The organism is Nocardiopsis sp. iso_238, from assembly GCF_056173325.1.
The window spans coordinates 2,062,243-2,119,913 of the sequence record NZ_CM149668.1 but is presented as its reverse complement, the minus strand read 5'-3'; the positions used below and the strand labels follow the sequence as shown (position 1 = coordinate 2,119,913).

Sequence of the window (57,671 nt, the reverse complement as noted above, 5' to 3'; positions counted from 1 at the left end):
ATCCCGAGCGTCTCCGCGCGGAGCCTGGCCAGCCGGTAGGTGAGGCGGCTGGCCGAGCTGGCGGCCACCCCGTAGGCGACGGTTCCCGCGAACAGGGAGGTGATGCCGCCGCCGAGCGCCATCGTGAACATCCACGAGCTGGCCTCCTCGGTGGAGGTGACCACGCTGTCCACCCTGTCGGTGGTGACCTCGGCCAGCCCGGTGTTGACCTCGTCGGCCGCCTCGCGCCAGGCGCCGAGACCGGCGGGCGGTGCGGGATCGCGCCGGAGCTCCCCGGTGAGGGGGTCCACGTCCACGGGCGCCTCGTACTGGACGAGGGTGTCGGCCACCCCCATGGCCTCGACCCACGCGGCGCCGCGGGGGATCCGCTCGACGCGCGAGGCCTGGTCCTCCTCGGCGTCCTCGACGGTGGCCGTTCCGGTCTCCGCCCGTGCGACGGAACCCTGGTCCTCGGAGAGTTCGTCGGGGAGTTCCTCGGCGCTCAGCCTGCGGCGCGTGTCTCCCGTGAGGGAGGCGATCTCGGCCTGGTGCGCGCGGGTGAGTTCGTTCTCGGCCAGCACCGCGGTGATGACGGCGTCGGCGTGGCCGAAGCTCTCCTGGGCCCACAGCAGGTTGTCGGCCTCCGAGGCGGCGTCGGAGACGAGCCCGTCGTCGAGCCCCTGGACGGTGGTCGAGTAGAGCCGGATGCCCTGTTCGATCGCTCCGGTGTAGGTGTCCAGGACGTCGGCCACCGGGCCGGGGTCGGCGAGGTTGTCGGTACGCAGCGCCTGGACGTCCTCAAGGGAGCCGAAGAACGCCAGGGCCAGTGCCTCGGGCTCCTGTCCGTCACCTTCCAGGGTGTCGCGTACCTGGCGGAGCTGGACGAACGCCTCGTCGGTGGTCCGCGCGGCTTCGACGAGCGCCTGTCGGCGGTCGCCGCCGGGGTCGGTGACGAAGTCGACGCCGAGACGGCGTTCGTCCTGGAGCGCGGTGAGCGCCCCGGCGAGGTCGGCCCCGGCCCGTCCGTCGGTGACGGAGTGGTGCAGGGACAGGGCCTGGGCGAGGGTGGCCGTGCTGAGCAGCACGAACAGCGCGAGGAAGGTGATACTGGGAATCAGCACGATCCGGTTGAGCTGTGTTCTGATCCCTGGCCCGCTACCGGACCTGGGCCCGCGACCCGTGCTCACTGGCTGACCCACTGCGCTCCTCCCACGGACTCGACGACGGGCACCGGAGACCACGCCTGATGCGTGCCGGTCCCCGCACGGGTCGTCACGGTACGCGCAGATGGAAACACGTGCGGTGTCCGCAGACTCAGGACGCTACCGCACTCTTCCCCTTGGTGCGGGGGGAATCGGAGATTGGATTCGCTCGGGGGCACGGGCCCTCGGCACACCGGTCGAGTGGTGTGTACTCGCATGTCAGATGATGACGACACAAGTCCGACCTCGGGCGTTCCTTGCGTTGAGGACATAGGGTGCTGCCCATGACGCAAGAGGACCGTGATCTGGACCGGTTGGTGCGGGGGCGCATCCGTGCCCTCCGCGTGGCGCAGGGGTGGTCGCTGGAGGAGCTGGCCGCTCGGGCCCGGCTGAGCCAGTCCACTCTGAGCCGGATCGAGAACGGGCAGCGCAGGCTCGCCCTCGACAGCCTCGTGACCCTGGCCCGGGCGCTGGACACCACCCTGGACCAGCTGGTGGAGAGCGCCACCGACGACGTCGTCTCCAGCCCGATGGTGGACGGCGCCCACGGCACGCTGCGCTGGCCGGTGCGGGCGGACCCCGGCATGACCGTCATGCGCCAGAGGCTGACCGATCCCCCGCCGGACCAGCCCTCGCGGATGCGGGCGCACCCCGGTCGGGAATGGCTGGTCGTGCTGTCCGGAACCGCCGTGCTCCTGCTGGGCGACCGGCGCATCCGGATCGAGACCAACCAGGCGGCCGAGTTCCCGACCATGCTTCCGCACGCGATCGGGGCCGAGGGCGGCCCGTGCGAGATCCTCGGGATCTTCGACCGCGACGCCCGCCGGGGCCACCAGCGAGCCGACGCCGGGACCTCGCCCTCCTGAGCCGGGGCGCGCGCGGGCTTGCGCGTTCGGCAGCCTCCGCGGACACTCTCTTGCCTTTGGCGAAAGAAGTGCTGCCGTCGGCGCAAGGTCGGCCTAGCCTGGCACCATGACGCACTCTCACACGCACCACGGACACCACCCGGGGCAGGACCGCCACGACCACGACGGCCACGACCACGACGGCCACCGCACGGGACACGCGCACGAGCACGGGCCGGGCTCCCATGACCAGGCGCGGATCCTCGACCTCGACGCGCGGGTCACGGCCCCGCTGACCGACGACGTCATCGCCTGGCTGCCCCTCGACGAGGACCCGCGCGAGATCGTCGACCTGGGGGCCGGAACCGGGGCCGGAACCCTCCCGCTCCTGGCCCGCTTCCCCGAGGCGCGCGTGACCGCCGTCGACTCGTCGGCCGAACACCTCGACCGGCTGCGGGCGAAGGCCCGGGAGGCCGGGTCGGCCGACCGCGTGCGCACGGTCCTGGCCGACCTCGACCAGACGGACTGGCCCGACCTCGGCTCCCCGGACCTGGTGTGGGCCTCGGCCTCCATGCACCACATGGCCGACCCGGACCTCGCCCTGCGCCGGACCCGCGACCTGCTCGCGCCCGGAGGACTGCTCGCCCTGGTCGAGCTCTCGGGCTTCCCGCGCTTCCTGCCCGGGGACGCCCCGCAGGACCGCCCGGGGCTGGAGGAGACCCTGCACGCCGTGAGCGACCGGTGGCACGCCGGACACGTGCCGCACCGGGGCGCCGACTGGGCTGAGAAGCTGACCGCCAACGGGTTCCGCGTCGACGGTGAACGCACCCTGACGGCGGGGCTGGAGGGCGCCGGTGACCCGGTGGTCGTCGACTACGCGCTCACCAGCCTCCGACGCCTCAGGGAGAGCGTGGTCGACGAGCTGGCGCCCGAGGACCTGGCCGCGCTCGACCGGCTGCTGGACCCCGAGGCCCCGGGCGGGATCGCGCACCGGGACGACCTGACGGTGCGTACCGTGCGCTCCGTCTGGGCCGCCCGCCGCTCGGACTGATCCGGTCCGCGCGACGGACGGCCCCGGGGACCCCTAGGACACGAAGGCCTTGCGGTGCTCCTCGACGTCGGCGCGGAGCCGGTCGAGCTGCTCCGCGACGCGGACGGGGGCGGTCCCGCCCCGGCCCGCGCGGGAGGCCAGGGAGCCCGCGACGGTGAGGACCTCGCGCACGCCCGGGGTCAGGTGCTCGGAGATCTCCGCGAAGTCGGCGTCGGTGAGCTCGGGCAGGTCGATGCCGCGCTCCTCGCACACCCGCACGCAGGTGCCCGCGATCTCGTGGGCGTCGCGGAAGGGGACGCGCTCACGGACCAGCCACTCCGCGATGTCGGTGGCCAGGGAGAATCCCTGCGGGGCCAGCTCCGCCATCCGGTCGGTGTGGAAGGTGAGCGTGGCGACCATGCCGGTCATGGCGGGGAGCAGAAGGTGCAGGCTGTCCACCGCGTCGAAGACCGGCTCCTTGTCCTCCTGGAGGTCCCGGTTGTAGGCGAGCGGGAGCCCCTTGAGGGTGGTGAGCAGGCCGGTGAGGTCACCGACGAGCCGACCGGCCTTGCCCCGGGCGAGCTCGGCCACGTCGGGGTTCTTCTTCTGCGGCATGATCGAGGAGCCGGTGGAGAAGGCGTCGTCGAGGGTGATGAAGGAGAACTCCTTCGTCGCCCACAGGATGACCTCCTCCGAGAGCCGGGACAGGTCCACGCCGATCATGGCGGTGACGAAGGCGAACTCCGCGACGACGTCGCGGGCGGCGGTGCCGTCGATGGAGTTCTCCGAGGACGCCGGGAAACCGAGTTCGTCAGCGACCGCCTCCGGGTCCAGCCCCAGGGAGGAACCGGCCAGTGCGCCGGAGCCGTACGGGGAGACGGCGGCGCGGCGGTCCCAGTCCCGGAGCCGCTCGACGTCGCGGACCAGCGGCCAGGCGTGCGCCATCAGCTGGTGGGCGAGGAGGACGGGCTGGGCGTGCTGGAGGTGGGTGCGGCCCGGCATGGCGGCGTCGGGGTGGGCCCCGGCCTGGTCCGCGAGGGCGCGCACGAGGTCGAGGAGCTGGTCCGCGATGGACCGCGCCTCCTCACGCAGGTACATGCGGACCAGGGTGGCGATCTGGTCGTTGCGGGAGCGTCCGGCGCGCAGTCGTCCGCCGAGTTCGGCACCCACCCGCTCGATGAACCCGCGCTCCAGCGCGGTGTGCACGTCCTCGTCCTCCAGCACGGGGGTGAAGTCCCCCGAGGCCACGTCGGCCTCCAGCCGGTCCAGCCCCGCGATCATGCGGTCGAGTTCGTCGGCGGTGAGCAGACCCGCGCGGTGCAGGGCGCGCGCGTGGGCGCGCGATCCGGCGATGTCGTGGCGGGCGAGGCGCCAGTCGAAGTGGGTGCTGAGCGAGAGGCGGGCCAGGGCCTGGTCCGGTCCGCCCTCGAAGCGGCCGCCCCACAGGCGCAGGGCCTCGGGCTGGTCGGCCATCGTGGTCTCCTTCGTGACGTTTCGGGTGGTGCGGGACGGCGCCTGGCCGTCCGGAGCTGGGTTCGACGGCGCGCGGGCCGTCAGGGTCTGCGGTCGGCCAGCCGCAGCAGCGCCGCGGCCAGGTCCTCCCCGCCCTGGGGGTCGCGGGAGATCACCAGGATGGTGTCGTCCCCGGCGATGGTCCCCAGGATGGCGTGGAAGTCCGTGTGGTCGATGGCCGACGCCAGGTACTGCGCGGCCCCCGGAGGGGTGCGCACGATGACCATGTTGGCGGAGGCCTCGGCCGAGACGAGCAGGTCCTCGGCCAGCCGGGTGAGGCGGGCCCCGGAGACCTGTTCGAGGCTGAGGGTGTCGGGGCGGGTGCGCTGGAGGCGTTCGCCGCCCTCCCCCGGGAGCACGTAGGCCAGGTGACCGTCGGCGGTACGGAGTTTGACCGCGCCCAGTTCGTCCAGGTCCCGGGAGAGGGTGGCCTGGGTGACCTGCACTCCGGCCTCGGAGAGGCGTTTGGCCAGCTCCCCCTGGGAACGGACGTCCTCGCGGGTGAGGACGTCCGTGATGCGGGCGTGCCGGGCGGCCTTGGTCATGGGTGCCGGGCCGCTGGGGTCGTGGCTCATCGCGTCTCGGGGTCGGACTCGGGTTCGTCGCTGCTCTCCAGCAGGTGGGTGAGGAGCGCCTTCTGCACGTGGCGCCGGTTCTCGGCCTCGTCCCAGACCACGCTCTGCGGGCCGTCGATGACCCCGGCGGTGATCTCCTTGCCCCGGTACGCGGGCAGGCAGTGCAGGACGATCGCCTCCGGCCGGGCGACGGCCATGAGGTCCTCGTCCACGATGTAGGGGCGGAAGGGGGCCTCGCGGTCCTCCTTCTCGTCCTCCTGTCCCATGGAGACCCAGGTGTCGGTGGCCACGACGTCGGCGCCCTCGGCCGCTTCCCGGGCGTCGGTGGTGACGGTGACGGACCCGCCGGTGCCCTCCGCGATCTCGCGGGCGCGGGTCAGCACGACCTCGTCCGGGTGGAACCCCTCGGGGGCACCGATCCGTACGTGCATCCCGGCGGTGGCGCAGCCCAGCAGGTAGGAGTGGGACATGTTGTTGGCGCCGTCACCGAGGTAGGCGAGGGTGAGCCCGGCCAGGAAGCCCTTGACCTCGCGGACCGTCTGGAGGTCCGCGAGGATCTGGCAGGGGTGGAACTCGTCGGTGAGCGCGTTGATCACCGGGACGCCGATGTGCCGGGCGAGGTTCTCCACGTCGGCCTGGGAGAAGGTGCGCCAGGCGACGGCGGCGACCTGGCGTTCCAGGACGCGGGCGGTGTCCTCCAGGGGTTCGCCGCGCCCCATCTGGGTGCTGCCGGAGTCCAGGACCAGCGGGCTGCCGCCGAGGTCGGCCACGCCCACCGAGAAGGACAGCCGGGTCCGGGTCGAGGGCTTGTCGAAGAGCAGGGCGACGGTGCGCGGCCCGGCCAGGGGGCGGTACGCGAAGCGGTCCCGCTTCATCTCGTCGGCCAGGTCGAGGACGCGGGTCTGCTCCTCGGGCGTGAGGTCGTCGTCACGCAGGAAGTGCCGGGTCATGACTGCTGCTCCTTCGTGGCGGCGGCTTCGGCGGCGTCGAGGATGGTGGGCAGGGCCTCGATGAACACGCCGATCTGCTCGGGGGTGATCACCAGGGGCGGGGCCAGCCGGATCGCGTCGGGGGCGACCGCGTTGACCAGGAAGCCGCGGACCGCCGCCTGCTCCTGGACGTGTGCCGCGTGCGGTCCGGTGAGCACGAGGGCGCGCCAGAGACCGCTGCCGCGCTGTCCGGACAGGAGGGGGTGGTCGATGCCCTCGATCTGCTCCGCGAGCAGGTCGCCCATCACCTTGGTGTGGGCGAGCAGGCCCTCGGTCTCGATGGTGTCGATGACGGCCAGCGCGGCGGCGCAGGCCACGGGGTTCCCGCCGAAGGTGGAGCCGTGGTCGCCCTTCTGGAAGGCGTCCGCGAAGCGGCCGAAGCCGACGCAGGCACCGATGGGCAGCCCGCCGCCCAGGCCCTTGGCGAGGGTGAGCACGTCGGGGCGTACACCCTCCTCCTGGTGGGCGAACCACTGGCCGGTACGGCCGATGCCGCTCTGGATCTCGTCCAGGACGAAGGCGGCGCCGGTGCGGTCGCACAGGGCGCGGACCCCGGCGAGGTAGCCCTCGGGGGCGGGGACCACTCCGGCCTCCCCCTGGGTGGGTTCGACGAACACGGCGACACAGTTCTCGTCGACCGCCTCGGTGAGGGCGTCGATGTCACCGTGCGGCACGAAGCGCACGTCCGTGCCGAAGGGGCCGAAGGGCTCGCGGATGGCGTCCTTGCCGGTCAGGGCGAGGGCCCCGGCGGAGCGGCCGTGGAAGCCCTTGGCGGCGGCCACGAAGTAGTGGCGGCCGGATCCGGCGGCGCGCTTGACCAGCTTGAGCGCGGCCTCGTTGGCCTCGGTACCGGAGTTGGCGAAGAAGACCTTGGCGTCGCCGCCGACCAGCTCCACGAGGCGTTCGGCCAGCTGGACCTCGCGCTCGTGCACGAAGAGGTTGCTGGTGTGGGCGAGGGTGGCCGCCTGGTGGGCGACCGCCTTGACCAGGGCGGGGTGTCCGTGTCCCAGGCTGGAGACGGCGATGCCCGCGATGAGGTCGAGGTACTGGCGGCCGTCCGCGTCGTAGACCTCGCAGCCGCGACCGAGGGTCAGGGCCACCGGCGGCACGCCGTAGTTGGGCATGAGCGAGGCGGCGAAGCGCTCCCTCAGGTCGCTGCTGGTCACTTGTGGGCTCCCGTGTTCTGTTCGGAGGTATGGGTGGGGCGCCAGGGGCGCGGGTAGTGGCCGTTCCCGGAGAGGAGTTCGGCCTCCAGCTCCTCGTCAGCGACCATCGTGCCGACGCCCAGGTCGGTGAAGACCTCGAGGAGCAGGGAGTGCGGCACGCGGCCGTCGATGATGTGGGCCTGGGGCACGCCGCCCTCGACCGCCGTCAGGCAGGCCTCCATCTTGGGGAGCATCCCCGAGGAGAGGGAGGGCAGGAGGGCGCGGAGCTCGTCCACGTTGAGGCGTCGGATGAGGTCGGTGTTGGCCGGGTAGTCCGCGAACAGGCCCTCGACGTCGGTGAGCATGATGAGCTTGCTCGCGCCCAGGGCGACGGCGAGCGCGGAGGCCGCGGTGTCGGCGTTGACGTTGTAGACGCCGCCGTCGTCGGCGCGGGCGACGCTGGAGACCACGGGGATGCGGCCGTCCGCGATGAGCGCGGAGACCGCGCCGGGGTTGACCTCGCTGACCTCGCCGACCCGGCCGATGTCGACGGCCCGGCCGTCCACCTCCACGCTCTTGCGTTCGGCGTAGAGGAGGTTGGCGTCCTCCCCGGACATGCCGACCGCGAAGGGGCCGTGCTGGTTGACGAGCCCGACGATCTCGCGGTTGACCTGGCCGGTGAGGACCATCCGGACGATGTCCATGGCCTCGTCGGTGGTGACCCGAAGCCCGGCGGTGAAGCTGGACTCCACGCCGGAGCGGTCCAGCATGGCGCTGATCTGGGGCCCGCCGCCGTGGACGACGACGGGGCGCAGGCCCGCGTAGTAGAGGAAGACGATGGACTCCGCGAAGCGGACCCGCAGCTCCTCGCTGATCATGGCGTTGCCGCCGTACTTGACCACGACCGTGCGGCCGTGGAAGCGGGAGAGCCAGGGCAGCGCCTCGATGAGGTGCGCGGCCTTGTCCATGGCCTGGGCCTGGTCCCGGGTGGTGGGTGTCGCGGAGTTCACTGGTGGGCCTGCCTGTCCTGGGGGGCTCCGGGTTCGGAGGTGAGGGATGCGGACGTGTCCGCCGCGATCTGGGCCGCGAGCTCCTCGCAGACCCGGGTGAGCAGCAGGGCGACCGCCGACTCGTCCGGGGTGTCCGGGGCGGCGCCGCTGGCCATCAGCAGGACGGTGTCGTTGGTGCCGGTCAGCGGGGCGAGGGTGGAGGCGGCCGCGTCGGTGACCAGGCGCTGGCACTGCTCGGGGCTGAGCGCCGCGTCGGTGGTCAGGACGCACAGGGCGGAGCCGACGGAGGCGTCGGGGCCCTTCGCCATGCCGCCGACGGTGACGCCCTCGCCGCGCCGGAAGGCGAACTTGGCGACGGTGTCGTCGGTGCGGACGGCGTCGGCGGCGGCGAGCCCGCCGCCCCGGGCCGCCTGGGCGAGGGCGTCCGCCAGGGCGGTGTTCAGGGGCGCGGTCGGCGGTACGGCGCCGGTCTCCCCGGCGGAGCAGAGCGCGATCTCGGCGGCGGAGTCGGCCAGGAGGTCGGCGGCGTGCTCGGCCTGGGCGTGGGCGGCCTGGAAGCCGGGCGGCCCGGTGGCGGCGTTGGCGCCGCCGGAGTGGAGGACGACCGCGCGGACGCGTCCGCCCGAGACGACCTGCCGCGTCCACAGGACGGGCGCGGCGGGTGCGGGGTGGTCGGTGAAGACCGCCCCGGCCGCGCGTGCGGGGCCGTCGTTGACGACGACGGCGAGGTCGCGGGCGTGACCGGCGCCGGTTCCGGTGGTCACGCCGGCGGCACGGAAGCCCTGGGGTGCGGTGACGCTCATGTCGGCCCCTCCTTAGGGCGCGACCGCGGCGAGCGGGAGGCCGGTGGTCTCGGGCAGGCCGAGGGCGATGTTGGTGCTCTGGAGCGCACCGCCCGCGGTGCCCTTGGTGAGGTTGTCCAGGGCGGCGACGGCGACCATGCGTCCGGCGTCGGCGTCCACGGTGACCTGCACGAGCGTGGTGTTGGCGGCGAGGGTCATCGCGGTGTTGGGCCAGGTGCCCTCGGGGAGGAGGTGGACGAAGGGTTCGTCGGCGTAGGTGGTCTCGTAGGCGGCGCGGACCTGGTCGGCGGTGACCCCGGGCTTGAGGGGCGCGGTGCAGGTGGCGAGGATGCCGCGCGGCAGGGGTGCCAGGACCGGTGTGAAGGAGAGGCGGACCGGTTCGCCGGTGACGGCGGTGAGGTTCTGGACGATCTCGGGGTTGTGCCGGTGGGTGCCGCCGACCCCGTAGGGGCTGAGGGCGCCCATGATCTCGCTGCTGACGAGGTTGGGCTTGGGTGCCTTGCCCGCACCGGAGGTGCCGGTGACGGCGACGACGGTGAGGTCGGTCTCGACCAGCTGCTGAGCCAGGCCGGGGAAGAGGCCGAGGGTGGCGACGGTGACGTGGCAGCCGGGGACGGCGATCCGGCGGGCACCGGTGAGGCGGTCGCGCTGTCCGGGCAGTTCGGGGAGGCCGTAGGGCCAGGTCCCGGCGTGGGGGGTGCCGTAGAAGCGTTCCCAGGCGGCGGAGTCGTCGAGGCGGAAGTCGGCGCCGCAGTCCACGACGAGCACGTCCTCACCGAGCTGCTGCGCGATGTCGGCGGACTGCCCGTGCGGGAGGGCGAGGAAGACGATGTCGTGGCCGCGCAGTTCCTCGACGGTGGTGGGCACGAGGGTGCGGTCCGCGAGCGGAAGGAGGTGGGGCTGGTGCTGGATGAGGGGGGTTCCGGCGTTGCCGCCCGCTGTCAGGGCGCCGATCTCGATGTCGGGGTGTCCCAGGAGCAGACGCAGCAGCTCGCCCCCGGCGTAGCCGCTGGCTCCGGCGATGGCCGCTGTGTATCCCATGGTGAGACCCTCTCTGATCGCTTGGACTGAACCATCATGCATGCCAGTGTAATTTTATGCAACTGATGGCGGTCGAAGCGGGGGGCGTACGAGGAGGGTACGACGGGTGCGGCGGGGACGCGGCCGGGGCGGGAGGCGCGGGTCAGTTCCCGGGCATGCGCGTGGCCAGATCGGCAAGGCGGGAGGTGTGGCCCTTGCCCTCGGTCCGGGACTCGCGGCGGTCGGCCGAGCGGTAGAGCCCGCGCACGACCTGGGTACCCATCCAGCGCAGGGGCTCGGGCTCCCAGCCGCGCACCTCGTGTCCGACCCACGGCAGGCGGGTGAGGTCGCTGCTGCGACCCAGGACCAGGTCGCGGAGGGTACGACCGGCCAGGTTGCTGGTGGAGACGCCGCTGCTGGAGTAGCCGCCCGCCCAGCCCAGCCCGGACGCGGTGTCCAGGTTCACCGTCGGGGACCAGTCCCGGGGCACCCCGAGCACGCCCGACCAGGCGTGCTCGATCGGGGCGTCCGCGACGCCGGGGAACATGCCGGTCAACGAACGCCACAGTTCGGCGATGGCCTGCGGGGCGGTCGCCCCCTCGTTGTCCTCGGAGGCGCCGAGGCGGTGGGGTGCGCCCCGGCCGCCGATGGCGATGCGGTCGTCGGCGGTGCGCTGGGCGTAGACGTAGGAGTGGGCGGAGTCGCGCAGGAGCTCACGACCCTCCCAGCCGATGTCCTCCCACAGGTCCGCGGCGATCGGCTCGGTGACGATCATCGAGGAGTACATGGGGCGCCACCGGCGGCGCTGCCCGCGCAAGGTGGAGGTGAAGCCCTCGGTGGCGCGCAGCACGTGGTCGGCGCGGACGGTGCCGCGTTCGGTGACCACGGACGGGCGCTCGGAACCCTCGCGGGGACGGATCTCCGTCACCGGGGTGTCCTCGAAGATCTCCACGCCCAGCGCCTCGACCACGCGGGCCAGGCCGGTGACCAGCTTGGCCGGGTGGACGCGGGCGGCATGCCGCGAGTAGGCCGCGGCGACGGCTCCGTCCACCGCGATCGGGGGCGCGTGGTCCAGGTCGACCATGTGGATGTCGTCGGGCCAGTACCCCCAGTCCTGGAGGTAGTCGATGTGGGCCTGGAGGCGTTCGTGCTGGGCCGCGTTGCTGGCGATCAGGCGCATACCGCCCTTGACGACGTCGGCCTCGATCCCCTCGGCCTCGGTGACCGAGACGACCTCGTCCACGGTGTTCATCAGGGCCCGCTGGAGGGCGATCATGGCGGGCTTGCCATGTGACCGTGCGTAGTCCTCCTGGGAACCGGAGAACTCGGCGGACAGCCACCCTCCGTTACGCCCCGAGGCGCCGAACCCCGCGAACTCCCGCTCGACGACGCAGACGCGCAGGTCGGGCTGGTCCTTCTTGAGGTAGTAGGCGGTCCAGAGGCCGGTGTACCCGGCTCCGACCACACAGACGTCGTAGTCGGCGTCACCGGGGAGGGGGGATCTCCGTTCGGGCAGGCCGTCCTCACGGAACCAGAAGGAGACGCCGCCGTTGGCGAACCGGGACGACCGGGGAATGGGCCTCATCTGGGCAGCAGTGGTGAACAGCCTCATCATTCCCCCCGGAACCTCAGTGCTCCCGACCCACCCCGCGTTGGGCCCCCGAACTCTGGCCAACCTACATGGGAACGAACGCGCATGGGATGTTTTCTGCACATTCACGTGGATCGGCACACCACGGGAGTGGGGATTCGGCTACACAGAGTCGCAGCCCGGGATTCGCGTCAGCCGCGGGCGCTGTCACGGAGCGTACGCGCGATGGTGGCGAGTTGTCGAACCCCCGCCTCACCGAGCGGCGCGAGCACGTGCTCCCGAAGGCGTTCGACGTGGCGCACCCGCGTCGCGACGATGAACTCCAGGCCGCTCTCGGTGAGGGTGGCGTAGACGACGCGACGGTCGCTGGCGCAGTTGTGTCGTTCCAGGTAGCCCTCCTTCTCCAGGCGGTCCGCCAGCTTGGTGAAACCGCCCGTGCTGAGGCTGACCTCACGCGCCAGGCGGCTCATCGGCAGCTGGTGCCCCGGAGTGCGCTGGAGCCGGATGAGGACCTCGAACCACGGGCCCGCCATGTCCTTGCCGTCCGGGGTGATCCCGTGCAGCAGGCGCGGCTGGATCGCGCTCATCGCCTCGTGCACCAGCCCCCAGGTCGTGATCAGATCGTCGTCACTGGGCCCGGCCTCCAGCGGTTCGACGGTCTCCGCGCCGTCCCGCTCCACCGTGGCGTCTCCCTGTGCCGTCATGGACTGCCCCCTGCCGTGTGACCGGGGGCGCCGACCCTACGCACCCCCGAAGAAGTATCTTCCCAGTAAATATTACTGCACAATACCAGCACTCGACAGAGGTTTCCTGGGAAAATAATCAACCCACCGGCGCCGTGCACCGGTGGGTCCTGCGGATCCTGCTGCGGGGTCCTTCCTCGGGGAGCCCGGAAGCCCGGGCTCCCCCTCGTCAGTGTCGGTCCATGACGGCGTCCAGCGCCCCGTACAGGGTGGACGTCAGGTGCTCGACCTGCTCCCAGGTGATGATCAGGGGCGGCGAGACCAGCAGCGCCTTCGGGATCGGACGGACGATCACCCCGCGCGTGCGGGCCTCCGCGAACACCTCCGCCGTGGTGATCCCGCGCTCGGTGAGCGCCTCCTCGGTGAGCTCCACCGCGCCCATCACCCCCACCCCGGAACGGACCTCGGCCACCAGCGGGTGGTCGGCCAGCCCGCGCAGTGCGGAGTCCAGGTGGGTCTCCACCTCACGGGAGACCGTGAACAGGTCCTCGCGCTCCAGGATGTCCAGGTTGGCCATGGCCGCTGCGCACGCCGACGGGTGGCCCGCGTAGGTGGTGCCGTGCAGGAACGGGTTGCCCTCCTGGTTCCAGAAGGGGTCGGCCACACGACCGTTGACCACGACCCCGCCCAGCGGCAGGTATCCGCTGGAGACGCCCTTGGCGAAGACGATCATGTCCGGGCTGACCCCGAACCGCTCGATCCCGAACCAGTTCCCCAGACGGGCGAAGCCGCAGATCACGCTGTCCACGACGAAGAGGACACCGTACTTCTTACAGATCCGCGCCACGTCCGTGAAGTAGTGCTCCGGCGGCAGGAAGACACCCCCCGCGCCGATCACCGGCTCCGCGAAGAAGGCGGCGACGCGGTCCGCCCCGACACGCAGGATCTCGGCCTCCAGGGCCGCGGCGGAGTCGTGCGGGACCACCGAGGTGTCCTCGATGAGCTTCCCGTAACCGGAACGGAAGCGCTCCATCCCGATCATGCTCGTGCCGAACCCGTTGAGGCCGTGGTACCCCCCGGTCCGGCTGATCAGGTGCTGCCGCTCCGGCTGGCCCTGCGTGACCCAGTAGGCCCGCGCCAGCTTGGCGGCGGTGTCGATCGACTCCCCTCCCCCGCAGGTGAGGATGACGCGCGGGTCATCGACCGGGGCGTGGGCGGCGAGGCGGTCGCTCAGCTCCATCGCGGGTACGTTGGCGAAGTCACCGTAGACGGTGTAGGCGTCCAGGGTGCTCATCTGTCGGTGAACCGCGTCCGCGATCTCGGCGCGACCGTGCCCGACGTTGGAGTACCAGAGGCTGGCGGTACCGTCGAGGTAGCGGTCACCGAACTGGTCCCAGAGCCACACGCCCTCGGCGCGGGCCACGACGAACTCCGGGCCCTTGGCCACGGTGTTCATATCACAGAAGGTGTGCCAGAGGCGGCTGGGCTCCCGGTGTTCCTTGGGAGCGAGCGCGGACGAGACAACCGTTTCGGTCATATGGCGACCTCCGAGCCGTGACATGCGCGAGAACGCGCAGCGGAAAACGGATCTGACCCCTCCCTGGGCGCCCAGGTCGTGGCAGGTACTCGCAGGCTAAGTTCTCAAGCCGCTCCACAGCAAGAGCCAAAACGAGCTTTCATGCCCCGAAACCCAAACTTCATTCCGGCTACCCCCGCCGCCTCACGCTAAAACCCCTACTACGCTGGAAAGACACCCCTCCAATTTTCTTGAAATCCGAACCCTTCCACTGCACGTTTCACAACAGAGGGAGGTCTTCCGGCATTCCTTCTCAGCGGGGGTCCGGACCCGTACTCCGGCAGGGACACAGAAAGGCGGGGCGGGTCCCCTCACATGGGAGGACCCGCCCCGCCGCGACCCGCCGACACCGTCTCCTCGCGGAGCGGCGCCGACCGGGGTCAGCCGCGCAGGACCGCGCCGGTGCGCTCGGTGGCCAGGGCGACGGCCGCGTCGCGCGCGGCACCCGCCTCCTCGGCCGTCAGCGTCCGGTCCTCGGCCCGGAACCGCAGCGCGAAGGCCACCGACCGGCGACCCTCACCGACCTGCTCACCGGTGTAGACGTCGAAGAGCCGCACGCTCTCCAGGAGGGGTCCGGCCCCTTCGGCCAGCGCCTCGCTGATCCGGCCGACCGGCACCGAGGCGTCGACGACCAGGGCCACGTCCTGGGTGGCCACCGGGTAGGTCGACACCGTCGGCGCGGGCACCCCGGTGCGGGCCCGCTCGACACCGTCGAGGTCGATCTCCGCCGCCGCGGTGCGCTCCGGCAGCCCGAACGCCTTGACGACCCTCGGGTGCAGTTCTCCGGCGTGACCGACGGGCACGCGCTCGCCCTCCACCCGCACGTACAGCGCGGCGCAGCGACCGGGGTGCCACGGTGCGCGGGTGTCGGCCTCGACCTCCAGGTCGACGCCGGCGACCCGGGCGACGTCCCGGGCGGCCTGGATCGCGTCGGCCCAGGTGGCCGCGCGGCCCTCGCCCCACCAGCCCGCGCGCTCGGCGTCGCCGGTGATGACCACGCCCACGCGGCGCGGCTGCTCGGGCAGGGCCGCGTCGACGAGCGCGAGCTCCTCGGCGCTGGGACCGCGGTCCACCGGCAGGATCGGGGCGCGGGTGGCGCCGGGAACCGGCAGGTACACCAGGCCCGTCTCGAACAGGGCCACGTCCGTGAGGCCCCGTCCCACGTTGCGGGCGAGCGCCTTGAACAGCCCCGGCAGGAGGGTGGTCCGCAGCAGCGGCTCCTCCTCGCTGAGCGGGTTGGCCAGGCGCAGGCTGGCGCGGCGCGGGTCGTCGGCGGCCAGCTGGAGGCCGTCGAGGTCGCGCTCGGCGGTGAACGGGTAGGACAACACCTCGTTGTAGCCGGTGTCGGCCAGGATGCGGCCGACCGCGCGGCGCAGGCGCTGGCTGGAGGTCAGACCCCGACCCGAGCCGCTGGGCCGGATCGAGGGGATGTTCTCGTACCCCTCGAAGCGGATGATCTCCTCAGCGAGGTCGTTGGGGTCGGTGATGTCGGGCCGCCAGGTGGGCGGGGTGACCCGCAGCAGGTCCCCGTCCGCCTCGACGGCGCAGCCGACGGCGCGCAGCCACCGCTCACTGGTGCCCTCGGGATAGTCGACCCCGGCCACACCCGACGCGTGGGACGCCCGGATGACGATGGGCTCACGCCGGGCGGACTCGTCGACGACCGTGTAGGCGGTCTCGACGGTGGCACCGCCGAGCTCGGCCAGCAGCTCCACGGCGCGGGTGGCGGCGGCGAGCTGACCTGCGGCGTCGATCCCGCGCTCGAAGCGCCGGGAGGCCTCCGAGGAGAGCTGGTGCCGCCGGGAGGCGCGGGCGACGCTCATGGCGTCGAAGTGCGCGGCCTCGACCAGGACGCTGGTGGAGGCCAGGCCGATCTCGGTGTTGAGGCCGCCCATCACACCGGCGACGGCCTGGGCTCCGGAGTCGTCCGCGATGACGATGTCGTCGGTGTCCAGGGAGCGCTGGACGTGGTCCAGGGTCTCCAGCTTCTCCCCCGCCTCGGCCTGGCGGACCCGGATCGCGCCGTTGACGCGGTCACGGTCCCAGGCGTGCAGCGGCTGGCCGAGTTCGAGCATCACGTAGTTGGTGACGTCCACGGCCAGGGAGACGGGGCGGACGCCGCACTGGTGCAGGCGGCGCTTCATCCACAGCGGGGTGGGCGCCTCCGGGTCGAAGCCGGTGGCGCCGCGCAGCACGAGGCGGTCGCAGCGCGCGGGGTCCTCGATCGCACCCGGGTGGCCGGGTGCGGTGGCCTCGGCCACGGTGACGTCGGCGGGGTCGTGCAGGGCCACCCCGTACAGGGCGGCGACGTCGCGCGCCACGCCGCGCAGGGACAGCGCGTACCCGCGGTCGGGGGTGACGGCGATGTCGAGGACGTCCTCGCGCAGGCCGAGGACGGCGATGGCGTCGGCGCCGATCTCCGCGAAGCCCTCGGGCAGCACGACGATGCCGTCGTGGTCCTCCCACAGGCCGAGTTCGGTGGCCGAGCAGATCATGCCCGCCGACATCCGCCCGTAGGTCTTACGGGCACCGATCCGGAAGCCGCCGGGCAGTTCGGCGCCGGGCAGGCAGACGACGACGAGGTCGCCCTCGACGAAGTTGCGGGCGCCGCAGACGATCTCCTGCGGTTCGCCGGTGCCGTTGGCCGGGCCGACGTCCACCTTGCAGTAGCGGATGGGCTTCTTGAAGCCGGTCAGCTCCTCGATCTCCAGCACGCGGCCGAAGACGACGGGTCCGGTCAGGTCGGAGCCGAGCTCGTCGACGGTCTCGACCTCCAGCCCGGCGAGGGTCAGCCGGGAGGCGAGGTCACGGGCGGAGACGTCGGCCGGAAGCTCTACGTACTCACGCAGCCAGGTCAGGGGGACGCGCATCAGTTCTCACTCCCGAAGGCCGAGGTGAAGCGGATGTCGCCCTCGACCATGTCGTGCATGTCGCGCACACCGTGCGCGAACATCAGTGTCCGTTCGATTCCCAGGCCGAAGGCCCAGCCGCTGTAGACCTCCGGGTCCACCCCGGCGGCGGTGAGCACACGCGGGTTGACCACGCCGCAGCCGCCGATCTCGATCCAGCCCTCGCTGGAGCAGGTGCGGCAGGGCCGGTCGGGGTCGCCCACGGAGGCGCCCCGGCAGACGAAGCACTCGATGTCCACCTCGGCGGAGGGCTCGGTGAACGGGAAGTAGGAGGCGCGGAAGCGGGTCCGCAGGCCCTCACCGAAGACGGACTCGACGAAGGCGTCGATGGCGCCGCGCAGGTGCGCCAGGGTGATGCCCTTGTCGACGACGAGGCCCTCCAACTGGTGGAAGACCGGGCTGTGCGTGGCGTCCAGCTCGTCGGTGCGGAAGGTCTTGCCGGGCGCGACCACGTACACCGGCAGTTCGCGCGAGAGCAGCGCGCGGATCTGGACCGGGGAGGTGTGGGTGCGCATGACCAGGCCGGACTCGCCGCCGTCGGCGCCCTCGACGAAGAAGGTGTCCTGCATGCTGCGGGCCGGGTGGTCGGGCTGGAAGTTGAGGGCGTCGAAGTTGAACCACTCCGCCTCGATCTCCGGACCCTCGGCGACCTCGAAGCCCATCCCGACGAACACGTCGGTCATGCGCTCCGCGACGGTGGTCAACGGGTGTCGGGCCCCGCGGGGAGTGCGGTCCCACGGCAGGGTGACGTCGACGCGCTCCTCCACGAGGACGCGCTCGTCGCGCTCGGTCTCCAGCACCGCCTGGCGGGCCTTGAGGGCCTGCCCGACGTCGCGCCGGGCGCCGCCGACGCGCTTGCCGGCGTCGGCCTTGGCAGCCGGGGGCAACGCGCCGATCTCCCGGTTGGCCAGGGCCAGCGGGGAGCGGTCCGAGGCGTGGGCGAGCCGGACCTCCTTGAGTTCTGCGAGGTCGGCGGCGGCCTCGATGGCGGCCAGCGCCTCCTCGCGCATGCGGGCGACCTCGTCGGGGTGCAGGGAGGTCACCTCGACCGGGTCGAAGGAATTGTTCGGTGCAGACATGGTTGGTTGCCTCGCCGTCACCGGTCCCCCACGGAGCGGGGACCGGCGCGGCAGTCACGGTCCGCACGGGGGCGGACGAAGCCGACAGGAAAAGCACAGGCGGTTTCGGGCAGCCCGGGAAGGTCCGTCGCGGGGTCCGGGACATGCCGCGTGCGCCCACCGGGGGGCCGAAGGGTCTGAGGGCTCAGACGAACTCGGGCGTCCCGGCGGGCACGGTAAATCGGAACTCGGCGCCGCCGTTGGGGGCGCGTCCGACGGTGATCGTGCCGCCGTGGGCCTCGACGAGGCCCTTGACGATGAACAGTCCGAGGCCGGTTCCGCCACGGCGCTTCCCGCGCCAGAACTGACGGAAGACGCGCGGAACGGTCTCGGGTGCTATGCCCTGGCCTTCGTCGCGCACCGACACCGCTGCTCCTCCTTCACACGGCTCGATCACGACACTGACAGTACCAGCGCCGTGCCGCACCCCGTTTTCCACGAGGTTGGAGAGGATCTGCTCCACCTTGTCGGCGTCCAGCCACATCTGCGGGAGCTCACCGCGGGTCTCGACCCGGAAGCGGTCCTCGGCGTAGCCGGAGGCGACGCGGCTGGCGACCAGTCGGCGCACGGCCGTCGGCAGGTCGACGACCTGACGGCGCACCTCCAGGCGCCCGGACTCGATCCGGGAGACGTCCAGGAGGTCGTGGATGAGCCGGGTGACGCGGTCGGCGTCGGCGTTGACGGTCTCCAGCATGAACAGCTTCTGCTTGTCGGTGAGCCGTTCCCACTTGTTGAGCAGAGTGGAGGTGAAGCCCTTGACGCTGGTGAGCGGGGAGCGCAGCTCGTGCGCGACCTCCGAGACGAGGTCGGCGCGGGAGCGTTCGACCCGCGCGGAGGCGTCCCTGAGCGTGAGGACCAGACGGACGAGGTCGCCGCCGGGTCGGGCCCGCACGTAGCGGGCGGAGACGAGGATCTCCCGTTCGTCGGGCAGGCAGAGCATGCGCTCGGGCTGGCGGGTGCGTTCGCGGTCACCGCCGTAGGGGTCACTGGACTCCCACCAGTTGTTGCCGTCGAGCCCGTTCAGCGGCAGGGCGGCCCGGAAGTCCCGGCCGATCGCGGACGTGGCGGGGACCCCGGTCAGCTGCGCGGCGAGGGAGTTGAAGAGGACGACCCGGCCTCCCGCGTCGGCGACGACCACCCCGTCGGGCAGGTCGTCGGCGTGCAGGGGCGGACCGTCCGCGCCCGCCGAGGCGGTGTCGACGTCCCACAGCGCTGGCGCGGGCGAGCGCCGCCGCCCGGTGCGGGGGTCCGGTTCGGGGACACCCTCCCGGTTGGCGGGGACGTCGGTGGTGTGTCCGTGCCCTGGGACGGGGTCCTTTGAGGGTCGCGCCGCCGCACCGTCAGAGTCCTCCGCCGGTTGGCCCACGTGTCGGCCGCTGCCCACGCCTCTCCCCGCTCCCCTCCGAAGGTCCGCGACCACAGGACTCCTGGGTCGGGATCGCTGACCGGTCGTGTCCGTCGCTGAACTCCCCGGACACCACCGCAGATCTACCCTGCACTCCCACCTGGTACGCCTGACGACCCGGGATACGGCGTCACCCGAAGCCCGGGAGGCGGCCGCCGTTCGGCGCCGCCGTCCGGAGGCGGTCGGCCGCACGCGGGCCCCGGGCCCACCCGCCGACACGGTGAAGCACCGTGTGCTCACACCCTGTCGCCAAGCCTGCCGTGTCGTCGCGGTCACGCGCACCGTCCTACCCGTGACACGGGTCGGCTGGGGGTGGACAAGCGGGATGCGCATGAACCACCGTCGTACTGGCCCGACCCTATCGACACTCGAACCCCGTGCACGTGCATTTCGGGTGGTTGAGGCAACCTGTTACCGAGCGTGTGGGCCGCTCGGCACTCCACCCGGGGTCAGCCGTCCGCTCGTGACGGGGAGTGACCATCGGGGATGGTTCCGCCACGCCGGGACGTGGTCAGACGGCTGCGGAGGAACGGTCTCGGCGCGGCGCGGCCACACGCGAAGGGACCGCCGCGACGGTGGCCGGATCCAGCCTTTCGGCCCCGCCGTAGACCGGGGAGCGGCGACGCCGGACCGGATCGGCCGCGCTCAGGCGCGGCGCTGCTGACGGGCGGTCGTGTACAGGCAGACCGCGGCGGCCGTGGCCAGGTTCAGGCTCTCGGCGGCGCCGTAGATCGGAACGCTGACCGCGCCGTCCGTCTGCTGGACGATCTCCTCGGGCAGGCCCCAGGCCTCGTTGCCGAAGACCCAGCCGACCGGGCCGTCCAGGTCGCCGTCGTCGGCCAGCTGGTGCAGGTCGCGGTCGCCGCTGCCGTCCGCCGCCCAGGCCCTGGCCCCGGCGCCGCGCAGGAAGTCCACCGCCTGGGCCACCGGCACACCCACCACGACGGGCAGGTGGAACAGGCTTCCGGCGGAGGCGCGCACGCACTTGCCGTTGTAGGGGTCCACCGAGGCGTCGGTGAAGATGACGACGTCGGCTCCGGCCGCGTCGGCGGTGCGCAGGACCGTACCGGCGTTGCCGGGGTCGCGCACGTGGGAGAGGACGACGGCCAGACGCACGTCGGACACGCTCTCCAGGGGGACGTCGACGAACTCGCAGACCGCGATGACCCCCTGCGGGGTGATGGTCTGCGCCAGCTCGGACATCACGTCGAGACTGACCCGGTGGGTGGGCACGCCCGCTGTGTGGGCGGCGTCCATCAGGTCGATGTGGCGCTGCATGGCCTCCGCCGTGGCGTAGACCTCGACGACGCCGTGGGCGGTCCCGTTGTAGGGGGACCGCCCGACGCCGCCGTTGACGGCGGCCAGGGCCTCCCGTACGGCCTGCGGCCCCTCGGCGAGGAAGCGCCGCTCACGCTGACGGAAGGTGCGCTTGGCGAGCCGCCGAACCCCCTTGATCCTGGGTGACCGGACACTCGTGAACTCGTGGCTCGCCATCGCTACCCGTCTGCTTCTTCCGACTGCCCGCTAGGCCGCGGCGGTGGTGGGGAGGGCCTGCTTGGCCTTCTCCACGAGAACGGCGAAGGCGGCCTCGTCGTTGACGGCCAGCTCGGCCAGCATGCGACGGTCGACCTCGATCTCAGCCAGCTTCAGACCCTGGATGAGACGGTTGTAGGTCAGACCGTGAGCGCGGGAGGCGGCGTTGATGCGCTGGATCCACAGACGACGGAACTGCCCCTTGCGGTCCTTGCGGTCCCGGTAGGAGTAGGTCATCGAGTGGAGCATCTGCTCCTTGGCCTTGCGGTACAGACGCGAGCGCTGCCCGCGGTAACCACTGGCCCGGTCGAGAACGACCTTGCGCTTCTTCTTGGCGTTGAGAGCCCGCTTCACGCGTGCCACAGTGACTCCCTCATTGGTTCTTCCGGCGCGCACGGCGCGCCGACCGGTCCGGCCAGGACGCACCCAGCGACCGTGTTCGCTTCAGGTGGGTGTCCCCCGGGCGCCTCAGCGCGCCGACGGAGTCGGGCGCACGGGCTCGCCAAGGAGGACGGGAGGTGCTCCGGTGCTACATGCCCAGGAGCTTCTTGATGTTCTTGGTGTCGGCCGGAGCGAGCTCGGCCTCCGTGCCCAGCTTGCGCTTGCGCTTGGAGGTCTTGTGCTCAAGGATGTGGTTCTTGTTGGCACGGCGGCGCATGATCTTGCCGGAGCCGGTGACCTTGAAACGGTCCTTGGCTCCACTGTGGGACTTGTTCTTCGGCATGTCGCCGTCGTCTCCTACTCCGTCGGCGCGGCACCCGCACAGGATGCGGACACCGCGATTGTTCCGCCACTACGGCGGGGTCCCGTCGCACACCGGTGCATCACGGACTGGTCGGGCGCAGCCCACCCCACCACCCGGTCGTCGCCTACACGGCGTCCGGGCGGTGGGGGACTTCCCCTGGCGCCTTACGCCTGGTCGCGCTCGTCGCGGCGGGTCTTGTCCCCCGCCGCGGCGCGGGCCTCGGCCTTGTGCTCGGAACGCCGCTTGTGCGGACCGATCACCATGACCATGTTGCGGCCGTCCTGCTTGGGCTGGGACTCGACCGTGCCAAGATCCTGGACGTCCTCGGCCAGACGCGCCAGCAGCCTGCGCCCGAGCTCGGGCCTCGACTGCTCGCGGCCACGGAACATGATCGTCACCTTGACCTTGTCCCCGCTCTTGAGGAACCGAACGACGTGACCCTTCTTGGTCTCGTAGTCGTGCGGGTCGATCTTCGGGCGGAGCTTGATCTCCTTGATGATCGTGTTCGACTGGTTCTTGCGCGACTCACGGGCCTTGACCGCGGACTCGTACTTGAACTTGCCGTAGTCCATCAGCTTCGCGACCGGCGGGCGCGCGGTCGGCGCGACCTCGACGAGGTCGAGGTCCGACTCCTGGGCCAGACGCAGCGCGTCCTGCACGGAGACGATTCCGACCTGCTCACCGTTGGGTCCGACGAGTCGGACCTCGGGCACCCGGATACGGTCATTGATGCGGGGCTCTGTGCTGATGAGACCCCTCCCTAGCTTTCTCGGATTACCTGGGACCGGCCGCCCACCGTGCGGTGGTCGGCCTGTTCGACCGGGTCGCCCGTGCTTGTTCAGGCCACCCGCCCGCGTTGGGGTCTCACCAAAAACGAAAAACCCCGCCAGCGTGTGCAAGCGGGGCGATCCGACCGGACGTTCACGACGGAACCGCGCGCCGGGCCGCCGGAACCCGTACACGGGTGTCCGACGTACTCGGGGCGCTGTGCCCATCGTCTGACCGGGACCCACACGGGCGCGGCCCGGTAGGTGGGAGGATCATCTCCGCTTGCGGCTCCGGCGTGCAGGACACACCGGACCAAGTCGATGACACCCAATATAGCAGGACCCGCGACCACCGTGTCCGGTGGTCAGACCGCGGCCTGGTCGGAGCGCCGGACCAGCTCGGCCTCTCCGGCGGCCCGCATGGCGTCCACGGGGACGTCGTCGGTCCCCGTCATGAGGCGGACCTGGGCGACGGCCTGGTGCAGGAGCATCGGGAACCCGCCGACCACACGTCCGCCACGGGCCGCCACCGCCGTGGCGGCGGGGGTGGGCCATGGGGCGTAGATCACGTCGAACAGGTCGGCACGGGAGGCCGCGATCCGTTCGGCGTACCCGTCCGCCGCCCCCGAGGGCAGTGTGGAGACCACGAGGTCGGCGTCGAGATGGCGGTCGATCTCCGTGAGCGGGGCCACCCGCACGGGTCGGCCCAGACGCTCGGCCGCCGCGGTGACCTCACCCGTGCGCGCGGTGTCCCGGGCCAGGACGGTGACCGGACCGGTCGCGCCCAGCTCCCGCAGGGCCGCCAGGGCGGAGGCCGCGGTGGCCCCGGCGCCCAGGACGACCGTGCCGGACGGGGCCGCCACCCCCGCCTCGGTGAGGGCGGTGGCGATCCCCTCCACGTCCGTGTTGAGCGCCGACCACCCCGCGCCCCGGCGGACCAGGGTGTTGGCGCCGCCGACCGCCGTGGCCAGGTCGGTGACCTCGTCGGCCAGGTCCATGGCCCGGCGCTTGAGCGGCATGGTCAGGGAGAGCCCGGCCCACTCGGCCGGGTCCAATCCGGAGAGGAAGGGCGCCAGCCCCGCCTCGTCGCACTCGAAGAGTCCGTAGGACCAGTCCTCCAGACCCAGCGCCGCGTAGGCGGCCGTGTGCAGGACCGGGGAGAGGGAGTGGGCCACCGGCGAGCCCAGGACCGCGGCGCGCGTCATTCCCCGCCCTCGCTGGCTCCGCCGCCCCAGGTCTCCTGGAAGCGTTCCTTGAGGACCTCGAACTCCTCGTGGGTCTCCGCGAACTCGGTGACGCCGTTGTCCGGGTCGGTGGCCACGAAGTACAGCCACTCACCGTCGGCCGGGTCCAGCGCCGCCTCGATGGCGTCCTGTCCGGGTGCCACGAACGGGCCGGGGATCAGACCGGGGCTGTGGTAGGTGTCGAACCCGCTGGTGTCGTCCCTGCACGCGGCCAGCTGCTCGTTGTTGAGCGCGATGCCGTACTCACCGATGGCGTAGAAGCAGGTGCTGTCCATCTGGAGCGGCATGTCGATGTCCAGGCGGTTGTGCACCACCCGCGAGATCTTCGGCATGTCCTCGGCCCGGCCGCTCTCGGCCTGCACGATGGAGGCGATCGCCATGACCTCGTTGGGGTCGTACCCCAGGTCGGCCCCCCGGGAATCCAGGTCCACCTCCTCAGCGACCTGCCGGTGCTGGGTGACCATGGTGCGCAGCATCGACAGGGCGTCGGTGTCGGGCTCGAACCGGTAGGTGGACGGGAACAGGTAGCCCGCCGGGCCCTCCGACGCGTAGTCGGGCAGGCCGAGCTCGTCGGTCTGCTCGTACGCCGCCTCCAGATCCTCCAGCGGCACGCCCAGGTCCTCGGACAGGGTCCGGAGCACCTCTTCGGAGCGGAGGCCCTCGCGGATCGTGACCCGCCCCCCGAGCCGGTTCTCCGGGTCGAACAGGGCCGCCACGGCGCTCTCGCCGCTCATGCCCTCGGCCAGGGAGTAGGTACCGGGCACCAGGCCCTCTCCGCCGTTGGACCTGAGCGCGTTGGTGAAGGCCCGCACGCTGGCGACCACGCCCTGGTCCACGAGGCTCTGGGCGACGGCGGTGCCGCTCTGCCCGTCCTCGATGCGGAAGGTGACCTCACCCTGTCCCTCCCCGGAGAAGTCCGGCGGGAAGACGTAGGTGCGCGCGACCCCGTAGCCGCCTCCCGCGACCACGAGCAGCAACACCAGGGCGAGCAGCACCGTCAGGCCCTTGCTCCTCCTGCGCTTCTTGGGCTTGCCCTTGTTGAGCCGGGCGGCCTGCGCGGCCTTGGCCCGCTTGGCGCGCTTGCGGGTGGCGCGGCTGTCGCCGTAGGAGGCGGCGATGTCCTCGAGGCTGTCCTCTTCGTAGAGGTCCTCCTCGGGCTCCTCCTCCGCCACGGGTTCGGGCTCGGGTTCGGCACGGCGTCCCCGCTTGGCGCGGCGGCGGCCGCGACGCCCCTTGGGCTCCTCCTCGGGCTCCTGCGCGAGGAAGGAACCGGTGTCCGTGAGGTGTTCCTCATCCTCGTCCAGGTTGGACAGCTCGGCGAAGGCGCCGGTGTCGGTGACCGGGGCGGCGAAGGCGCCGGACTCCTCGGGCTCCGGCTCCGCCGCACGACGGGCGCGCCGACGACCGCGACGGCCGGTCGGCTCCTCGGACTCGGGTTCGGGCTCGGGCTCGGGCTCGGGTTCACGGTCCCGGAAAGGACCGGTGTCCTCGGGGGCCTCCTCCGCCGCACGACGGGCACGGCGGCGGCCGCGACGGCCGGTCGGCTCCTCGTCCTCGGGCTCCAGCGCGCGGAAGGCGCCCGTGTCGCGTACCGGCTCGGGCTGGGGCTCCGGGGCGCGCTTGCGGCGGGCCCGGCGACCCTGGGGCTCTTCCTCGGGGGGGTCCGCGGGGAAGGCGGGGGCGGGATCGTCGGCGTCGTCGCCCCAGAAGGCGGAGCGCGGCTCCGCGGGCTCCTCGGCGCGTGCGCGCCGGGCCCTGCGGGGGGGTTGTTCCTGTGCGGGGGCGTCGGCGGGGGGCTGGGGGGCCCCGGTTCCGCGCGAGGGGTTCTGGGCGCCGCCGAGGTTGGCCAGGGCCGCGAGGGCGTCCTGGGTCGCGTCGGCGCTGGGGCGCTGGTGGCTTCCGGGGTCCGAGGGGGAACCCTGGGCGGGGCGCTGGGGGGCCTGTCCGCCGCGTGCGGCCCGACCGCCGCGCAGGGCGTCGGCCGCGCCGAAGCGCCGGGGCTGGGCCGTCTGGGGGTCGCCGTTCCACGGCGTCTCGTCCGCCGGGGGTTCGGCCCTGCGGCGGCGGCCCGGGGCGGGTCCGGTCCGGCCCCGCGGGTCGGACTCCCCCGGCGCGGGGGTCGGGTACCGGGGGGCGCGGGTGTCGCCGGTGGGCGGCCCCGTGTGCCCGAACTCACCCGTTCCGGCCTCCTCGGTCCAGTGGTTGGACCGGGGCTCGGGACGCGCGCGGCGGCCGCGTGACGGCGGCTGCGCGGGCAGCGGGTCGGACAGCGGGTCGTAGTCGTAGCCGTCCTCGCGGTCGGCGCGTCCACGGTAGGGATCGGGGTAGTCATCCCTGTCGGTCATGAATCTCCCTGGCTTGCACGGACGATCTCGCCCGGGGGATGGCCTGTCGACCGTTCCTGGTCCAAGGCACTCTGCAAGAGCACGGTGGCGGCCGCCTGGTCGATGACCGAGCGGCGGGCCCGGCCGCCCCTGGCCCCCTTCTTCCCGAAGGAGGCGCCGGAGAGCAGCTGTCCCTGCGCGGTCACCGTGGTGAGTCGTTCGTCCACGAGCCTGACGGGGACGGGGTCGAGGAGCCGGGCCAGGGTGTTCGCGAACTCGCGGGCGGACCGGGCCGCCGGTCCCTCCTGGCCGGACAGTGAAGCAGGGTAGCCCACGACGATCTCGCGGGCCTCCTTCTCCAGGACGAGGAGGGCGATGCGCTGGACGTCGCCCCTGCCTCGCGGGATGGTCTCGACCGGGCTGGCCAGCACGCCGCTCGGATCGCTGGCGGCGACTCCGATACGCGCGTTGCCCGGGTCGATGGCCAGGCGCACACCGTGTCTCACGAGGACGCCTCCTCCTGCCTGGGGGCGCTGCTCGCGCGGGCGGCCGTACCGTCGACGGCACAGCACCGCTGCTGGGAAATCCTCAACACGGTGGTCCTGTTCATCAGCTGGATCGCGGGAATCTCCGCGCAGACAGCCATGTGATCGGCTGTGACGCGCCACAGTATGCCCGATTCGATGACGGTGCGCAGCCTCACCCATGGAACGCTCCCGGTCGCGCGGGGACGGGGCCTCTGGCCTCGGGTCTGCCGTGACGACGGGGACCGGGGAGCACATGTACCGTCCGAGTGTAGGTCACGGTGGTCACGTGCCGGGTCCGGGCCCGTGTCGCCGGGCCGTCGGGCCGTGTCGTGCGTCGGAGCGGGTCCCGGTGCCGGAAGAACCGTCAGCTTGGTCACATAGCGAAACTGTACGGACATGTTCGGCGAGACGGGGTGATTGGCCGCTTCGGTGTGGCGGGAGGCGGACCGCGCCCCGTGGACCCCCTGAGGGGTCCACGGGGCGCGGTCGGAGCGGCCTCGCCGGGGCGTCTAGGCGCCCGCGACGCGCGCCTCCACGGCGCGCAGGGCCTCGTCCACCTTGCTCGCGTCGGTTCCGCCGCCCTGGGCGATGTCCGGCTTGCCGCCGCCACCGCCGCCGAGGGCGCGGGCCGCGACGCCCACGAGCTCGCCCGCCTTGATCCCGGCCTTCTGGGCGGCCTTGTTCGCGGCGATCACCACGACCGGACGGTCCTTCGGCACGGCGGTCATCGCCACGACCACGGGCTCGTCCTCACCGAGGCGTCCGCGTACGTCCAGGACCAGCTTGCGCAGGTCGTCACCGCTGGCGCCCTCGGGCGCCTCGGCGGCCACGACCCGGGCCGAGCCGTGTCGGCGGGCGCCCGCCGCGAGGTCGCCCGCGGCCTGGAGCACCTGCGCCGCGCGGAGCTTCTCGATCTCCTTCTCGGCGGCGCGCAGCCTCGAGACCATCGTGTCGATCCGCTCGGGCAGTTCCTCGCGCGGGGTCTTGAGCTGCTCGGAGAGCTGGCCGACCAGCGCCGACTCCTTGGACAGGCGCCTGAACGCGTCCACCCCCACGGCCGCCTCGACGCGGCGCACGCCCGAGCCGATGGAGGACTCCCCCAGCAGCTTGACGATGCCGAGCCTGGCGGTGGAGCCGACGTGCGTGCCGCCGCAGAGCTCGACCGAGTAGTCGCTCATCTCCACGACCCGCACGCGGTCGCCGTACTTCTCGCCGAACATGGCCAGCGCGCCCATCTTCAGCGCGTCGTCCAGGCTCTTCTCCTCGGTCCGGACCGCGATGTCCCCGGCGAGGACGGTGTTGACCTCCTCCTCGACCTCGGCCAGGCGCTCCCCGCCCAGCGCGTTGTCGGCGGTGAAGTCGAACCGCAGCTGACCGGGGCGGTTCTCCGAACCGGCCTGTCCGGCGGAGGGGCCGATCGCGTTGCGCAGCGCCGAGTGGATCAGGTGGGTGGCCGAGTGGGACCGCTCGATGGCGTGGCGGCGGCCGGTGTCGATCTCCGCGTGCACGGTGTCGTCCAGGACGACCTCTCCCGAGCGCACGGTGCCCCGGTGCACGAACAGGCCCGGGAGCGGCTTCTGGACGTCCTCGACGTCCACGACGCCGCGCCCGTCGACGGTCAGGGTGCCGGTGTCCGCGAGCTGACCGCCGCTCTCCCCGTAGAACGGGGTGCGGTCCAGGACGATCTCGACCTTGTCGCCCGCGCGGGCGGCCGGGACTCCGGTGCCGTCCACCACGATGCCCCGGACGTGGGAGTCGCTCTCGGACTCGGTGTAGCCGAGGAACTCGGTGTTCCCGGCGTTCTCGTGCATCTGGGCGTAGAGGGAGATGTCGGCGTTGCCGAGCTTCTTCGCCTTGGCGTCGGCCTTGGCGGTGTCCTTCTGCCGCTGCATGAGCTCGCGGAACGAGCCCTCGTCCACGCTGAGGCCCTGTTCGGCCGCCATCTCCAGGGTGAGGTCGATGGGGAAGCCGTAGGTGTCGTGGAGCTGGAAGGCGTCCACACCCGAGAACACGGTCCCGCCCGCGGCGCGGGTGCGCTCGGCGGCGCGGCCGAAGAGCGTGGTGCCCGCGCGGAGGGTGTCCGCGAAGTTGCGCTCCTCGTTGTCGATCACGCCGTGGATGACGTCGGCCTTGTCGAGCAGGTCCGGGTAGATGTCCTTCATCGCGTCGATGCTGACGTCGGTCAGCTCGTGGAGGAAGAAGGCCTCGGTGCCCGAGAGCAGGCGCAGGTTGCGGATCGAGCGGCGCAGGATCCGGCGCAGGACGTACCCGGCCTTCTCGTTGCCGGGCTTGACGCCGTCTCCGACGAGCATGACGGCGCTGCGCACGTGGTCCGCGACCACGCGGAGCATGACGTCCTGGTCGTGGTCGTCACCGTAGGAGGTACCGGTCAGCTCGGCGGCGCGGTGCAGCACGCGGCCGATGATGTCGGTCTCGTAGATGTTGTCGACGCCCTGGAGGACCGCCGCCAGGCGCTCCAGGCCCAGGCCGGTGTCGATGTTCTTCTTCGGCAGCTCACCGAGGATCGGGTACTCCTTGCCGGAGCCCTCACCCCGCTCGTACTGCATGAAGACGAGGTTCCAGATCTCGATGTAGCGGTTCTCGTCCGCCTCGGGACCGCCCTCGATCCCGTACTCGGGGCCGCGGTCGTAGAAGATCTCGGAGCAGGGGCCGCAGGGACCGGGCACGCCCATGTCCCAGTAGTTCTCCTCCTTGCCCATGCGCTGGATGCGCTCGGGCCGGACCCCGACCTTGTCGCGCCAGATCGACGCGGCCTCGTCGTCGTCGAGGTAGACGGTCACCCACAGCTTCTCGGGGTCGATCCCGAAGCCGCCCTCGGACACCGGGGTGGTGACGAGCTCCCACGCCAGCGGGATCGCCCGCTCCTTGAAGTAGTCACCGAAGGAGAAGTTGCCCAGCATCTGGAAGAAGGTCGCGTGACGGGAGGTCTTGCCGACCTCCTCGATGTCCTTGGTGCGGATGCACTTCTGGACGCTGGTGGCGGTGTCGAAGGAGGGAGTGCGCTGACCCAGGAAGTAGGGCTTGAAGGGGACCATGCCCGCTGGCACCAGCAGCAGCGTCGGGTCCTCGGCGATCAGGCTTGCCGAGGGCACCACGGTGTGTCCGTTCTTCTCGAAGAAACTGAGGAAGCGGCGCGCGATCTCTGCCGTCTCCATTGATGCCCTCCTGTGCTTGGCTCCGCCGCGCCGTGGCGGCGGGGTTGTCCCTGGGTGGGACCGTGGTCACGCGTGGTCGGTAGGGGCCCATCGTAGAGGGGACCGCCACGTCTGCGCGCATGGTTTGCAGTGGCCGCCGAGGACTCGCGCCGTTGGGGACAACGGCGGCGGTCCGGCCGTTCCCAGGCTATCGCCGCTGGCCACCGACGCATCCCCGCGCGGGTTCCGGGGCGGCCCGGAAACGCCGAGGGGCCCGGCGGTCTCCCGCCGGGCCCCTCACCGGTCGCTCCGGTTCTCCGCCGGATCGACCGGCCGTGACGTGCGCGCCTAGGCGCCGTAGAAGCGCCGCACCGTCGGGGCGAACATGAGCCCGGTCATCGTGACGTGGAAGGCCAACGGAATCAGCGAGGAGGGAGCGGCCTCCATGGCGATCGACGCGATCACGTTGAGCACCAGGAGAAGCGACGCGATGACGTTGAAGACGACCACGCCCCAGTAGACGCCCTTCGAGCGCTTGCCCATCTTGGCGGCGAGTGTCGTCGACACGATGCCGTAGACGAGCGGGATCAGGGCGACGACGACGCCGAGGGCACCGAAGACCCCCACCATCCCCATCATCTCGGCGCTGTCCACCTCGGGCGAGCTGCCGGCGGCGGTTCCCATCCCGACACCGAGCAGGACCATCAGGCCGACACCCAGGCCGAGGAGGATACCGACCGGACCCCCGATGAACATGAGCACGCGCACGGCGACGCCCGGACCGGGCAGCGACTCGGACGCGCCGGGCCCGCCGTGGAAGTGCGGGGGCGGGACCGGGGCGCCGGGGGCGCCGTAGGGCTGGCCCGGGCCGGGGCCGTGCGGCATCGGCGCCTGGGGGTAGCCGTAGCCGCCCTGCTGGTGCTGCGGGGGGTGGCCCTGACCGTAGGGCTGGTTGGGGCCGGAGGGAGGTGAGGGATACACCTTGGTCCTCTCTGAGGAGATGTGTGGAGTGCGGGAAGGCTCGACAGAGTCAGACCCGAGGAAACGGACCGGGGTGCCGGGGCGGTCGGAACCGCCCCGGTTCTCAGTAACCGGCGCGGGGGCCGGCGGACGCGGGCGTGTAGTACGCGCGGGTCGCCGGGACCACCATCAGGACGATCATGCCGACCGCGAAGAACAGCGGGATGATCGCGCCGATGGCGCCGGTGAACAGGTTGATGACCAGCAGGAGCGCGGCCAGGGCCTGGAAGACGACGATCGACCAGAGGATGCCGCCGCTGCGCCGTCCCATGAGCGAGGCGAGCGCGGTGGAGACGATGCCGTACACGAGCATGACGGCGCCGATGATCGCCATGACGATGACGATCTCGGCGGGGTCGATCTGGACGCCCGTCTCCTGCACACCCTCCGCGAAGCCCTGGGCGAACTCGCCGCCGCCACCGGCAGCGACACCGACCAGAAGGACGAGACCGCCGAGAAGCAGGCCGAACACACCGCCGATGAACATGAGCACGCGCACGGTGATCGCGGTGCCGGGCATCTTGTCCGGTGCCTGCGGGACGCCGGGGTAACCGTACTGCCCCTGGTTGTAGGGGTCGTGGCCTCCGGGGACGGGACCCTGGGGCGGTTGTGGCGGGTACATGGCGCTTCCTCCGTGTTGCACTGGTTCGTCAACCCTACAGACGCGCGTCAGGGGCTGGCGGTTCGCGAATGCGGTCACAAATCTGACCCGTTCGGGCCCCGTCCGGTTCCCTCGTTGTCCCAGGTTGTTCCCGTTACGACCAGTTGCTACCCGCGATCGGGGCCGAGCGGGGGCGCGGCGTCGGCGGAACGGAGGGCCCGAGGCTCGGGCGCGTACCGGCGCAGCAGCTCCGCCTCCTCCTCCCGGACCGCCTCCGCGAGGTCCTCGTTGAGCTCCTGGAGGGCACCCCGGTACTCGCTGACCCGGCCCTCGACGCGGTCGGCGATTCCCCCGGGCGTCAGCGCCTGACGGGCCCGGTTGACCCGGTGGACCACGTAGCCGCCGATCGCGGCCCCGGCCGCGAGGTAGAACAGTCGGCCGATCACCGGTTCTCCTTCCTCTTGCGTCCGCGCACCACGGCCAGGGCCTTGCGGCGGCCCAGGACCTGGCGGACGGCGTAGGAGAACGAGGCGATCCGCACCAGCGGGCCGGTGAACACCGACCGGGTGAGCGCGGTCATGGAGGAGACGTCCTCCGAGGAGGCCTGCACGTTGGCGGTGATCTCCTCGACCCGCTCCAGTGACGTGTTGGTGCGCTCCACCGTGGAGGCCACGTCGTCCAGCAGGGGCGGGGTCCGGTCCCCCACCTCGGAGACGACCTTGGTGGTCTCGTTGATGAGCTTGATCAGTTTGACGAGCGCCACGCACATGAACGTGGCCAGCACCGCCCAGACCACCGCTGCGACGAGCGCGGCGACCTCTCCTCCGGTCAGCATGAAGGCTCCGTAGGGCAGATAGAGGGTTGCTTCGAGGATGTGCGAACGGTCCCCGCGCGCGCTCGGGCGCGCACCGGACACCGTGGTCGGGTACGGGGGCCAGCGATCGCGCCGGGTCGGGGCTCCCGATCCGCGTCCGCCGCCGCTGCCGCTGAGGGCCGGGGCGGCTGGTTTCGGCTGACCCTATCGCGTCCGGTGTGGGGGCGCGTGGGCACGCCACGGTGTGGCAGGCGGTGGCGGCGGTCACGTGTCCGACGGATCCGGGTTCGGACCCGTTCGGAGGCGCTGCGGGTATCGACGGGGCGGCGGGCCTCGACGAGAATCTCGGCAGGGACGGTTCTTCACTACGATGTCCGGACACCAGGGCACACCCGCAGCCGCCCGCTGGCCCAGAAGCACCGACAGGACACCCATGAGCCCCCGTTCTCCGCGTGAGATCTCCGTACTGGTACCCCCGGACCTGGCCCCCCTCTACCCGGACGACCCGTCGCGGATCGGCCCCTACCTCGTCCTCGGACGACTGGGGCAGGGTTCCACCGGCACCGTGTACGCCGCCGTGGACACCGCCTCCGCCACCGCTGGCGACCGCCTGGTCGCCGTGAAGCTGCTCCGGTCCCCCGAGCTGGAGTCGCCCGACGTCCACCCCGCCCTCGCCCGGAGGCTGCGCCACCTGTCGCAGGTCGACTCCGAGCGGGTGGTCGTTCCCCTGGCGTTCGACGCGGACGCCAACCCCCCGTGGCTGTCCATGCCCTACCTGGCCGGGCAGCGCCTCTCCCACTACGTGACCAGGCGGGGCGGGATCGGGGTCGGGAAGCTGATCGCCCTGGCCACCGCGCTGGCGGAGGGGTTGTCGGCCCTGCACGCGCGCGGGGTCTCGCATGGTTCGCTGCGCCCCAGCGAGATCCTGCTGGAGTCGCACGGTCCGCACATCATGGAGTGCGCGATCGCCCCGAGGGCGGAGCGGCTGCGCGGTTCGGGGGCCACCTGGCTGAGCCCCGAGCGGTACCGGGGCGGGGCGCCGACGCCCGCCGCCGACGTGTTCGCCTGGGGCGCCGTCGTGGCGTTCGCGGGGACCGGGCGTCTGCCCTTCGGTCCGGGCGAGCCCGAGGAGATCGCCGGTCGGGTGGCCTCCGGGGACTTCGCCCTGGACGGGTTGCCCCAGGGGCTGCGGCCGGTCGTGGGGCGTGCCCTGGACCCCGACCCGGACCGTCGGCCCAGCCTGCGCGAGGTGACCGGAGCGGTCTTCGCGGTGTGGCAGGCCGAGGGGTCCGGGGAGGACGGCTCGTCCGGGGGTCGCGAGGAGATCAGCCGCGTGCTCGAACGCGAGTGGCACGCCGTGGAGCCGCCCGCCCGGGTGCCGGAGGTGATCCGGTTGGAGGGGCGGATGGGCGACCGCCGCCCGACCCGCGCCCTCTTCCTGGCGGGTTCGGTCTCGGTGGCCGCCCTGCTGGTCGGCGGGGGCGTCTGGGGCCTCTCCCAGGCGATCGGTGACGGCGCCGAGGCCGACCCGGTGGCCGACGGGAGTTCGGAGGCCCCCGAGGAGGAACCCGTCGAGGAGGAGGACCCGGGGACCCTGGTGGTCCGGTTCGACCCCTCGGAGCAGGCGGAGCCGGAACCCGGGGTGGACGAGCGGGTGTGGGTGTACACGCCGGTGACCCGGGACGACGAGATCCCGCGCAACCAGGGCATCCCGTCCCACGAGGCCTGGGCGGAGCAGTGGGAGGAGGCCGGTGACCCGGGCGAGGCGGTGATCCGGACCGACGCCGAGGTGAAGTGCGCCCGTTTCTGCGCGGCCCCCGAGCACGTCTTCCTGGACGAGGAGGCGCGTGGCACCTGGGACCTGAGCGGCGGCGACTTCGTCGACTACCTGTCCTGGGGCCCGGTGATGATCGTGGAGCTCACCTTCGCCGAGGACCAGGAGGGCGACGGGCCCCGTGAGGTGGTGGGGGTCGTCGAGCTGTTCTCCGACTGAGCCCGGACGGGAGGGCGGTTCCGCCCCCTCCCGCCTCTCCCGTGGGACGGCCCCGGTGCACCGCGCCGGGGCCGTCGCCGGTCTACCCCTCGCTCTTGAGGACGCTCCTGATCCTCTGGAGGATCTCGGTGAAGCGCCGCTCGGCCCCGTGCTGGGTGGGGCGGTAGTACTCGCGCTCGGTGAGCCCCTCGGGTGCGTGCTGCTGCGGGGCCACCCCGCCGGGGTGGTCGTGCGCGTAGCGGTAGCCCCTGCCGTGCCCGAGGTCGGCGGCGCCCTTGTAGTGGGCGTCGCGCAGGTGGGCCGGAACGGGCCCGGCACGGCCCGCGCGGACGTCGGACAGGGCCTCGTCGATGGCGGTGATCACCGCGTTGGACTTGGGGGCGAGGCTGATGTGGATGACCGCCTGGGCCAGGTTGATCCGGGCCTCGGGCATCCCGATGAGCTCCACCGCCTGGGCCGCCGCGACGGCGGTCTGGAGGGCGGTGGGGTCGGCCATGCCGACGTCCTCGCTGGCGTGCACGACCAGGCGCCGGGCGATGAAGCGGGGGTCCTCCCCCGCCTCGACCATGCGGGCCAGGTAGTGCAGGGCCGCGTCCGGGTCGGAGCCGCGCATGCTCTTGATGAAGGCGCTGATGACGTCGTAGTGCTGGTCGCCGGAGCGGTCGTAGCGCACGGCGTGGCGGTCCACGGCGCGCTCGACGTGCTCGGCGGTGATCTCCACCGGGCCGTCGGCGGAGGGCGGCCCGGCGACGAGGGCGCCCGCCTCCAGGTAGGTGAGGGAGCGGCGGCCGTCTCCCCCGGCCAGCCGGATGAGGTGCTCGGCGCCCTCCTCGGTGAGGGTGTACCGGCCGTCCAGGCCGCGCTCGTCGGTCAGGGCCCGGTCCACCAGGGCCCTGATGTCGGAGTCGTCCAGGGACTCCAGGGACAGCAGCAGGGAGCGGGACAGCAGTGGGCTGACCACGGAGAAGAAGGGGTTCTCGGTGGTCGCTCCGATGAAGCTGACCCAGCGGTTCTCCACGGCGGGCAGCAGGGCGTCCTGCTGGGTCTTGTTGAAGCGGTGCACCTCGTCCACGAAGAGCAGCGTGCGGGTGCCGTTCATGCCCATGCGGCGCTTGGCCTCCTCCACGACCGCGCGCACGTCCTTCACCCCGGCGTTGACCGCGGAGAGCTCCACGAACCTGCGCCGGGTGACCCGGCTGACCACGGTGGCCAGGGTGGTCTTGCCCGTCCCCGGCGGCCCCCACAGGAACACGGACATGGGTGCGTCGTCCTCGACCAGGCGGCGCAGCGGACTGCCCTCGCCCAGGAGGTGGCGTTGGCCCACGACCTCGTCGAGGGTGCGCGGCCGCATGCGGACGGCCAGCGGTTCCTGCCCCTTGGCGGCCTCGGCCCCGGCATCGTCGAACAGTGTTTCGGACACGCACCCAGGGTAGGCGAGGACGGAGACGGCCGTGGTCGCCCCGGAGGCCGGTCCGGACCTCAGCCCTGCTGGACGGAGATGTTCTCCGGGCTCCCGGCCTGTTCGGGCGGGGGCGTGGCGCGCGGGATCATCCGGGTGATGAGCAGGGCGATGTCGTCGCCCCGGCCCGCGGGCGCCATCTCCGCCAGGACCTGCGCGGCGGCGTTGGGGTCCTGCCCGTGCTGCGCGAGCGCCTCCCCCACCTGGGCCAGGCCGTCCTGCATGGTGACGTCGGAGCTCTCGACGAGGCCGTCGGAGCACAGCAGCAGCGTGGTGCCCGGGGCCAGCACCCGGGTGGTCACGGTGTACTCGGTGTCGGCGAGCACACCCAGGGGCGGTCCGGTCTCGGGTGACCACAGTTCGTAGGAGCCCTGGGTGGCGAGCACGGCCGGGGGCTGGCCCGCCCAGGCCGCCTGCATGACCCCGCTGGCCCGGTCCACCACGAGGTAGCCGCAGGTGGCGAAGACGATCTCGCCGGTCTCGGTGAGCAGCCGGTTGGTCTCGCCCAGGACGACGCCCGGGTCGGACTGGTTGCTGGCGTAGGCGCGGAAGGCCACCCGGATCTGGCCCATGGCGGCGGCCGCCTCCACGCCGTGGCCCTGCACGTCTCCGACCAGGAGGCCCACCTTGTTGTCGGGGAGCTCGATGACGTCGTAGAAGTCACCGCAGATCCGCCACTCGGCGCGGGAGGGCAGGTACTTGGTGGCGATGTCCATGTCCGGGAAGCTCGCCACCTGGCGGGGCAGCATGCGGCGCTGGACGGCGTCGGCCAGTTCCAGCTCGGCCTGCTGGGCCTTGATCCGCTGGAGCGCCTGACCGGCCAGCCCCGCGAAGGTGAGCATGAGGGCGCGTTCGTCGCGGCTGGCGTGGTGGGGACGGTCCCAGACCATCTGCCACACACCGAGGGCGATCTTGCCGTCTCCGAAGATGGGGACGGTGGCCCAGGCCTGGCCCCGGGCCGAGCGCATGAGGTCGACGGCGGCCGGGAAGCGGCTGGCGATCTCGGCGCGGCTCTCGAAGAACCGGGGCTGGCGGTCCTGGATGACCGCGCCCATGGGGAAGTCGGTGTCGTCGGCACGGCGACCGTCTATGCGGTGGGTGTTCCCGCGTTCCCTCGCGCTGGGCGAGGTGCGCAGGATGCCCTCCTCGACGTACAGGGCGAGGGCGTAGACGCCGCCGAAGATCGGCAGGAACTCCTCGCTGAGCAGGTCCATCACCTTGTCGACGGTGGTGGCCGAGACCAGCTTGGAGGAGAGCTCGGTGACCAGGCGGCCGTGTTCGGCCTCGGTGCGGCGGCGGTCCGCCAGGCGGCGCACCAGCTGGACGTGCTCGGTGACGTCGTCGATGATCCCGACCAGGCGGTCGGGCTGACCCGGTACGAACCGGGCGCGCACGTGCAGGGAGCGTTCGTCCCCGAGACGGTCGAAGATCCGGAAGCGCTGCTCGTAGTCCCGGCCGCTGAACGAGGCCGCCATGGCGTCGCGGACACGGGCGTTGTCATCGGGGTGGATGCGTTCGAGGATGCGCTCCAGGTCGCGGTCGTTCCCGGCCAGGAGCCCGCCCAGCGGGGTGGGTCCGAAGAGTTCCCGCAGGCGTCCGTTGCTCAGGTCCAGGCTCCACAGGACGGAGTCGGAGTTGTCGGTGCGCAGTTCACCGACCACGCGGAGGTCGGTCTCCTCGGTGGAGAGCACGTGCAGGAGGACGACCACGGCCGGAGTGGCGGGGTCGTCGGGCACGGCGCCGTCGCCGTCGACGGGGCGGAGGCGGACCTCGGCCAGCCGGGAGGACTTGTCGGTGACGGCCAGGCGCAGCCGGGAGCGGCGGTGCCAGTTCCCGGAGAGGGCGTCACCGTGGGCACGGGTGCCGTGTTCGACGTCGGCGGAGTCCAGGAGTTCGAACCAGGGCCGCCCGGCGAGTTCGTCGGCTTCCCGGCCGAAGAGTTCGGTGAGCGCGTGGTTGGCGTGCTGGATCGCGCCGTCGGTCCCGGTGACCGCCATGGGCTCGGGAGCATGCCGGAACGCCTCCGCGAGAGCGTCCTCGGAGCCACCGCCTGAAGCGCGTTTTCCGTTCACGTATGACTCATCCTCATGTCGGCTCGGACGTCACACCCGCGTCAGGCGCGGTCACCCCTGGAACGTACCGATTCGGCTCATTGTAGTGTCCGGAACGGGAACGGTCCGGGCCGGGAATCGAGGCCGGTCCACCGGCGCCCGTCTCCCGTCGGCTGCGTCACCTCGTCGAACACGGACCCTCATGGTCCATCAACGTGCTGGGGTCACGGCCGGTTCCACTCCGGGGGGCCGTACCCTACCGGCCCCAGGGCGCGAATCGTTACGCCCGTGTGACTCGGCGGCGCAGAAATGCACTCCGCTCCCACGGCGCCCCCTCTTGGGACGGGCCTCGTCGACGCTCCGTGTTCACTCCCGGACACGTGCGTTCCTCGGCGTGGGAGGGTGATTCGCCCCCAACGGTAGGGGATGACGGGCCCGACCGCATCCGCGTGTCGCCTTCTTCCGGATTACGGACGGGGTTTTTGACCTGTTAATCACCTATTTTCACTTTCTGGCCGAATGTGGCACGTTCAAAGCGAGGTCTTTCCGGGCACCGATCTGGTCAGTCGAGAACTCGTCCCCCAACCCGAGGACTCACCATGCACCCTGAACGCGTCCGTGCCCTGGCCGGAGCTCTCCTCCCCGACGCCACCTGCGACTGGACCTGTCGGCTCTGCACCCACAGCAACCCCGAGGACGAGGACATCTGCTGTCAGCGCTGCGGCGCCACCAAACCCTGACCCGAGGCGGCGGGGCGGTGCCGGTCCGGCGCGCCGCCCCGCCGCTCCCTAGCCGAGCACCGACTCGGTCGCCGGTTCGGCGGCCCCGAGGTCGAGCCGCCCCCAGGTGCCCGTGTCCCGCCTCAGCTGGCGGTCGTGGGTGGCCAGGACCACCGCCGCACCGGACGCGCCGAGCCCTTCGGTGAGCTCGTCGACCAGTGGGATCGACAGGTGGTTGGTCGGCTCGTCCAACAGCAGCACGTGCGGCCTCGACGCCAGGGCCAGCGCCAGGTCGAGTCGGCGCTGCTGTCCGGTCGACAGCTCACGCACCGGCCGCCCCGCGTCGGCGGACGACAGCAGTCCCAGGGAGCTCAGGGAGACCGTCTCCTCCTCTTCGAGGACGCCCTCGCTGACGAGTCGGCCCACGTGCGCGGCGAACACGTCACGGGCCCGCCGGGCACCGGGCGCGGGCGACTCCTGGTCCAGGAGGCGCACCCGCGCCGTACGCGCGGTCCGCACGAGCCCGCCGGTGGGTTCGGCCCGCCCGGCCAGCAGTGACAGCAGGGTCGACTTGCCCGCGCCGTTGGGCCCGGTGACGACCAGCTTCGTGCCCGACTCCAGGGCGAGCGTGACCGGCCGGTCCAGCCTCCCCTCCACACGGACCCCCTCGGCCCGCAGCAAGGTGATGCCCGGCCGTTCGGGCAGGTCCGGAAAGCGGAACCGCATCGGTGGCGGCGGCATGGTGACGGCGTGCGCCTCCAGGTCGTCCCGACGCCGGTGGACGGCGCGGACCAGGGCGGGCGCCCGGGTGGCCCGTTGGTGCTTGCCCGTGCCCTTCTCCGGTCGCCATCCGCTGATCAGCCGGTTCCGTGCCTCGGACAGGTCCTGGGTGAGCCGCGCGTGCTCGGCCCGCTGTTGTTCGTACTCCTGCTCCCAGCGCTCCCGTTCGGCGCGCCGACCCTCCTGGTATCCGGCGAACCCCCCGCCGAAGACGCGGGGCCCGCCGTCCCGGCTCGGGTCGAGGTCGAGCACGGTCGTGGCCACGTCCGACAGCAGGGCGCGGTCGTGGCTGACCAGCACCACGCCGCCCGGATGTGCCCGCAGCCGGTCGGTGAGGAAGTCGAGCCCGCCAGCGTCCAGGTGGTTGGTGGGCTCGTCCAGGAGGAGGAAGTCACGGGTGGCGCCGAGCAGACAGGCGAGTCTGACCCGGTAGCGCTGACCGACGGAGAGCGCCGCCAAGGGGCGCGACCGGTCGGTGACCGCGCCCAGGTGCTCCAGGGCGAGGTCCACGCGTCGGTCGGCGTCCCAGGCGTCCAGGACCTCCGCCGCGTCCAGCGCCTCCGCGTAGTGTTCGGCGGCCCGCGGGTCGCCGCTGGCCAGACCCGTGGCGCTGGCGTCGAGCGCGGCCAGGGCGGCACGGGCGTCGGACAGTTCGAGGTCGACCAGGTCACCGACGGTGCGGCCGTCGGCGACGGTCATCTCCTGTTCGGCCACGCCGAGCGTGCCGACGCGGCGCACCAGGCCGGAGTCGACGTCCAGTGCCCCGGTCAGGACGTGCAGCAGGGTCGACTTGCCGCGGCCGTTCTCGCCCACCACGCCCCACCGGGAGCGGGGTGTGACGGTCACGTCGACGCCGGCCAGGACGGGGCGGCCGCCCCGGGCGACGTGGACGCCGGACGCGGTGAGCTGGGCCCGCTCTCCGGCGGGCAGGCCGGAACGGGGGTTGAGTGCAGACAAGGTTTCTCCGAACCGAGCTCGGCCCGGCCGGAACGCGAACACGGTTCGACGGCGGGGCGCGTGTGAGCTCTTCGAGCAGACGAGGTGACCCGGGAAGGGGTCAGGACACACGTCGTGCGCCCGCGGCCACACTGTGGCGGGCGGGAGCCTCGGTTCGGCCTACAGGAAGTAGAGGTGCTGCATGGGCCCACGCTAACAAGGGGCCGCGAGGGAGGTCCAGGCAATAAGAACGAGGCGTCGGCCACCGGAACCCTCCGGTGGCCGACGCCTCGTGTACGTCCGGCGGCCCCGTTCCCGGGGCCGGTCCGGCTACTTCTTCTTCTGCTCCGGGAGCACCGTGCGGATGTGCACGTCGCGCAGCTGCTGCTCGGAGACGACCGCCGGAGCGCCCATCATGAGGTCCTGGGCGTTCTGGTTCAGCGGGAAGGCGATGGTCTCGCGGATGTTGGGCTCGTCGGCGAGCAGCATGACGATCCGGTCGACGCCCGGGGCGATGCCGCCGTGCGGCGGGGCGCCGAACTTGAGCGCCTTGAGCATGCCGCCGAACTCGGCCTCGACCGCGTCCCTGTCGTAGCCCGCGATGTCGAAGGCCCTGTACATGATCTCGGGCGAGTGGTTCCGGATCGCGCCGGAGGACAGCTCCACGCCGTTGCAGACGATGTCGTACTGCCAGGCGAGGATGTCCAGCGGGTCCTTGTTCTCCAGCGCGTCCATCCCGCCCTGGGGCATGGAGAACGGGTTGTGGCTGAACTCGATGTGGCCCTCGTCGGAGCGCTCGAACATCGGGAAGTCCACGATCCAGCAGAAGCGGTAGACCTTCTCCTCGGCCAGGTCGGCGCGACGGCCGGCCTCGACCCGGACGGGGGCCATGATCCGGTTGATCTCGGCCTCGTCCTCGCTGGCGCAGAAGAACAGGCCGTGTCCGGGAACGGCGCCCAGGGTCTGGAGCAGTTCGTCGGAGATCTCGGTGACGAACTTGGCGATGGGACCGGTGAGCTCGCCGTTCTCCCCGACCTTCAGCCAGGCCAGGCCCTTGGCGCCCTGCTCGACGGCGTAGTCACCGATGCCGTCGAAGAACTTGCGGGGCTTGTCCCCGACCTTCGGGACGGCCAGGGCACGGACCTTCTTGCCCGCGAAGGCGCGGAAGTCGGTCTTGTCGAAGAGCGCGGTGACGTCGAGCATCTTCATGGGCACGCGCAGGTCGGGCTTGTCGGTGCCGTACCACTCCAGCGCGTCGCGGTAGGCGATGCGCGGGTAGGGCGAGGTGATCTCCCAGTCCGTGGAGAACTCCCGGAAGACGTCGGTCATGACCTTCTCGATGACCTCGAAGACGTCCTCCTGCTCGACGAAGCTCATCTCGACGTCGAGCTGGTAGAACTCGCCAGGCGAGCGGTCCGCGCGGCTGTCCTCGTCGCGGAAGCAGGGCGCGATCTGGAAGTAACGGTCGAACCCGGCGATCATCAGCAGCTGCTTGAACTGCTGGGGCGCCTGCGGGAGGGCGAAGAACTCACCCGGGTGCAGGCGGGAGGGCACCAGGAAGTCGCGGGCCCCTTCGGGGCTGGAGCTGGTGAGGATGGGGGTCTGGAACTCGTTGAAGCCCAGCTCCGTCATCTTCTGGCGGATGTAGGCCACCACCTGCGAGCGCAGCATGACGTTGCGGTGCATGCGCTCACGGCGCAGGTCGAGGAAGCGGTAGGTGAGGCGGCGCTCCTCGGAGGTGTTGTCCTCGGGGTAGACCGTCAGCGGCAGCTCCTCGGTGGTGCCGAGGACCTCCACCTCCGACGCCTCGATCTCGATCGCGCCGGTGGGCAGGTTGGGGTTGACGTTCTCCGCGCTGCGGGCCGCCACCACGCCCGTGACCTGGATCACCGACTCCTTGGAGATGCGGCTGAGCTCCTCGAACACCGGGGACTCGGGGCGGGCCATGAGCTGCGTGACACCGTAGTGGTCGCGCAGGTCGACGAAGAGCAGACCACCGAGATCCCGGCGGTTGTGCACCCAGCCAGAGAGGCGCACCTGCTGCCCGACGTGCTCCTCACGGAGCTGACCACACGAATGAGTCCTGTAACGATGCATGAGTTACCAAGTCCACTAACTACGCGGCTGAGCGAGGATGCCGGGGAGCCCGAGACCGGGTCCGGCGGGGGCGGGGCGTCGCCCCTTGAACAACTGGAATCCTACCGCCAACGGCACCGGCCGGTCCCCTGGATCACGACGGCGGGCGACGGTCAGCCCGCGACCCCGCGCAGGTACGGGTTGGTGGCGCGCTCGCGCTCGACCGTGGTCGCGGGGCCGTGGCCGGGCAGGATCTGGGTGTCGTCACCCCGCCCCAGGACGGTGCGGGCGAGGCTCGCGTTCATCGCGTCGCCGTCACCGCCGGGGAAGTCGGTGCGTCCGATCGACCCCGCGAAGACCAGGTCCCCGGCGAACATCACCGGCACACCGTCCTCTGTGCGGGTGAGATAGACGACCGAACCGGGGGTGTGGCCGGGGGTGTGCTCGACGGTGAACTCCATCCCGCCCAGGCTGAGGTTCTGACCGTCCGTCACCTCGACCAGCTGGTCGGGTTCGGGGTAGGGGCCGGGGCCCAGGAGCATCCGCAGCTGGGCGGCGAAACCGGCGTCGACCCCGGCGGCCGGTTCGGTGAGCAGGCCCCGGTCGGCACCGTGCAGGTGGACCGGGATCCCGTGCTCCTCCTGGAGTTCGGCGGCCGACCAGACGTGGTCGAAGTGGCCGTGGGTGAGCATGATCGCGGCCGGGGTGAGGTCGTGTTCGGCCAGGGCCTTGGCGACCTGGGGTGTGGCCCCCTGACCGGGGTCGACGATGACGCACGCGCCGCCGGGTGCGGGAGCCAGCACGTAGCAGTTCGCGGAGAGGGGCCCGGTGGGAAGCGCGGCGATGAGCACGGCGGTGGTCGTCCTGTCCTGGTGGCTTCTGCGGTCCGGGAACCCTCCGACCTCGGCCGGAGCTCGGGTCCCCCAGCCGCAGAGCCTACCGAGCCGGGTCTGGGCGGGCCAACCGGCGGGTTCGCCGGGGAGGCGTTTGATCACCATTCGATCACCGCGCGCGGCCGGGCTCTTTGCCTGGGCGCGCGGTAGTGCCATATTGGTCAGCGTCGTCGTGTTGACCGAGGCCCTCGACCTGCGCCTCCTCTTCCGAGGCGGGTGACGGGCCCGGCCGACGGCATGGCAGCGGGACCAGAACCCCCGGGCTGCGTTGATGTGAGACACGGCGCGTCGTTGTCCGCCGAAACGTATGGATATCGTGCTGGTGCACGGTGGTTCCCATCACGAACAGGCGCGGTACCGCCGCGACGACCCGAACCCGACCCCGACCGGCCGGGTTCACGACAGCAGGAGGACACGGTGACCACGGACCCTTGGGGCCGCGTAGACGATGACGGCACGGTCTATGTGCGCACAGGTGAAGGCGAACGGGTCGTCGGATCGTGGCAGGCGGGCGCCCCGGAGGAGGCCCTGGCCTTCTTCCGGCGCAAGTACGACTCTCTGGTCACCGAGGTGGAGCTGCTGGAGAAGCGCCTCCGCAGCACCGACCTGTCCGCCTCCGCCGCGATGACCACCATCGAGAAGCTGCGTTCCACCATCACGGACGCGAACGCCGTCGGTGACCTGGAATCGCTCATCGGTCGGCTGGACGCGCTGACCGGCCGCGCCGAGGAGCGCAAGGTCGAGCAGAAGCAGGCGCAGGAGGAGGCCCGCGGCCAGGCCCGCGAGGTCAAGGAGCGGATCGTCGCGGAGGCCGAGCGGGTCGCCGCCGAGACCACGCACTGGAAGTCCGGCGGCGAGCGGATGCTCCAGCTCATCGAGGAGTGGAAGAAGGCCCCCCGGGCCGACCGCCCGACCGAGCAGGCGCTGTGGAAGCGCATGTCCGCCGCCCGCAACTCCTTCTCCAAGCGGCGCAAGACCTACTTCGCCAACCTGGACCAGCAGCGGGAGGGGGTGCGCGCCGAGAAGGAGCGCATCGTCGCCGAGGCGGAGGCGTTGTCGAACTCCACCGACTGGGGGCCGACCGCGCGCGCCTACCGCGACCTGATGCAGCGGTGGAAGGCCACGGGCCGGGCCGACCGGGCCAGCGAGGACAAGCTGTGGACCCGGTTCAAGGCCGCGCAGGACACCTTCTTCGACGCCCGCAACGCGACCTTCGCCGAGCGTGACGCGGAGCTGCGGGTGAACGCGGAGGCCAAGGAGCGGATCCTGGCCGAGGCCAGGGCCGAGATCCCCGGCATCACCGACCCGCGCCGCGCCCGTGCCCGTCTGCGCGACTTCCAGGAGGCCTGGGAGGAGGCGGGCGACCTGCCGCGCGACGTGCGCGACCAGATGGAGGGCGCGTTCCGGCAGATCGAGGACGGCGTGCGCCGTGCCGAGGACGCCGAGTGGGAGCGCACGAACCCCGAGGCGCGGGCCCGCGCGAAGGACACCGTGGACCAGCTGTCGACGGCGATCGCGGGTCTGGAGGCCAAGCTGGAGAAGGCCAGGGCCAACGACGACGCCCGCCGGATCAAGGAGCACGAGGCCGCTCTGGAGGCCCGCCGCTCCTGGCTGGCCGAGGCCGAGAAGGCGCTGGGCGAGCTGAGCTGACGCTCCTCCTGAGCAGGGCACTGGGCCGTACCCCACGGGGGTGCGGCCCTTTCGTACACCCGCGCCCGAATTTTCCCTCTCCGTTCCGTGCCCTTTTGGACTTCCGCCGTCAAAGATGACCACAATGAGTGCATGACTCATCACTTTAAGAAGTCACGCCAGCGTGACGAGGCACGGTTCGGTTCCACCGGGAGGGGCGCGCTGTGCGCGCTCGGCGCGGCGACGGTGGTGGCCGTCCCGCTCATCTGGGGCACCGGCACCGCCCTGGCCACCGAGACGGCCGACGAGGCCCCGGCCGCCCAGGAGGTCAGCGGGTTCACCCCCGGGGCCGAGGGGGTCGGCACGGAGCAGGCGGAGAGTGTGTCCGTCCCGCCCGTGGAGGCTCCGGAGGTCCGGCCCCAGCGCGGCCCGGAGGCCCAGGACGGCTACGGGTACGCGGGCCACCCGTCGGACGACGGACCCGCAAAGAGCGGGGGCCACGGATACGCGAACACCCCCTCCGACCACGGACCCGCAAAGAGCGGGGACCACGGGTACGACGAGCCCTCGGCGGACCACGGGTACGACGAGCCCTCGGCGGACGACGGGTACGCGGAACCCCACCCAGGGCCGGGCGAGGGTCCGAACCCCGGCCACGGTGAGTCCCCCGGCGCGGGCACGCACCCCCTTCCCGAACCGACGGGCGTCACTCCCCCGCCGTTCCCGGGCGGGGGCGGGGCTCCCGGCGAGGCGCCCGCTCCGAGCGGCGGCCCTCGCCCGGATCAGGGTGAGACGCCCGACGGGGCACCCGTCACCGAGGTCGACGCGCCCGGCCAGTCGCAGCCTCCGGGCCCCTCGCCCAGCGGGGGCGGCGACGCTCCGGCCCAGACGTCCACGCACGGCAAGCCGACCCGACCTTCCCAGCCGGAGTTGGCCGCCACCGGGGCGGGCGCGGTCGTCCCGGCGGCCGCGGGCCTGCTGAGCGTGGCCGCCGGCGCGGCCGCCCTGTTCGTCGGCAGGCGCCGCCGCGGCGAACTGGACTGACCCGTGCACGGGAGCGGGGCCGGGGATCGTCCCCGGCCCCGCTCCGTGTGTTCACGTCACCTGTGGGCGTCCAGTTGGTAGACGGGCGCCCGACCCGGGAAGGTGCGCAGGTTCGGCACCGAGCCGGGACTGTGGTTGCTCGGCGGCTCGGGCTCCGGCCGGGGTCCGCGAGTGCCCCGGTAGCGCAGGTAGCCGCCCACGGCGAACGCGACGGCGGCCACGGCGAGCAACCCGGCCACCACCCACACCATCGGCAGGATCCGCTGGACCTGGTGGACGGTGGAGGCGCAGGAGGAGAGCGGGGCGTCGGCCGTCGGGCGCAGGCAGACGGTGGAGACCGGCTGCTGGGCGCCCTCCGGCACCTCCGTGAGCTCACCGACCACGTTGAGGACCACCCGCTCCCCCGGTTCGAGGGGCCGCACCCACTCGGCCCGCCCCTCCTCCACTCCTTCGGGGGCACCGGAGACGTAGCGCATCGAGGGGGGCAGGAACTGCACCACGCGCGCGTCCGGCAGTGCCTCGTGTCCGGCGTTGCGCACCTTGACGGTGTACTGCACCCGATCGCCCGGCCGCAGCCGTTCCTCCGACGTCTCCTGGACGGTGACGTGCAGACTCCCGGCCCCGGGCACCGGTCCCTCGTCCGCCTGGACCGGCTGTCCCGGCAGCGCGATCAGCGCCGCCAGCCCCAACGCCGACACCGCAGCTGGCAGGGCCATGGTGTTCCTCCTCCGCATGGCAGCCCGAAAATGACTTTGTGCACACAATTATTAACACAGAGTAGTCAAACGGGGCGTAAGGCATGCGGGGGGATCCAGACGACACCGAGGGCGGGCGGCCTCACGGCCACCCGCCCTCGGTACTGGTACGTCTCCTAGGCGCCGACGAACGAACGCAGCGCCGCCGCGCGGTCCGTGCGCTCCCAGGTGAACTCCGGCAGCTCACGGCCGAAGTGGCCGTAGGCGGCGGTCCGGGAGTAGATCGGACGCAGCAGGTCCAGGTCGCGCACGATGGCGGCCGGACGCAGGTCGAAGACCTCCTTGACGGCCTTCTCGATCAGCTCCGTCGCCACCCGCTCGGTGCCGAAGGTCTCGATGAACACACCCACCGGGTGGGCCTTGCCGATCGCGTAGGCCACCTGGACCTCGGCGCGCTCGGCCAGCTCGGCGGCGACGATGTTCTTCGCGACCCAGCGGGTGGCGTAGGCGGCGGAACGGTCCACCTTCGACGGGTCCTTGCCCGAGAAGGCGCCGCCGCCGTGGCGGGCGTAGCCGCCGTAGGTGTCGACGATGATCTTGCGGCCGGTCAGACCGGCGTCGCCCATCGGGCCGCCGATCTCGAAACGGCCGGTCGGGTTGACCAGGAGGCGGTAGTCGTCCGCGTCCAGGCCGTAGGCGGCGACCACGGGCTCGATGACGTGCTCCCGGATGTCCGGGGTCAGCATCTCTTCCAGGTTGATGTCCGCCGAGTGCTGGCTGGAGACCACCACGGTGTCCAGGCGGACCGGGGTCTGGCCCTCGTACTCGACGGTGACCTGGGTCTTGCCGTCGGGGCGCAGGTAGGGGACGGTGCCGTTGCGACGGACCTCGGACAGGCGCTCGGAGAGCGAGTGCGCCAGCTTGATCGGCAGCGGCATGAGCTCGGGGGTCTCACGGTTGGCGTAACCGAACATCAGGCCCTGGTCGCCGGCGCCCTGCCGGTTGAGGACGTCGTCCTCGTGCTCGACGCGCGCCTCGTAGGCGGTGTCGACACCCTGGGCGATGTCCGGGGACTGCGCGTCGATGGAGACGTTGACCCCACAGGAGTCACCGTCGAAACCCTTGGCGGACGAGTCGTACCCGATCTGGAGGATCTTCTCGCGCACGATCGCGGGGATGTCGACGTAGGTCTGGGTGGTGACCTCACCCGCGATGTGGACCTGACCCGTGGTGATCAGCGTCTCGACCGCGACCCGGCTGCCGGGGTCGGTGGCGAGCATCGCGTCGAGGATCGCGTCACTGATCTGGTCGGCCATCTTGTCGGGATGACCTTCGGTGACCGACTCGGAGGTGAAAAGGCGGCGGGACACGTTGCGTGACTCCTTGCAGCGGCTGCTGGCTGACATGTGTCGGGACGGCAATACCGACCGACGCGGTTGGTTATCGGTCCACTGTAACGGGACTGGTGGGGGCGGGTGCGCGGCGGCGGGCCTCCTCAGCCGTTCGTCGGCACCCGAACGAGTCTGTCGTACTCAGCGGTAGGAATCCAGCGCGCCGAGCGGAAGTTTTGCCGACGGCACGGTGACGGACCCCCGATCGCGCGGTACGACGGGGGTTCCCTCGGCGGCGGTGATCCTCATCCCGGAAGCCGTTCGACCACCAGGTCCCACACACGGTCCGCGAGGTCCTCCTTGGGCCCTGTGGGAATGTCCACGACGCTCCCGTCGGAACCGAGCACGGTCGCCTGGTTGTCGTCGGTGCCGAAGGCGCGCCCGCCCCCGACCTGGTTGACCACGAGCAGGTCGCATCCCTTGCGGGCCAGTTTGGCGCGACCGTTGTCGATCACGTCGTCGGTCTCGGCCGCGAAGCCCACGATGGTCTGCTCCGTGCCCTCCCGGGACCGGGAGGCGACCAGACCGGCGAGGATGTCCGGGTTCTCCACCAGCTCGATCGGCGCCGGGGCGTCACCGGACTTCTTGATCTTGGAGGCGGCGCTGGTCACCGGACGGAAGTCGGCCACGGCGGCGCTCATCACCACGGCGTCGGCCCCGGTGCGCTCCGTCTCCATGGCCTCGGCCAGCTCCACCGCCGACTCCACCCGCACCAGGCGCACCCCGGCGGGGTCGGGCAGGGAGACGTTGGCCGCGACCAGGGTCACGTCGGCGCCCCGGGCGGCGGCGGTGCGCGCCAGGGCGTACCCCTGGCGGCCCGAGGAGTGGTTGCCCAGGAAGCGGACCGGGTCGATGGCCTCGCGGGTCCCGCCGGCGGAGACGACCACGCGGCGGCCCGCCAGGTCGGAGCGGGTGGCGCCCCGCCGCAGGACCAGCCGGGCGGCCTCGAACAGTTCGGCGGGGTCGGGCAGACGGCCCCGGCCGGTGTCGGCACCGGTGAGGCGGCCCACGGCCGGGTCCAGGACGATGGCGCCGCGCGAGCGCAGGGTGGCCACGTTGGCCTGGGTGGCGGGGTGCTCCCACATCTCGGTGTGCATCGCGGGGGCGAACACCACCGGGCACCGCGCGGTGAGGAGGGTGTTGGTCAGCAGGTCGTCGGCGAGTCCGGCGGCGGCCTTGGCGAGGAGGTTGGCGGTGGCCGGGGCGACGAGGACGAGGTCGGCCGACTGGCCGATGCGCACGTGCGGGACCTCGTGTACCTCGTCCCACACACCGGTGGCGACGGGCTGGCCGGACAGGGCGGCCCAGGTGGGCTCACCGACGAAGCGCAGGGCGTCGGCGGTGGGCACGACCCGGACGCGGTGGCCGGACTCGGTCAGTCGGCGCAGCAGCTCGCACACCTTGTAGGCGGCGATGCCCCCGCCGACACCGAGGACCACCTGGGGAACGGATTCTGTGTCACTCACACATGGAGTTCTACCAGGCCGCGCCCGCCGCACGCCCCGGGCGGGGGTGCGACGGGCGCGGTCGGTACCCCCGAGGGGGCGTGCCCCGTGGGGCGAGGCTCAGTTGCCCTCGTACGGCTCGGCGGTGAGCAGGCCGGACTTGACCTCGCGCAGGGCGATGGACAGGGACTTCTCCTGGACCTGGGTCTCGACCAGCGGGCCGACGTACTCCAGCAGGCCCTCGCCCAGCTGCGCGTAGTAGGCGTTGATCTGGCGGGCCCGCTTGGAGGCCATGGTGACCAGGCTGTACTTGCTGTCGACGCACTCCAGCAGGTCGTCGATCGGCGGGTTGGTGATGCCTTCGGCGACGGGCTCGGTACCAGCCACTTCGTTACCTCCAGGGACGGTGTCCGGCTCGTCGGAAGCCGTGACGCGGGTTGGAACAGAAAGGTTCAAGGGGCCCAGGGACGGGGCGGACGCGGCCGCCGCCGGAGTCCGGCGCGGCCCGATGCGCACCCGCTATCACACCTTGGGCGCTGTCATCAACGCTAGCAGCTCGTCGCACACTTCCTGTACGGACGTGTTGACGAGGGTGGTGTCGAACTCCTTCTCGGCGGCGAGCTCGATCTTGGCCACCTCCAGGCGGCGCTGGATCACCTCGTCGGACTCGGTCCCCCGGCCGGTCAGCCTGCGGACCAGCTCCTCCCACGAGGGCGGGGCGAGGAAGACGTGCAGGGCGTCGTCCATGGACTCGCGGACCTGGCGCGCGCCCTGGAGTTCGATCTCCAGCAGCACGGGGACGCCCGCGCTGAGGCGTTCCTCGACGGGGCCGCGCGGCGTGCCGTAGCGGTTGCCCGCGAACTGGGCCCACTCCAGGAGCTGGTCCTCGGCGACGAGGCGGTCGAACTCCTCGTCGGAGACGAAGTGGTACTGGACCCCGTCGCGCTCGCCGGGTCGGGGGGCGCGGGTGGTCACCGACACCGAGAGCCACACGTCGGGGTTGACCTGGCGCAGGTGGGCGACGACCGTGCTCTTCCCCACGCCGGAGGGGCCGGACAGGACGGTCAGTCGTTTCTCGGCCGGTCGGGTCTGGTCTGCGGTCTGCGCAGGCATGTGAGTATCAGGCTTCCATTCGGCTCTCCGCCACGCGGTGGGCCGTGGGCCTCGTGAGCGCTGCCTGGGCCGGACCCGGGGTCCGGCGCGCACCGCGCGGGCGGCTCGTGCTGGCGCACTGGCGCGCAGCGTACGGTCGCGGGAAGCTCCCTTTATATCACCGAGCCACGGTGGGGCGGACGGGGTGTGACCTGGGGCCCACCCGCCCGCCCACCGTGGCGTCGGGTTGTTGCTCACCGCGTGCCGTGGCCACTGGTGCAGCGGCTCCGAGCGACTGTGGGGGACGCGTCGGGGGCGGTGTTGGCCGGTGTCGCCACCGGACCGGTGTTACTTGGTGAGGTCGCCGAACTCGCTCTCGAGGGCGGCACGCTGGTTGGTGCCGAGGCCTCGGACACGGCGCGACTCAGCGATGTTGAGCCGCTCCATGATCTGCTTGGCACGCACCTTGCCGACACCGGGGAGGGATTCCAGCAGAGCCGAAACCTTCATCTTGCCGATGACGTCGTCCTTGAGGCCGTTGGAGAGGACCTCGGACAGCGAGATGCCGCCGTTCTTGAGCTTGTTCTTGACCTCCGCACGCTCTTTTCTGGCCTTGGCGGCCTTCTCAAGAGCCGCACTGCGCTGCTCGGGTGTGAGGGGAGGAAGGGCCACGCCGGGTCACCTCGGTTTTCTACTCGTTTGTAGAGGGCGGACGCCTGCGCAAGTTAGTAGGTCTGACCCCTGTTAGGCAACGTAAAGTGCCCTTTCAAGGGCTATTTCATCGAAGGAACTACCCTGGGTGACGATCCAATTGCGGTCGGACACGAAAATCAGGACTTTGGTCCCGATTGACGAGCTGGGAAAGCGCACCACCTGCGCAGGTCACCCTACGGTGACTCGGGTCACTCTTCGCCATGGATTCCTAGTTTTGGACACGCCTAATTGGTGACCGTCCGTGATCCACAACTGTGAGTGATGGGACAGATGCGACAAATGGGACTACCCCGCCCTGACCGGCCCTGAGTCCGGGCAGCCCACGGGCCCCCGACTCCGACCCCTTCCGGTTTTCAGACACGGCCACCGGCCCTCCGCACGGCCGCCGCGATCGAGGCCGCCGCCGCACCCGGGTCCGGGGCGCGGGTGATGGGTCGTCCGATGACCAGGAGGTCCGCCCCGGCCTCGATCGCCGCCTCGGGGGTGGCGACCCGCGACTGGTCACCGAGGTCCGCCCCGGCCGGTCGCACCCCCGGGGTGATCAGCGTGACGTCCGGACCCACCTCGGAACGGACCATCGCCACCTCCTGGGGCGAGCACACCAGCGCACGGGCGCCCGCGCCCACCGCGAGCACCGCGAGGCGCCGCACCGCGTCCCGCGACGGACCGAGCAGCCCCACCTGCTCCAGGTCCGCCTCGTCCATGGACGTGAGCACGGTGACCGCCGCGATCCTGGTGTCCGGCGCCGCCTCGACCGCCGCGCGGACCATGTCCGCGCCCCCGGAGGCGTGCACGGTCAGGATCGAGGGCCGCAGACCGGCGACCGAGCGCGCCGCCCCGGCGACCGTGGCCGGGATGTCGTGCAGCTTCAGGTCGAGGAAGACTCCGACCCGGTTGGCCCCGCGCACGGCGCTGATCACGTCGGGGCCGTAGCGCAGGTACAGCTCCAACCCCACCTTCACCGTGCTCACGTGCGGCGCGACCGCGGAGGCCCAGGTGGCCGCCGTCTCGATCTCGTTCGCGTCGATCGCGACGGCGATGGGCGCGGAGTGCGCGGTCATGTCGGTATCTCCAATCGTGTGCCACCGGTGTTGGACCGGTGCCGGAAAGCTTCCGTTCGTGCCTTACGTCCGTACTTACGCCCGTGCTTACACACGCACCAGCCGATGCACGTTCGCTGTCATGTGCACACCATCAAGGTGTGCGGTTCCCCGGATCGGCCGCTTCATGCGCCCTACCCGCGTCACTTCCCCGTAACGGCCGCTCAAACGGACGTAGGCGCATGTTCTCCGCGAACCCACCCACGTATCCCCGCAGCACGCGTTCGGCCACACAGAGCCATCTCAGGGCCGTTCAGGCCGGTCAGGGCACTATGGATGCGTGAACGGGTGGTCACACACCCGTGCCGGCGCGGTGGGCGGCGCCCACCACGTCCGAGGCCCTGGAGACTCCGCGCGCCTCCAGCGCCTCGTTGAACTCCCGCAGGACCCGCGTGCACGCCGACGGATCGGAGAAGTTGACCGTCCCCACCGCCACCGCGCTGGCGCCCGCCGCCATGAACTCCAGGACGTCGGTGCCGGTGCGCACCCCGCCCACGCCGACGATCGGCACCTCGGGGAAGGCCTCGTGCACCCGGTAGACGCACCCCACCGCCAGCGGGCGGATCGCCGGGCCGGACAGCCCGCCCATACCCCCGGCCACCGCGGGGCGCAGCGTCCGCGGGTCCACGCTCATCCCGCGCAGGGTGTTGATCATGGTCAGTCCGTCGACGCGGGCCGCCACACAGGCGCTGGCCAGCTCCACCACGTCGGGGACGTCGGCGGCGAGCTTGGCCAGCACCGGAACGTCCGAGCGCGCGTGCGAGCGCACCGTCTGCACGATCGTCGCGGCCTGGGCGGCGTCGTCCGCGAAGTGCCGCCCCGCCGGGTCGGCCGGGTTCGGGCAGGAGAGGTTGACCTCGATGGCGCCCACCCCCTCCGCCTCGGAGACCCGCCGGGCCAGCTCACCGAACTCGCCCACGCCCGACCCCGCGATGGAGACGATCGCCCGTCCCCCTCGTGCGAGCAGCCAGGGCAGGTCCCGCTGGAGGAACACGTCCACCCCGGGCCCCTGCATGCCCGTGGTGCTCAGCATCCCGCTCGGGGTCTCCGCCATGCGCGGCGCGGGTCTGCCCGCACGCGGTTCCAACATCAACGACTTGGTGGTGACCGCGCCGATCTCCCCGATGTCGAAGAACTGCGACAGCTCGCGCCCCGAACCCGCGCACCCGGCGGCGGTGACCACCGGGTTCGGGAGGCGGAGGGAGCCGAGCCTGGTCCTGAGGTCTGCGTTCACTGGCCTTCGCTCGCTCGTGGCCCGGCGCCGTGCGGCGCCGGGCCTCTCGTGGCTCTGATGTGTCAGGCGATGTCGCGGGCCGACTCCGCGGCGCGGGCCGCGCTGGACCCCTTCCACCCCGGGGCGCCCAGGGCGTCGAAGGGGATGGTCCCGACGTCGTCGAAGCGCACCTGCTCGCCTCGGAACACGGGTCCGTCCACACAGGAACGCACCATGCGGGTGATGCCGTCCTCCCCCACCACCGGGATCACGCAGGTCATGCAGATCCCGATGCCGCACGCCATGGTCTCCTCGACCGCGACCTGCACGGGGACCCCGTGCTCACCCGCCACCTGGGTGACGGACCTGAGCATGGGCATGGGACCGCAGGCGTACACCGCGTCCGAGCGGGACTCCTCGATCACGCGGCCCAGGACGTCGGTGACCCTCCCCCGGGTTCCGAAGGATCCGTCGTCGGTGGTGAAGGTGGCGGTCTCCGCGACGCGGCGCGCGGTGATGGCGCTGAACACGCGGTCGGCGGAGGCGGCGCCCAGCACGAAGTCCACCCGGCAGCCGCGCCTGCGCAGCGACTGCGCGAGCGGGAACAGCGGCGCGCTGCCGGACCCGCCGCCCACGAGGACGCAGTTCACGGGGTCGCGGGGCAGCGGGAAGGGCCGTCCGAGCGGTCCCACCACGTCGAGCAGGTCGCGTGATCTTCGTTCCGCCAGCCAGGCGGTCCCCGTGCCGCGCACCGCGAACAGGAACTCGACGGTCCCGCCGTAGTCGGGCTTGACGTCGTGGATCGCGAAGGGGCGGCGCAACAGCGTGCTGGAGTGGTCCCCGCCGACCGCCACCGACACGAACTGCCCGGAACGGAACCGTTCCGCGATGCCCGGCGCGACGACGGTGATGGCGTAGTAGGCGTCCACCCTGCGCACGTTCAACACGGGGCACCTGGTCTGCACCGGTCCGTTGTCGCTCATGTCTGGTGGTGGCCTCTCTGGAACTGGGCTTCACCGTCCGGGCGCCGCGACGTACCGCGGCGCCCGGACGGTGCCTGCTGTGGGCCTCCGCTCCGCTTCAGCCCGTGTCCGGGTACCCAGGCGGCCAGGGATCCCTCGTCCTCGTCAGCGCCCGGCCTGTTGCTCGCCGACGCGCGACTCGTCCTCCGGAACCCTGGCGGCACCCGGACTGCTACAGCCTAGGAGTTCCGACGGCTCTCCGTGAGCGACTGGGCGTGCTCCTGGAGGGAGCGCACCCCGACGTCGCCGCGCACGCGGGCCTCGATCGCCTGGACCGCGGCGGCCAGACCCTGCACGGTGGTGACGCTGGGCACCGCGCGGGCGATGGCGGCCGTCCGGATCTCGTACCCGTCCAGACGCGGACCGGACTGGCCCGCGCTGCCGAACGGGGTGTTGACGATCAGGTCGACGTCACCGTCGTGGATGAGCTGCACGATGGTGGGCTCGCCGTTGGGGCCGGTGCCCGTGCTGTGCTTGCGCACCACGGTCGCGAGGACGCCGTTGCGGCGCAGCACCACGGCGGTGCCCTCGGTGGCCAGGATCTCGAAGCCGAGGTCGGCCAGGCGCTTGACCGGGAAGATCATCGAGCGCTTGTCGCGGTTGGCGACCGACACGAACACCTTGCCCTGGGTGGGCACGTTGCCGTTGACCGCCAGCTGGGACTTGGCGTAGGCGGGGCCGAACCCGGTGTCCAGGCCCATGACCTCACCGGTGGAGCGCATCTCGGGGCCGAGGATGGTGTCGACGCCCTCGCCCTCCTTGTTGATGAACCGGTTGAAGGGCAGCACGGCCTCCTTCACCGACACCGGGGCGTCGGCGGGCAGGTCGCCGCCGTCGCCCTTGGCGGGCAGCATGCCCTCGGCGCGCAGTTCCGCGATGCTGCTCCCGGCCATGACGCGGGCGGCGGCCTTGGCCAGCGGCACCGCGGTGGCCTTGGAGACGAACGGGACCGTGCGGGAGGCGCGCGGGTTGGCCTCCAGCACGTTGAGGACGCCGGAGGCCAGCGCGTACTGGACGTTGAGCAGGCCCCGGACCCCGGTACCGCGCGCGATGGCCTCGGTGGAGTAGCGGATGCGCTCGATGTCCTCGCTGCCCAGGGTGATCGAGGGCAGGGTGCACGCCGAGTCGCCGGAGTGGATCCCGGCCTCCTCGATGTGCTCCATCACGCCGCCCAGGTACAGGTCCTTGCCGTCGTAGAGGGCGTCGACGTCGATCTCGATGGCGTCGTCGAGGAAGCGGTCGATCAGGACCGGGTGCTCCGGGCTGACCTCGGCGTTGCGCTCGATGTAGTCCGCGAGCATCCGCTCGCTGTAGACGATCTCCATGCCCCGGCCGCCCAGCACGTAGGACGGGCGGACCATGACCGGGTAGCCGATCTCGTCGGCGGCGGCCTTGGCCTGCTCGAAGGAGTAGGCCATGCCGTACTTGGGCGCGGGCAGTCCGGCGTCGGCCAGGACCTTGCCGAACTCGCCCCGGTCCTCGGCCAGGTCGATGGCCTCGGGGCTGGTGCCGATAATGGGCACGCCCGCGTCCTTGAGGCGGCGGGCCAGGCCGAGCGGGGTCTGGCCGCCCAGCTGGACGATGACGCCGACGACCGGTCCGGCGGCCTGCTCGGCGCGCACGACCTCCAGGACGTCCTCCAGGGTGAGCGGCTCGAAGTAGAGCCGGTCGCTGGTGTCGTAGTCCGTGGAGACGGTCTCCGGGTTGCAGTTGACCATGACGGTCTCGAACCCGGCCTCGGAGAGCGCGAAGGAGGCGTGGACGCAGGAGTAGTCGAACTCCACGCCCTGGCCGATCCGGTTGGGGCCCGAACCCAGGATGATGATCTTGGGCCGGTCTCCGGTGGGGACCTCGGTCTCCTCGTCGTAGCTGGAGTACAGGTACGGCGTCGCGGCCCGGAACTCGGCGGCGCAGGTGTCCACCGTCAGGTAGACGGGGTGGATACCCAGCGCGTGGCGGAGCTCGCGGACGACGTCCTCGGTCCGCCCGGTGATCTCACCGATCTGGACGTCGGAGAAGCCGAGGCCCTTGGCCTCGCGGAGCAGGGCGGCGTCGAGCTTGGGGGCGGTGGCCAGGACGCGGGCCATCTCCTCCAGGCGCAGCATCTGGTCCAGGAACCACGGGTCGATCCTGGTGGCCTCGTGCAGTTCCTCGACCGTGGCTCCGGCGCGGAGGGCCTGCTGGACCTGGCGCAGGCGGTGCTCGGTGGGCTGGGCGGAGCGGCGCAGGAGATCGTCCTTGTCGCCGGGGTTCCCCGCCCAGGTCAGGCCGACGCCGGACTTCTCCAGGGAGCGCATGGCCTTCTGCAGCGCCTCGGGGAAGGACCGGCCGATCGCCATGGCCTCGCCCACCGACTTCATGGTGGTGGTGAGGGTGGGGTCGGCGCCGGGGAACTTCTCGAAGGCGAAGCGGGGGACCTTGACGACCACGTAGTCGAGCGTGGGCTCGAAGCTGGCCGGGGTCTCCTTGGTGATGTCGTTGGGGATCTCGTCCAGCGTGTAGCCGACGGCGAGCTTGGCGGCGATCTTGGCGATCGGGAAGCCGGTGGCCTTGGAGGCCAGCGCCGAGGAGCGGGACACGCGGGGGTTCATCTCGATGACGATGACCCGGCCGGTGGTGGGGTGGACGGCGAACTGGATGTTGCAGCCGCCCGTGTCCACGCCGACCTCGCGGATGACCGCGATGCCGATGTCGCGCAGCTTCTGGTACTCGCGGTCGGTGAGGGTCATGGCCGGGGCGACGGTGATGGAGTCGCCGGTGTGCACGCCCATGGGGTCGAGGTTCTCGATGGAGCACACGACCACGACGTTGTCGTTGGTGTCGCGCATCAGCTCCAGCTCGTACTCCTTCCAGCCGAGGATGGACTCCTCCAGGAGCACCTCGGTGGTCGGGGAGAGCGCCAGGCCCTGGCCCGCGATGCGGCGGAGCTCCGTCTCGTCGTGGGCGAAACCGGATCCGGCGCCGCCCATGGTGAAGGACGGGCGCACGACGACCGGGTACTCGAGTTCCACGGCGGCGTCCAGGCACTCCTGGAGGGTGTGGCAGATACGGGAGCGTGCGGACTCGCCGCCGATGCGCTCGACGATCCCCTTGAAGATCTCGCGGTCCTCGCCGGACTGGATGGCGTCGATGTTGGCGCCGATGAGCTCGACGTCGTACTTGGCCAGGATCCCGGCCTCGTGCAGGTCGACGGCGGCGTTGAGCGCCGTCTGCCCGCCCAGGGTGGGCAGGAGCGCGTCGGGGCGCTCCTTGGCGATGATCTTCTCGATCATCTCGGGGGTGATCGGCTCGACGTAC

48 protein-coding genes (2 of these 48 only partly in view) are annotated in these 57,671 nt (G+C 71.8%); 7 read left to right on the top strand and 41 right to left on the bottom strand.

Annotated features, from left to right (window positions below):
• A protein-coding gene (locus tag AC0VYL_RS09440; RefSeq protein ID WP_475482885.1) for a sensor histidine kinase crosses the window boundary here: on the bottom strand, positions 1–1,178 show its beginning. Its footprint begins 1,471 nt before the window's first position; the window shows 1,178 of its 2,649 coding nt (coding positions 1–1,178); its start codon is at positions 1,176–1,178; its stop codon lies off the left edge, out of view.
• Between the two features lie 287 nt (positions 1,179–1,465).
• Between AC0VYL_RS09440 and AC0VYL_RS09435 the strand changes: the two genes are divergently transcribed.
• Positions 1,466–2,047, top strand: coding sequence for a helix-turn-helix domain-containing protein (locus AC0VYL_RS09435; protein WP_475482884.1), 582 nt, complete (start codon positions 1,466–1,468; stop codon positions 2,045–2,047).
• A gap of 106 nt (positions 2,048–2,153) precedes the next feature.
• Entirely contained in the window at positions 2,154–3,077 is a 924-nt protein-coding gene (locus tag AC0VYL_RS09430) for a class I SAM-dependent methyltransferase (RefSeq protein WP_475482883.1), read from the top strand.
• Between the two features lie 33 nt (positions 3,078–3,110).
• On the opposite strand, the gene argH is transcribed toward AC0VYL_RS09430, so the two are convergent.
• The 20 genes from argH to ruvX all read right to left on the bottom strand — a co-directional run bounded on the left by argH (position 3,111) and on the right by ruvX (position 26,511).
• Positions 3,111–4,529 (bottom strand): argininosuccinate lyase, encoded by a 1,419-nt coding sequence (argH, locus tag AC0VYL_RS09425; RefSeq protein ID WP_475461353.1) that lies wholly within the window; start codon positions 4,527–4,529, stop codon positions 3,111–3,113.
• Between the two features lie 80 nt (positions 4,530–4,609).
• Positions 4,610–5,143: an arginine repressor gene (locus AC0VYL_RS09420; RefSeq protein ID WP_475461350.1), complete on the bottom strand. Its 534-nt coding sequence runs from the start codon at positions 5,141–5,143 to the stop codon at positions 4,610–4,612.
• Positions 5,140–6,093: an ornithine carbamoyltransferase gene (gene argF, locus AC0VYL_RS09415; protein ID WP_475482882.1), complete on the bottom strand. Its 954-nt coding sequence runs from the start codon at positions 6,091–6,093 to the stop codon at positions 5,140–5,142. Before argF ends, AC0VYL_RS09420 begins: the two co-directional genes overlap by 4 nt.
• The gene (locus AC0VYL_RS09410; RefSeq protein ID WP_475461345.1) at positions 6,090–7,298 is read right to left on the bottom strand and encodes an acetylornithine transaminase; all 1,209 of its coding nucleotides are present in this window, start codon (positions 7,296–7,298) and stop codon (positions 6,090–6,092) included. Before AC0VYL_RS09410 ends, argF begins: the two co-directional genes overlap by 4 nt.
• The gene (argB, locus tag AC0VYL_RS09405; protein WP_475462987.1) at positions 7,295–8,245 is read right to left on the bottom strand and encodes an acetylglutamate kinase; all 951 of its coding nucleotides are present in this window, start codon (positions 8,243–8,245) and stop codon (positions 7,295–7,297) included. The genes AC0VYL_RS09410 and argB overlap by 4 nt, the downstream gene beginning before the upstream one ends.
• 38 nt (positions 8,246–8,283) lie before the next feature.
• Positions 8,284–9,090 carry a bifunctional ornithine acetyltransferase/N-acetylglutamate synthase gene (locus AC0VYL_RS09400; protein WP_475482881.1) on the bottom strand — a complete coding sequence of 269 codons (807 nt, stop codon included), beginning with the start codon at positions 9,088–9,090 and terminating at the stop codon, positions 8,284–8,286.
• A gap of 12 nt (positions 9,091–9,102) precedes the next feature.
• Positions 9,103–10,131: an N-acetyl-gamma-glutamyl-phosphate reductase gene (argC, locus tag AC0VYL_RS09395; RefSeq protein ID WP_475461340.1), complete on the bottom strand. Its 1,029-nt coding sequence runs from the start codon at positions 10,129–10,131 to the stop codon at positions 9,103–9,105.
• Between the two features lie 142 nt (positions 10,132–10,273).
• Positions 10,274–11,695 carry an NAD(P)/FAD-dependent oxidoreductase gene (locus AC0VYL_RS09390; protein WP_475461337.1) on the bottom strand — a complete coding sequence of 474 codons (1,422 nt, stop codon included), beginning with the start codon at positions 11,693–11,695 and terminating at the stop codon, positions 10,274–10,276.
• Between the two features lie 197 nt (positions 11,696–11,892).
• Positions 11,893–12,288, bottom strand: a complete 396-nt coding sequence (locus tag AC0VYL_RS09385; protein WP_475462986.1) for a MarR family winged helix-turn-helix transcriptional regulator — start codon at positions 12,286–12,288, stop codon at positions 11,893–11,895.
• A gap of 325 nt (positions 12,289–12,613) precedes the next feature.
• Entirely contained in the window at positions 12,614–13,840 is a 1,227-nt protein-coding gene (locus AC0VYL_RS09380) for an aminotransferase family protein (RefSeq protein ID WP_475483494.1), read from the bottom strand.
• Between the two features lie 500 nt (positions 13,841–14,340).
• The gene (gene pheT / locus AC0VYL_RS09375) at positions 14,341–16,830 is read right to left on the bottom strand and encodes a phenylalanine--tRNA ligase subunit beta (RefSeq protein ID WP_475482880.1); all 2,490 of its coding nucleotides are present in this window, start codon (positions 16,828–16,830) and stop codon (positions 14,341–14,343) included.
• Positions 16,830–17,948, bottom strand: a complete 1,119-nt coding sequence (gene pheS / locus AC0VYL_RS09370) for a phenylalanine--tRNA ligase subunit alpha (RefSeq protein ID WP_475482879.1) — start codon at positions 17,946–17,948, stop codon at positions 16,830–16,832. Before pheS ends, pheT begins: the two co-directional genes overlap by 1 nt.
• A gap of 184 nt (positions 17,949–18,132) precedes the next feature.
• Positions 18,133–19,371 carry a sensor histidine kinase gene (locus AC0VYL_RS09365; protein WP_475461329.1) on the bottom strand — a complete coding sequence of 413 codons (1,239 nt, stop codon included), beginning with the start codon at positions 19,369–19,371 and terminating at the stop codon, positions 18,133–18,135.
• A 666-nt stretch (positions 19,372–20,037) separates the two neighbouring features.
• Complete coding sequence (locus tag AC0VYL_RS09360; RefSeq protein WP_475461327.1) at positions 20,038–20,886, bottom strand: TrmH family RNA methyltransferase; 849 nt, start codon at positions 20,884–20,886, stop codon at positions 20,038–20,040.
• 30 nt (positions 20,887–20,916) lie between these two features.
• Positions 20,917–21,288 carry a 50S ribosomal protein L20 gene (gene rplT / locus AC0VYL_RS09355; protein WP_026117095.1) on the bottom strand — a complete coding sequence of 124 codons (372 nt, stop codon included), beginning with the start codon at positions 21,286–21,288 and terminating at the stop codon, positions 20,917–20,919.
• 166 nt (positions 21,289–21,454) lie between these two features.
• Positions 21,455–21,649, bottom strand: a complete 195-nt coding sequence (gene rpmI, locus AC0VYL_RS09350) for a 50S ribosomal protein L35 (protein ID WP_017583949.1) — start codon at positions 21,647–21,649, stop codon at positions 21,455–21,457.
• 185 nt (positions 21,650–21,834) lie between these two features.
• Positions 21,835–22,401, bottom strand: coding sequence for a translation initiation factor IF-3 (infC, locus tag AC0VYL_RS09345; protein ID WP_255421507.1), 567 nt, complete (start codon positions 22,399–22,401; stop codon positions 21,835–21,837).
• A 401-nt stretch (positions 22,402–22,802) separates the two neighbouring features.
• A complete protein-coding gene (locus AC0VYL_RS09340) occupies positions 22,803–23,642 on the bottom strand; it encodes a shikimate dehydrogenase (RefSeq protein ID WP_475482878.1) in 840 nt (279 codons plus the stop codon).
• Complete coding sequence (gene mltG, locus AC0VYL_RS09335) at positions 23,639–26,026, bottom strand: endolytic transglycosylase MltG (protein WP_475482877.1); 2,388 nt, start codon at positions 26,024–26,026, stop codon at positions 23,639–23,641. The genes AC0VYL_RS09340 and mltG overlap by 4 nt, the downstream gene beginning before the upstream one ends.
• Positions 26,023–26,511, bottom strand: a complete 489-nt coding sequence (gene ruvX / locus AC0VYL_RS09330) for a Holliday junction resolvase RuvX (protein WP_475461318.1) — start codon at positions 26,509–26,511, stop codon at positions 26,023–26,025. Before ruvX ends, mltG begins: the two co-directional genes overlap by 4 nt.
• On the opposite strand from ruvX, the gene AC0VYL_RS09325 reads away from it, so the two are divergent.
• On the top strand, positions 26,503–26,655 hold the full coding sequence (locus AC0VYL_RS09325) for a hypothetical protein (RefSeq protein WP_378747145.1): 153 nt from the start codon (positions 26,503–26,505) through the stop codon (positions 26,653–26,655). The genes ruvX and AC0VYL_RS09325 overlap by 9 nt on opposite strands.
• A gap of 386 nt (positions 26,656–27,041) precedes the next feature.
• Here AC0VYL_RS09325 and alaS read toward each other — a convergent pair whose 3' ends face one another.
• The 5 genes from alaS to AC0VYL_RS09300 all read right to left on the bottom strand — a co-directional run bounded on the left by alaS (position 27,042) and on the right by AC0VYL_RS09300 (position 32,143).
• Positions 27,042–29,708: an alanine--tRNA ligase gene (alaS, locus tag AC0VYL_RS09320; protein WP_475461315.1), complete on the bottom strand. Its 2,667-nt coding sequence runs from the start codon at positions 29,706–29,708 to the stop codon at positions 27,042–27,044.
• Positions 29,709–30,035: 327 nt separating this feature from the next.
• On the bottom strand, positions 30,036–30,668 hold the full coding sequence (locus tag AC0VYL_RS09315; RefSeq protein WP_475461312.1) for a hypothetical protein: 633 nt from the start codon (positions 30,666–30,668) through the stop codon (positions 30,036–30,038).
• Positions 30,669–30,771: 103 nt separating this feature from the next.
• Complete coding sequence (locus AC0VYL_RS09310) at positions 30,772–31,329, bottom strand: hypothetical protein (RefSeq protein WP_475461310.1); 558 nt, start codon at positions 31,327–31,329, stop codon at positions 30,772–30,774.
• A 146-nt stretch (positions 31,330–31,475) separates the two neighbouring features.
• Complete coding sequence (locus AC0VYL_RS09305; RefSeq protein ID WP_475482876.1) at positions 31,476–31,754, bottom strand: hypothetical protein; 279 nt, start codon at positions 31,752–31,754, stop codon at positions 31,476–31,478.
• Complete coding sequence (locus AC0VYL_RS09300; RefSeq protein ID WP_475461304.1) at positions 31,751–32,143, bottom strand: DUF948 domain-containing protein; 393 nt, start codon at positions 32,141–32,143, stop codon at positions 31,751–31,753. Before AC0VYL_RS09300 ends, AC0VYL_RS09305 begins: the two co-directional genes overlap by 4 nt.
• A 412-nt stretch (positions 32,144–32,555) precedes the next feature.
• On the opposite strand from AC0VYL_RS09300, the gene AC0VYL_RS09295 reads away from it, so the two are divergent.
• Positions 32,556–34,115: a serine/threonine-protein kinase gene (locus AC0VYL_RS09295; RefSeq protein ID WP_475461301.1), complete on the top strand. Its 1,560-nt coding sequence runs from the start codon at positions 32,556–32,558 to the stop codon at positions 34,113–34,115.
• A gap of 82 nt (positions 34,116–34,197) precedes the next feature.
• Here AC0VYL_RS09295 and AC0VYL_RS09290 read toward each other — a convergent pair whose 3' ends face one another.
• Both AC0VYL_RS09290 and AC0VYL_RS09285 read right to left on the bottom strand, forming a co-directional pair.
• Positions 34,198–35,535: a replication-associated recombination protein A gene (locus AC0VYL_RS09290; RefSeq protein ID WP_475461299.1), complete on the bottom strand. Its 1,338-nt coding sequence runs from the start codon at positions 35,533–35,535 to the stop codon at positions 34,198–34,200.
• Between the two features lie 59 nt (positions 35,536–35,594).
• On the bottom strand, positions 35,595–37,646 hold the full coding sequence (locus tag AC0VYL_RS09285; protein ID WP_475461296.1) for a SpoIIE family protein phosphatase: 2,052 nt from the start codon (positions 37,644–37,646) through the stop codon (positions 35,595–35,597).
• Positions 37,647–38,224: 578 nt separating this feature from the next.
• Between AC0VYL_RS09285 and AC0VYL_RS09280 the strand changes: the two genes are divergently transcribed.
• Positions 38,225–38,365, top strand: coding sequence for a hypothetical protein (locus tag AC0VYL_RS09280; protein WP_475461293.1), 141 nt, complete (start codon positions 38,225–38,227; stop codon positions 38,363–38,365).
• A gap of 48 nt (positions 38,366–38,413) precedes the next feature.
• Here AC0VYL_RS09280 and AC0VYL_RS09275 read toward each other — a convergent pair whose 3' ends face one another.
• The 3 genes from AC0VYL_RS09275 to AC0VYL_RS09265 all read right to left on the bottom strand — a co-directional run bounded on the left by AC0VYL_RS09275 (position 38,414) and on the right by AC0VYL_RS09265 (position 42,987).
• Positions 38,414–40,081: an ATP-binding cassette domain-containing protein gene (locus AC0VYL_RS09275; protein ID WP_475482875.1), complete on the bottom strand. Its 1,668-nt coding sequence runs from the start codon at positions 40,079–40,081 to the stop codon at positions 38,414–38,416.
• Between the two features lie 309 nt (positions 40,082–40,390).
• Positions 40,391–42,157 carry an aspartate--tRNA ligase gene (gene aspS / locus AC0VYL_RS09270; protein WP_475482874.1) on the bottom strand — a complete coding sequence of 589 codons (1,767 nt, stop codon included), beginning with the start codon at positions 42,155–42,157 and terminating at the stop codon, positions 40,391–40,393.
• A gap of 152 nt (positions 42,158–42,309) precedes the next feature.
• Complete coding sequence (locus AC0VYL_RS09265) at positions 42,310–42,987, bottom strand: MBL fold metallo-hydrolase (RefSeq protein WP_475483493.1); 678 nt, start codon at positions 42,985–42,987, stop codon at positions 42,310–42,312.
• 459 nt (positions 42,988–43,446) lie between these two features.
• On the opposite strand from AC0VYL_RS09265, the gene AC0VYL_RS09260 reads away from it, so the two are divergent.
• On the top strand, positions 43,447–44,679 hold the full coding sequence (locus tag AC0VYL_RS09260) for a DUF349 domain-containing protein (RefSeq protein ID WP_475461286.1): 1,233 nt from the start codon (positions 43,447–43,449) through the stop codon (positions 44,677–44,679).
• 132 nt (positions 44,680–44,811) lie between these two features.
• On the top strand, positions 44,812–45,702 hold the full coding sequence (locus tag AC0VYL_RS09255; RefSeq protein ID WP_475482873.1) for an LPXTG cell wall anchor domain-containing protein: 891 nt from the start codon (positions 44,812–44,814) through the stop codon (positions 45,700–45,702).
• Between the two features lie 56 nt (positions 45,703–45,758).
• On the opposite strand, the gene AC0VYL_RS09250 is transcribed toward AC0VYL_RS09255, so the two are convergent.
• From AC0VYL_RS09250 to carB, 10 genes are all read right to left on the bottom strand, one after another.
• Complete coding sequence (locus AC0VYL_RS09250) at positions 45,759–46,418, bottom strand: hypothetical protein (RefSeq protein WP_475482872.1); 660 nt, start codon at positions 46,416–46,418, stop codon at positions 45,759–45,761.
• Positions 46,419–46,573: 155 nt separating this feature from the next.
• Positions 46,574–47,767, bottom strand: a complete 1,194-nt coding sequence (gene metK, locus AC0VYL_RS09245; protein ID WP_475461278.1) for a methionine adenosyltransferase — start codon at positions 47,765–47,767, stop codon at positions 46,574–46,576.
• A 266-nt stretch (positions 47,768–48,033) separates the two neighbouring features.
• The gene (gene coaBC / locus AC0VYL_RS09240) at positions 48,034–49,227 is read right to left on the bottom strand and encodes a bifunctional phosphopantothenoylcysteine decarboxylase/phosphopantothenate--cysteine ligase CoaBC (RefSeq protein WP_475483492.1); all 1,194 of its coding nucleotides are present in this window, start codon (positions 49,225–49,227) and stop codon (positions 48,034–48,036) included.
• Between the two features lie 126 nt (positions 49,228–49,353).
• Complete coding sequence (gene rpoZ / locus AC0VYL_RS09235; protein ID WP_017546567.1) at positions 49,354–49,620, bottom strand: DNA-directed RNA polymerase subunit omega; 267 nt, start codon at positions 49,618–49,620, stop codon at positions 49,354–49,356.
• 135 nt (positions 49,621–49,755) lie between these two features.
• The gene (gene gmk, locus AC0VYL_RS09230) at positions 49,756–50,346 is read right to left on the bottom strand and encodes a guanylate kinase (protein ID WP_475461274.1); all 591 of its coding nucleotides are present in this window, start codon (positions 50,344–50,346) and stop codon (positions 49,756–49,758) included.
• Positions 50,347–50,673: 327 nt separating this feature from the next.
• Complete coding sequence (mihF, locus tag AC0VYL_RS09225; RefSeq protein WP_017546565.1) at positions 50,674–50,997, bottom strand: integration host factor, actinobacterial type; 324 nt, start codon at positions 50,995–50,997, stop codon at positions 50,674–50,676.
• Between the two features lie 395 nt (positions 50,998–51,392).
• A complete protein-coding gene (gene pyrF / locus AC0VYL_RS09220) occupies positions 51,393–52,100 on the bottom strand; it encodes an orotidine-5'-phosphate decarboxylase (RefSeq protein ID WP_475461272.1) in 708 nt (235 codons plus the stop codon).
• A 331-nt stretch (positions 52,101–52,431) separates the two neighbouring features.
• The gene (locus AC0VYL_RS09215) at positions 52,432–53,373 is read right to left on the bottom strand and encodes a dihydroorotate dehydrogenase (protein ID WP_475461270.1); all 942 of its coding nucleotides are present in this window, start codon (positions 53,371–53,373) and stop codon (positions 52,432–52,434) included.
• A 62-nt stretch (positions 53,374–53,435) separates the two neighbouring features.
• Complete coding sequence (locus AC0VYL_RS09210; RefSeq protein ID WP_475482871.1) at positions 53,436–54,335, bottom strand: dihydroorotate dehydrogenase electron transfer subunit; 900 nt, start codon at positions 54,333–54,335, stop codon at positions 53,436–53,438.
• A gap of 218 nt (positions 54,336–54,553) precedes the next feature.
• On the bottom strand, positions 54,554–57,671 hold the 3' portion of the coding sequence (gene carB, locus AC0VYL_RS09205) for a carbamoyl-phosphate synthase large subunit (RefSeq protein WP_475482870.1). It continues 191 nt past the right edge of the window; only the last 3,118 of its 3,309 coding nucleotides appear in the window; the start codon falls outside the window, past its right edge; its stop codon occupies positions 54,554–54,556.

Excerpts from the sequence above, each read along its gene's own strand:
- AC0VYL_RS09435 (WP_475482884.1), top strand. The coding sequence starts at position 1,466 with ATGACGCAAGAGGACCGTGATCTGGACCGGTTGGTGCGGGGGCGCATC.
- AC0VYL_RS09430 (WP_475482883.1), top strand. The coding sequence starts at position 2,154 with ATGACGCACTCTCACACGCACCACGGACACCACCCGGGGCAGGACCGC.
- argH (WP_475461353.1), bottom strand. The coding sequence starts at position 4,529 with ATGGCCGACCAGCCCGAGGCCCTGCGCCTGTGGGGCGGCCGCTTCGAG.
- AC0VYL_RS09420 (WP_475461350.1), bottom strand. The coding sequence starts at position 5,143 with ATGAGCCACGACCCCAGCGGCCCGGCACCCATGACCAAGGCCGCCCGG.
- argF (WP_475482882.1), bottom strand. The coding sequence starts at position 6,093 with ATGACCCGGCACTTCCTGCGTGACGACGACCTCACGCCCGAGGAGCAG.
- argB (WP_475462987.1), bottom strand. The coding sequence starts at position 8,245 with ATGGACAAGGCCGCGCACCTCATCGAGGCGCTGCCCTGGCTCTCCCGC.
- AC0VYL_RS09400 (WP_475482881.1), bottom strand. The coding sequence starts at position 9,090 with ATGAGCGTCACCGCACCCCAGGGCTTCCGTGCCGCCGGCGTGACCACC.
- argC (WP_475461340.1), bottom strand. The coding sequence starts at position 10,131 with ATGGGATACACAGCGGCCATCGCCGGAGCCAGCGGCTACGCCGGGGGC.
- AC0VYL_RS09390 (WP_475461337.1), bottom strand. The coding sequence starts at position 11,695 with ATGAGGCCCATTCCCCGGTCGTCCCGGTTCGCCAACGGCGGCGTCTCC.
- AC0VYL_RS09385 (WP_475462986.1), bottom strand. The coding sequence starts at position 12,288 with ATGAGCGCGATCCAGCCGCGCCTGCTGCACGGGATCACCCCGGACGGC.
- AC0VYL_RS09380 (WP_475483494.1), bottom strand. The coding sequence starts at position 13,840 with ATGAACACCGTGGCCAAGGGCCCGGAGTTCGTCGTGGCCCGCGCCGAG.
- pheT (WP_475482880.1), bottom strand. The coding sequence starts at position 16,830 with ATGCGCGTCCCCCTGACCTGGCTGCGTGAGTACGTAGAGCTTCCGGCC.
- pheS (WP_475482879.1), bottom strand. The coding sequence starts at position 17,948 with ATGTCTGCACCGAACAATTCCTTCGACCCGGTCGAGGTGACCTCCCTG.
- AC0VYL_RS09360 (WP_475461327.1), bottom strand. The coding sequence starts at position 20,886 with ATGGCGAGCCACGAGTTCACGAGTGTCCGGTCACCCAGGATCAAGGGG.
- rpmI (WP_017583949.1), bottom strand. The coding sequence starts at position 21,649 with ATGCCGAAGAACAAGTCCCACAGTGGAGCCAAGGACCGTTTCAAGGTC.
- AC0VYL_RS09340 (WP_475482878.1), bottom strand. The coding sequence starts at position 23,642 with ATGACGCGCGCCGCGGTCCTGGGCTCGCCGGTGGCCCACTCCCTCTCC.
- mltG (WP_475482877.1), bottom strand. The coding sequence starts at position 26,026 with ATGACCGACAGGGATGACTACCCCGATCCCTACCGTGGACGCGCCGAC.
- alaS (WP_475461315.1), bottom strand. The coding sequence starts at position 29,708 with ATGGAGACGGCAGAGATCGCGCGCCGCTTCCTCAGTTTCTTCGAGAAG.
- AC0VYL_RS09310 (WP_475461310.1), bottom strand. The coding sequence starts at position 31,329 with ATGTACCCGCCACAACCGCCCCAGGGTCCCGTCCCCGGAGGCCACGAC.
- AC0VYL_RS09300 (WP_475461304.1), bottom strand. The coding sequence starts at position 32,143 with ATGCTGACCGGAGGAGAGGTCGCCGCGCTCGTCGCAGCGGTGGTCTGG.
- AC0VYL_RS09295 (WP_475461301.1), top strand. The coding sequence starts at position 32,556 with ATGAGCCCCCGTTCTCCGCGTGAGATCTCCGTACTGGTACCCCCGGAC.
- AC0VYL_RS09280 (WP_475461293.1), top strand. The coding sequence starts at position 38,225 with ATGCACCCTGAACGCGTCCGTGCCCTGGCCGGAGCTCTCCTCCCCGAC.
- aspS (WP_475482874.1), bottom strand. The coding sequence starts at position 42,157 with ATGCATCGTTACAGGACTCATTCGTGTGGTCAGCTCCGTGAGGAGCAC.
- AC0VYL_RS09255 (WP_475482873.1), top strand. The coding sequence starts at position 44,812 with ATGACTCATCACTTTAAGAAGTCACGCCAGCGTGACGAGGCACGGTTC.
- AC0VYL_RS09250 (WP_475482872.1), bottom strand. The coding sequence starts at position 46,418 with ATGGCCCTGCCAGCTGCGGTGTCGGCGTTGGGGCTGGCGGCGCTGATC.
- gmk (WP_475461274.1), bottom strand. The coding sequence starts at position 50,346 with ATGCCTGCGCAGACCGCAGACCAGACCCGACCGGCCGAGAAACGACTG.
- pyrF (WP_475461272.1), bottom strand. The coding sequence starts at position 52,100 with ATGACCGCGCACTCCGCGCCCATCGCCGTCGCGATCGACGCGAACGAG.
- AC0VYL_RS09210 (WP_475482871.1), bottom strand. The coding sequence starts at position 54,335 with ATGAGCGACAACGGACCGGTGCAGACCAGGTGCCCCGTGTTGAACGTG.